The 57,671-nt window shown below is 36.4% G+C and carries 52 protein-coding genes and 4 pseudogenes (1 of these 56 running past the window's edge); 6 read left to right on the forward strand and 50 right to left on the reverse strand.

Annotated elements, in window-relative coordinates; translation table 11 throughout:
• Positions 1 to 94, reverse strand: a pseudogene (locus tag ACQV2X_RS01990) (helix-turn-helix domain-containing protein); the annotation flags it as partial.
• A 959-nt stretch (positions 95 to 1,053) separates the two neighbouring features.
• Positions 1,054 to 1,671: a plasmid pRiA4b ORF-3 family protein gene (locus ACQV2X_RS01995; protein WP_428884974.1), complete on the reverse strand. Its 618-nt coding sequence runs from the start codon at positions 1,669 to 1,671 to the stop codon at positions 1,054 to 1,056.
• A gap of 279 nt (positions 1,672 to 1,950) precedes the next feature.
• On the opposite strand from ACQV2X_RS01995, the pseudogene ACQV2X_RS02000 reads away from it, so the two are divergent.
• Positions 1,951 to 2,162: pseudogene (locus ACQV2X_RS02000) on the forward strand (transposase); the annotation flags it as partial.
• A 203-nt stretch (positions 2,163 to 2,365) separates the two neighbouring features.
• Here ACQV2X_RS02000 and ACQV2X_RS02005 read toward each other — a convergent pair.
• The 33 genes and pseudogenes from ACQV2X_RS02005 to ACQV2X_RS02165 form a co-directional block, all read right to left on the reverse strand.
• Complete coding sequence (locus ACQV2X_RS02005) at positions 2,366 to 2,608, reverse strand: group II intron maturase-specific domain-containing protein (RefSeq protein WP_428894209.1); 243 nt, start codon at positions 2,606 to 2,608, stop codon at positions 2,366 to 2,368.
• Between the two features lie 69 nt (positions 2,609 to 2,677).
• A pseudogene (locus tag ACQV2X_RS02010) lies at positions 2,678 to 3,376 on the reverse strand (reverse transcriptase domain-containing protein); the annotation flags it as partial.
• The gene (locus tag ACQV2X_RS02015) at positions 3,331 to 4,221 is read right to left on the reverse strand and encodes a hypothetical protein (RefSeq protein ID WP_428894188.1); all 891 of its coding nucleotides are present in this window, start codon (positions 4,219 to 4,221) and stop codon (positions 3,331 to 3,333) included. The pseudogene ACQV2X_RS02010 and the gene ACQV2X_RS02015, both read right to left, overlap by 46 nt.
• Positions 4,222 to 4,410: 189 nt before the next feature.
• Positions 4,411 to 4,560: a hypothetical protein gene (locus ACQV2X_RS02020; RefSeq protein WP_428894189.1), complete on the reverse strand. Its 150-nt coding sequence runs from the start codon at positions 4,558 to 4,560 to the stop codon at positions 4,411 to 4,413.
• A gap of 76 nt (positions 4,561 to 4,636) precedes the next feature.
• Positions 4,637 to 4,912, reverse strand: a complete 276-nt coding sequence (locus tag ACQV2X_RS02025) for a hypothetical protein (RefSeq protein WP_428875045.1) — start codon at positions 4,910 to 4,912, stop codon at positions 4,637 to 4,639.
• 2 nt (positions 4,913 to 4,914) lie between these two features.
• Positions 4,915 to 5,199: a hypothetical protein gene (locus ACQV2X_RS02030; RefSeq protein ID WP_428875044.1), complete on the reverse strand. Its 285-nt coding sequence runs from the start codon at positions 5,197 to 5,199 to the stop codon at positions 4,915 to 4,917.
• Positions 5,200 to 5,211: 12 nt separating this feature from the next.
• On the reverse strand, positions 5,212 to 5,484 hold the full coding sequence (locus ACQV2X_RS02035; protein WP_428875043.1) for a MarR family transcriptional regulator: 273 nt from the start codon (positions 5,482 to 5,484) through the stop codon (positions 5,212 to 5,214).
• Positions 5,485 to 5,511: 27 nt separating this feature from the next.
• Complete coding sequence (locus ACQV2X_RS02040; RefSeq protein WP_428894190.1) at positions 5,512 to 6,267, reverse strand: ParA family protein; 756 nt, start codon at positions 6,265 to 6,267, stop codon at positions 5,512 to 5,514.
• Between the two features lie 434 nt (positions 6,268 to 6,701).
• On the reverse strand, positions 6,702 to 7,652 hold the full coding sequence (locus ACQV2X_RS02045) for a tyrosine-type recombinase/integrase (RefSeq protein WP_428894191.1): 951 nt from the start codon (positions 7,650 to 7,652) through the stop codon (positions 6,702 to 6,704).
• Positions 7,653 to 7,741: 89 nt separating this feature from the next.
• Complete coding sequence (locus tag ACQV2X_RS02050; protein WP_428884982.1) at positions 7,742 to 8,077, reverse strand: hypothetical protein; 336 nt, start codon at positions 8,075 to 8,077, stop codon at positions 7,742 to 7,744.
• Between the two features lie 10 nt (positions 8,078 to 8,087).
• Positions 8,088 to 8,366, reverse strand: a complete 279-nt coding sequence (locus ACQV2X_RS02055; RefSeq protein ID WP_428875038.1) for a hypothetical protein — start codon at positions 8,364 to 8,366, stop codon at positions 8,088 to 8,090.
• Between the two features lie 595 nt (positions 8,367 to 8,961).
• A complete protein-coding gene (locus ACQV2X_RS02060; protein ID WP_428893150.1) occupies positions 8,962 to 9,141 on the reverse strand; it encodes a hypothetical protein in 180 nt (59 codons plus the stop codon).
• Positions 9,142 to 10,222: 1,081 nt separating this feature from the next.
• Positions 10,223 to 11,704 carry a DnaB-like helicase C-terminal domain-containing protein gene (locus ACQV2X_RS02065; protein WP_428894192.1) on the reverse strand — a complete coding sequence of 494 codons (1,482 nt, stop codon included), beginning with the start codon at positions 11,702 to 11,704 and terminating at the stop codon, positions 10,223 to 10,225.
• Between the two features lie 170 nt (positions 11,705 to 11,874).
• Positions 11,875 to 12,132 (reverse strand): hypothetical protein, encoded by a 258-nt coding sequence (locus ACQV2X_RS02070; RefSeq protein ID WP_428873530.1) that lies wholly within the window; start codon positions 12,130 to 12,132, stop codon positions 11,875 to 11,877.
• A 717-nt stretch (positions 12,133 to 12,849) separates the two neighbouring features.
• On the reverse strand, positions 12,850 to 13,416 hold the full coding sequence (locus ACQV2X_RS02075) for a hypothetical protein (RefSeq protein WP_428875036.1): 567 nt from the start codon (positions 13,414 to 13,416) through the stop codon (positions 12,850 to 12,852).
• A gap of 909 nt (positions 13,417 to 14,325) precedes the next feature.
• Positions 14,326 to 15,999: a 23S rRNA (uracil(1939)-C(5))-methyltransferase RlmD gene (rlmD, locus tag ACQV2X_RS02080; protein WP_428894193.1), complete on the reverse strand. Its 1,674-nt coding sequence runs from the start codon at positions 15,997 to 15,999 to the stop codon at positions 14,326 to 14,328.
• Positions 16,000 to 16,189: 190 nt separating this feature from the next.
• Positions 16,190 to 16,408: a hypothetical protein gene (locus ACQV2X_RS02085; protein ID WP_428892654.1), complete on the reverse strand. Its 219-nt coding sequence runs from the start codon at positions 16,406 to 16,408 to the stop codon at positions 16,190 to 16,192.
• A 200-nt stretch (positions 16,409 to 16,608) separates the two neighbouring features.
• A complete protein-coding gene (locus ACQV2X_RS02090) occupies positions 16,609 to 16,791 on the reverse strand; it encodes a hypothetical protein (RefSeq protein ID WP_428873527.1) in 183 nt (60 codons plus the stop codon).
• A gap of 174 nt (positions 16,792 to 16,965) precedes the next feature.
• Positions 16,966 to 20,211 (reverse strand): pneumococcal-type histidine triad protein, encoded by a 3,246-nt coding sequence (locus ACQV2X_RS02095; protein ID WP_428894194.1) that lies wholly within the window; start codon positions 20,209 to 20,211, stop codon positions 16,966 to 16,968.
• On the reverse strand, positions 20,212 to 21,162 hold the full coding sequence (locus ACQV2X_RS02100) for a metal ABC transporter solute-binding protein, Zn/Mn family (protein ID WP_428873525.1): 951 nt from the start codon (positions 21,160 to 21,162) through the stop codon (positions 20,212 to 20,214).
• A 397-nt stretch (positions 21,163 to 21,559) separates the two neighbouring features.
• The gene (locus ACQV2X_RS02105; RefSeq protein WP_428875028.1) at positions 21,560 to 21,691 is read right to left on the reverse strand and encodes a hypothetical protein; all 132 of its coding nucleotides are present in this window, start codon (positions 21,689 to 21,691) and stop codon (positions 21,560 to 21,562) included.
• A gap of 399 nt (positions 21,692 to 22,090) precedes the next feature.
• Entirely contained in the window at positions 22,091 to 23,023 is a 933-nt protein-coding gene (locus tag ACQV2X_RS02110; protein WP_428873522.1) for an NAD(P)H-dependent flavin oxidoreductase, read from the reverse strand.
• A 130-nt stretch (positions 23,024 to 23,153) separates the two neighbouring features.
• Positions 23,154 to 24,002: a 3-hydroxybutyryl-CoA dehydrogenase gene (locus tag ACQV2X_RS02115; RefSeq protein WP_428894195.1), complete on the reverse strand. Its 849-nt coding sequence runs from the start codon at positions 24,000 to 24,002 to the stop codon at positions 23,154 to 23,156.
• Positions 24,003 to 24,028: 26 nt separating this feature from the next.
• Positions 24,029 to 25,273, reverse strand: coding sequence for a thiolase family protein (locus tag ACQV2X_RS02120; RefSeq protein WP_428873553.1), 1,245 nt, complete (start codon positions 25,271 to 25,273; stop codon positions 24,029 to 24,031).
• A 33-nt stretch (positions 25,274 to 25,306) separates the two neighbouring features.
• Positions 25,307 to 26,512, reverse strand: coding sequence for an acyl-CoA dehydrogenase family protein (locus ACQV2X_RS02125; RefSeq protein WP_428873520.1), 1,206 nt, complete (start codon positions 26,510 to 26,512; stop codon positions 25,307 to 25,309).
• 21 nt (positions 26,513 to 26,533) lie between these two features.
• Entirely contained in the window at positions 26,534 to 27,838 is a 1,305-nt protein-coding gene (locus ACQV2X_RS02130) for an acetyl-CoA hydrolase/transferase family protein (RefSeq protein ID WP_428873519.1), read from the reverse strand.
• Between the two features lie 15 nt (positions 27,839 to 27,853).
• Positions 27,854 to 28,636 carry an enoyl-CoA hydratase/isomerase family protein gene (locus tag ACQV2X_RS02135; protein ID WP_428894196.1) on the reverse strand — a complete coding sequence of 261 codons (783 nt, stop codon included), beginning with the start codon at positions 28,634 to 28,636 and terminating at the stop codon, positions 27,854 to 27,856.
• A 506-nt stretch (positions 28,637 to 29,142) separates the two neighbouring features.
• Positions 29,143 to 30,048, reverse strand: a complete 906-nt coding sequence (locus tag ACQV2X_RS02140; protein WP_428873517.1) for a LysR family transcriptional regulator — start codon at positions 30,046 to 30,048, stop codon at positions 29,143 to 29,145.
• Between the two features lie 133 nt (positions 30,049 to 30,181).
• Entirely contained in the window at positions 30,182 to 30,613 is a 432-nt protein-coding gene (locus ACQV2X_RS02145; RefSeq protein WP_428894210.1) for a peptidoglycan bridge formation glycyltransferase FemA/FemB family protein, read from the reverse strand.
• A 47-nt stretch (positions 30,614 to 30,660) separates the two neighbouring features.
• Entirely contained in the window at positions 30,661 to 31,374 is a 714-nt protein-coding gene (locus ACQV2X_RS02150) for a peptidoglycan bridge formation glycyltransferase FemA/FemB family protein (protein WP_428894197.1), read from the reverse strand.
• A 154-nt stretch (positions 31,375 to 31,528) separates the two neighbouring features.
• The gene (locus ACQV2X_RS02155) at positions 31,529 to 32,914 is read right to left on the reverse strand and encodes a L,D-transpeptidase family protein (protein ID WP_428875025.1); all 1,386 of its coding nucleotides are present in this window, start codon (positions 32,912 to 32,914) and stop codon (positions 31,529 to 31,531) included.
• Positions 32,915 to 33,017: 103 nt separating this feature from the next.
• On the reverse strand, positions 33,018 to 34,253 hold the full coding sequence (locus ACQV2X_RS02160) for a lipid II:glycine glycyltransferase FemX (RefSeq protein ID WP_428873515.1): 1,236 nt from the start codon (positions 34,251 to 34,253) through the stop codon (positions 33,018 to 33,020).
• A gap of 301 nt (positions 34,254 to 34,554) precedes the next feature.
• Positions 34,555 to 35,790, reverse strand: coding sequence for a lipid II:glycine glycyltransferase FemX (locus ACQV2X_RS02165; protein WP_428894198.1), 1,236 nt, complete (start codon positions 35,788 to 35,790; stop codon positions 34,555 to 34,557).
• Positions 35,791 to 35,979: 189 nt separating this feature from the next.
• Here ACQV2X_RS02165 and ACQV2X_RS02170 point away from each other — a divergent pair, with 189 nt between their 5' ends.
• Positions 35,980 to 37,317, forward strand: coding sequence for an MATE family efflux transporter (locus tag ACQV2X_RS02170; RefSeq protein WP_428876111.1), 1,338 nt, complete (start codon positions 35,980 to 35,982; stop codon positions 37,315 to 37,317).
• A gap of 211 nt (positions 37,318 to 37,528) precedes the next feature.
• On the opposite strand, the gene mgtE is transcribed toward ACQV2X_RS02170, so the two are convergent.
• From mgtE to ACQV2X_RS02195, 5 genes and pseudogenes are all read right to left on the reverse strand, one after another.
• Positions 37,529 to 38,851, reverse strand: coding sequence for a magnesium transporter (gene mgtE, locus ACQV2X_RS02175; protein ID WP_428873512.1), 1,323 nt, complete (start codon positions 38,849 to 38,851; stop codon positions 37,529 to 37,531).
• Between the two features lie 263 nt (positions 38,852 to 39,114).
• Positions 39,115 to 40,167 (reverse strand): ACR3 family arsenite efflux transporter, encoded by a 1,053-nt coding sequence (gene arsB / locus ACQV2X_RS02180; protein ID WP_428873511.1) that lies wholly within the window; start codon positions 40,165 to 40,167, stop codon positions 39,115 to 39,117.
• A gap of 10 nt (positions 40,168 to 40,177) precedes the next feature.
• Positions 40,178 to 40,576, reverse strand: a complete 399-nt coding sequence (locus tag ACQV2X_RS02185) for an arsenate reductase ArsC (protein ID WP_428873510.1) — start codon at positions 40,574 to 40,576, stop codon at positions 40,178 to 40,180.
• A 166-nt stretch (positions 40,577 to 40,742) separates the two neighbouring features.
• A pseudogene (locus ACQV2X_RS02190) lies at positions 40,743 to 40,847 on the reverse strand (ArsR family transcriptional regulator); the annotation flags it as partial.
• 144 nt (positions 40,848 to 40,991) lie between these two features.
• Positions 40,992 to 42,290: an alpha-amylase family glycosyl hydrolase gene (locus tag ACQV2X_RS02195; protein WP_428873509.1), complete on the reverse strand. Its 1,299-nt coding sequence runs from the start codon at positions 42,288 to 42,290 to the stop codon at positions 40,992 to 40,994.
• A gap of 110 nt (positions 42,291 to 42,400) precedes the next feature.
• Between ACQV2X_RS02195 and ACQV2X_RS02200 the strand changes: the two genes are divergently transcribed.
• The 4 genes from ACQV2X_RS02200 to ACQV2X_RS02215 all read left to right on the forward strand — a co-directional run bounded on the left by ACQV2X_RS02200 (position 42,401) and on the right by ACQV2X_RS02215 (position 46,641).
• A complete protein-coding gene (locus tag ACQV2X_RS02200) occupies positions 42,401 to 43,672 on the forward strand; it encodes an ABC transporter substrate-binding protein (protein ID WP_428873507.1) in 1,272 nt (423 codons plus the stop codon).
• A gap of 74 nt (positions 43,673 to 43,746) precedes the next feature.
• The gene (locus ACQV2X_RS02205; RefSeq protein ID WP_428894199.1) at positions 43,747 to 44,673 is read left to right on the forward strand and encodes a carbohydrate ABC transporter permease; all 927 of its coding nucleotides are present in this window, start codon (positions 43,747 to 43,749) and stop codon (positions 44,671 to 44,673) included.
• Positions 44,673 to 45,545 (forward strand): carbohydrate ABC transporter permease, encoded by an 873-nt coding sequence (locus ACQV2X_RS02210; protein ID WP_428873504.1) that lies wholly within the window; start codon positions 44,673 to 44,675, stop codon positions 45,543 to 45,545. The genes ACQV2X_RS02205 and ACQV2X_RS02210 overlap by 1 nt, the downstream gene beginning before the upstream one ends.
• Before the next feature lie 211 nt (positions 45,546 to 45,756).
• The gene (locus ACQV2X_RS02215) at positions 45,757 to 46,641 is read left to right on the forward strand and encodes a LysR family transcriptional regulator (protein WP_428873502.1); all 885 of its coding nucleotides are present in this window, start codon (positions 45,757 to 45,759) and stop codon (positions 46,639 to 46,641) included.
• On the opposite strand, the gene buk is transcribed toward ACQV2X_RS02215, so the two are convergent.
• The 10 genes from buk to malQ all read right to left on the reverse strand — a co-directional run.
• On the reverse strand, positions 46,638 to 47,708 hold the full coding sequence (gene buk, locus ACQV2X_RS02220; protein ID WP_428873500.1) for a butyrate kinase: 1,071 nt from the start codon (positions 47,706 to 47,708) through the stop codon (positions 46,638 to 46,640). The genes ACQV2X_RS02215 and buk overlap by 4 nt on opposite strands.
• A gap of 1 nt (position 47,709) precedes the next feature.
• Entirely contained in the window at positions 47,710 to 48,618 is a 909-nt protein-coding gene (locus ACQV2X_RS02225; protein WP_428873499.1) for a phosphate acyltransferase, read from the reverse strand.
• Between the two features lie 26 nt (positions 48,619 to 48,644).
• Positions 48,645 to 49,682: a PTS transporter subunit IIC gene (locus ACQV2X_RS02230; protein WP_428873552.1), complete on the reverse strand. Its 1,038-nt coding sequence runs from the start codon at positions 49,680 to 49,682 to the stop codon at positions 48,645 to 48,647.
• Between the two features lie 23 nt (positions 49,683 to 49,705).
• A complete protein-coding gene (gene lpdA / locus ACQV2X_RS02235) occupies positions 49,706 to 51,118 on the reverse strand; it encodes a dihydrolipoyl dehydrogenase (protein ID WP_428873498.1) in 1,413 nt (470 codons plus the stop codon).
• Between the two features lie 7 nt (positions 51,119 to 51,125).
• Positions 51,126 to 52,457, reverse strand: coding sequence for a dihydrolipoamide acetyltransferase family protein (locus tag ACQV2X_RS02240; protein WP_428894200.1), 1,332 nt, complete (start codon positions 52,455 to 52,457; stop codon positions 51,126 to 51,128).
• Between the two features lie 14 nt (positions 52,458 to 52,471).
• The gene (locus tag ACQV2X_RS02245; RefSeq protein ID WP_428873495.1) at positions 52,472 to 53,449 is read right to left on the reverse strand and encodes an alpha-ketoacid dehydrogenase subunit beta; all 978 of its coding nucleotides are present in this window, start codon (positions 53,447 to 53,449) and stop codon (positions 52,472 to 52,474) included.
• Between the two features lies 1 nt (position 53,450).
• Complete coding sequence (gene pdhA, locus ACQV2X_RS02250) at positions 53,451 to 54,557, reverse strand: pyruvate dehydrogenase (acetyl-transferring) E1 component subunit alpha (RefSeq protein WP_428873493.1); 1,107 nt, start codon at positions 54,555 to 54,557, stop codon at positions 53,451 to 53,453.
• Between the two features lie 163 nt (positions 54,558 to 54,720).
• Positions 54,721 to 55,182: a YopX family protein gene (locus tag ACQV2X_RS02255; protein WP_428873491.1), complete on the reverse strand. Its 462-nt coding sequence runs from the start codon at positions 55,180 to 55,182 to the stop codon at positions 54,721 to 54,723.
• Positions 55,183 to 55,243: 61 nt separating this feature from the next.
• A complete protein-coding gene (locus tag ACQV2X_RS02260; protein ID WP_428873490.1) occupies positions 55,244 to 56,239 on the reverse strand; it encodes a D-2-hydroxyacid dehydrogenase in 996 nt (331 codons plus the stop codon).
• Positions 56,240 to 57,268: 1,029 nt separating this feature from the next.
• A protein-coding gene (malQ, locus tag ACQV2X_RS02265) for a 4-alpha-glucanotransferase (protein WP_428894201.1) crosses the window boundary here: on the reverse strand, positions 57,269 to 57,671 show its final stretch. It continues 1,079 nt past the right edge of the window; only the last 403 of its 1,482 coding nucleotides appear in the window; its start codon lies off the right edge, out of view; its stop codon occupies positions 57,269 to 57,271.

Raw genomic sequence — 57,671 nt, forward strand, 5'->3', positions numbered from 1 at the left:
ATTGTTTGCGTTTCTGAGTAACTGTCCCGCGTTTCACTTTTGTATGAATGGTCTGAGGTGAACGTCCGAGTAACCGAGTGATTGCTCGGTTTGAGCCATGTGGAGTCTGCTATTCTATGTCTGTGTTGTTACTACATAGATTAGCAGACTCACTGGCTCTTTTTCTATTTTAAATGGCTAAGTTCATTTTACAATTCTCCATCACATTTAATTTTTAAAACTTAATCTATATTTATAAATATAATGAAAGAAACAACCGAGGACAATTAATCCGCGGTTGTTTTTTATTTAATATTTCTTCTGTATTTTCTAAAATATTCTATAGCCACACCCAAGCCATACCCATATTTATAGCTAAAACATCTCTTCATATACTTACAATGTATAAGCTTTTAAAGCCGGAATATTCATAACAAAAACTAATGAATTTTATAACTTCATGAGGTCATCTTTACTTTTTAATATTCAACAATAAAGTCTTAAGCGCTTAATAAACTATAAGAGTGGAAGTTTAAATTTTGTATTGATTCTAGAAACTTCTAACTGGCTATTTTATATCAGAATAGTACATTAGTTACATGAAATTTTACATCAATCAAAAACATTTTATCATCAATTTTTTTAGGTGATCTCTTTCTAAAATCCACCCAAATTTGTCAAAAATTTAACCTAACTTATATAAAAATTAACCCCCTATAAAAAGATTCTTAAACGTTTTGAACGTCAAGGAAACTATTCTTATAATATTCTCTATTTTGCTTTTTCCAACTAAACCACACACTCCACATGTAATTTTTAGGTAATTGGTCATTAAAAACACAGCCTTATAAAGACTATTATATCAACATTATTTAAGGTATTATATCATTTTAAAGCACTCTCTAAATAATAGTTAGGCTGTTTTCCTTTCTAATGTTTTTGTTATTAAGATTTTCATAGTCATTACATTCACTCATAACGATTTCAAAAAGGGTAACTATATATTTCTTTGACCCTATCGAAAAGAAAACGATAATCATCCCTTTCACTTCATAAAACTTTATCTATAACTTACTAAACTAAGTCTAAAAAATCATAGACATGATCTGGCAATAAGATTGCACCCTCTCTTTTATTATATAGATCTTGCAATTCTTGATTTACATTCTCTTTGTTAAAGTCTTGTCCAATACTTGGATTCCATTCGCATAACCTTTTAAATTCTTTGCTATCGGGTGTTTTTGATAACTCACGAAGATTCTCTAGTCCTCCAACACCACCACAATCTTCGGGAATATTCTCACCTTTAGAAGCAACCACCTGAGGAAAAATGCCCCCATTAGCTACATCTTCTTTCATCAAAGTAATCTTAAATTCCCAATTATCTCCAAAATCATAGGTATAATTGATTGAACTATATTCATATAAATATGGGAGAACAAGTGTTTTTTCAGCGTCTTTTTTTATAAGGTTAGCTATTGCATCACTAAAATCATAATCACGGTTAATCTCTAAATCAATCTCTAATTGAGTACCATATTTTTGGAAACTAAATAAATGTCTATCTTCCAAACCAAAAGCACATTGAATAAAGCAATGTAACTCAAAAAAGGTCGTCCTATCTGGCACAATCATATTTCTCCAAATAGCAGGATTTTTAATCCCTACCAACTGTACTTTTAACTGAATCATCATCATCTCTCCCTTTCTTTTACTAAGTCTTTTTAAACTGTAGTTAAAATCCTGCAATTACATAGTTACTTATTTCATAGTGCATTATTATAAGATTAACTACCTTTACTAAAGAAAACGTTCTAGTGAGTCTGCTAATCTATGAAGTATCGACACAAATTTAAAAAGAAAGACTCATTTTTATGGATGTAACAAAGCGGTTCTTATAATCCAGATGTTTAATCTGCTTTCAAACCAATTATACTACAAATTCAGTCCTTTGAATATGCTCGACCTATTAAAACGGCTTTAAACACCTTTATCCGCTATAAAACTATGTCGCTAATGCTATTGAACTACCTTACTCCAACGCCAAACTGGAAGCAACTAACAAACTCATCAAAGATATTAAGCGAAATGCCTTTGGCTATAAAAACGACTCCCATTTCAAAAATAGAATTCTTTTAATATCAAGATTATATGTGTCAGGAAGAAATCGAGTAGGAGGCTAGCCATTAGTTGACTAGCCGACCTCTCACACCCCCGTACCTACGGTTCCGTATACGGTGGTTCCCTAGTTTACACACACTTTAGTATAATAGCCGAGCATTGACAGGTAGCCTGGCTTAGCTATTTCTTCTTTGGTTAGCACTGAGTTTAGCATTAGTGCAGCTCGCCACGTGGCTTTTCTGCAATTCGCCATTTCATGCACTTTTCAAAGCGGTATCCCAAATTTCTTTATCCTCTTGTATCTTGTTCTGACTTTCTTCCACTGTTTCCAGTATATTTGCCTTACTCTTCTCCTAAGCCATTCATCCATACATTCCAGCATGGATTTCATATCCGCCATTGAGAAATAATTTATCCATCCTGCGATAAACTTGTTCCGTTTGGATTTCCTTACTGCATTTGACCCTCCATTACTTCTAGATGTTAGCCTTTTCAGTTCACTTTTCATCTTATCTATTGACTTCTGATAAACCCTAACCCTATATTCCCCTTTTGTAATATAGAAGCTATAGCCTAGATACTTAACTTTCGTTATATGTTCTACCTTGTTTTTATTTCGATTCACTTTTAACTTCAGCTTTCCCTCTATAAATGGCAAGTTATTTCTTAAGGTTCTTTCTGCACTTCGTTTACTCTTGCAAAATATCATCCAATCCTCTGCGTATCTTACAAATCTATGTCCTCTGTGTTCCAGTTCCTTGTCCAGTTCATTAAACATGCTATTACTTAGTAGTGGACTTAGATTTCCACCTTGTGGCATTCCTACCTTCGTTTCTTCATATTTTCCCTCGTTTATTACGCCTGCGTTCAAGCATTTATGGATTAGCGCTATTACTCTACCATCTTTTATAGTTCTTGATAGTATTTCTATTAGCTTGCTTTGGCACACCGTATCAAAGAACTTTTCCAAGTCCATATCTACCACCTACTTATAGCCTTCATCTACATTCTTCTTGCATGCTTTCAGTGCGTCGTGGGTACTTCTTTTTGGTCGAAAACCATAACTATTTTCGGAAAATTGTTTTTCATAGATTGGGCTTAATACTTGGGGGATCCCTTGTTGTATCAGTCTATCTATTACCGTCGGTATTCCTAACTTTCGGTATTCCCCTTTTGTTTCTTTGGGAATTTCTACCCTTAATACGGGTCGTGGCTTGTATTTGCCCGTTCTTAACTTCTCGAGCAGGCTGTCTTTGTTATCTTTGAGATACGGCATAAGTATAAATCTAGCTCTAATTCTAATTGCTCAAACGAATTGTTATGCTCTAGTTGTCCTGTGCTAGAGATAGCATAAGGGTTAGTGTGCTTATTATTTGTCATTTTTAAAGCCCTCCTTTTATTGCTAGGGCTTTTTTTTGCCTCTTGGTAGTCCTCAATCGTCATGTCTTGCGTCTGTTTATTAAAGTTATCTTTAATGCTTTCTTTTATCTTATCAAAGGTTTGATTAAAGCCCTCTAAGTTGTCTATGTCTAGTAATTTCTTTTTACTTGTTCGATAGATGCTGTTAAATTTCTTTCGGTCTGTGCGTTTAATTTTATCTAGGTTAGTAAATTTAGAGATAGCGATATATATTTCTTTTTCGTTTTCTTTCGCTTCGCTCCAATCTTTTTTAGGGTTCCTCGTTGTTATATATCTAGCTAAAACCTCTGACTGCATAGCTAAGTAAGTATAAGGTCTGCTGTCTAAAGGTGTTTCTTTGGATTTGTTGAGTATAGCTTTGCTATCTATGGCCTTACCTATCATCTCTAGTAAGTCTTGCCATGCATACAAAGTAACTAGCGACTTTATAATAAACTCATAAGATTGACCGATTGCTTCTAAATCTTCTTGCTCTGTATTTTTTAATAAATAAAAATCGTCAAACGGTTTTTCACTTGCTTTTTGCCGTTCTTCGTTTAATAGGATATTGACGAAATTATAAGCCATACGCCATGAATTAGCGTCTAAGTTTTCCCTTAATAGTTTTATAGAGTCTTGCAAATTGTCTAGGCTTCCTGCGTGTTTTGAAGTCTGACGTATAATTTCATAGTCTTTGTGCAACACCTCGCTATATGCATTCATTAAAATTTCATATGTGTTTTTATGTTCTAAAAAATTGCTAGGTGTATAATTTACCGTTGTTAAACACTTTTCTATCTCATCTATGTCTAAGCCTGTTAACTCGTCTTTAAACTTTAGCAAAGTATTGTATAATCTAATTTTTTCTATAAATTTTAAAATATCAATAAAGGAAAAATAAGGATAAACTAGCTATTCTGCTTCTCTTACTAAAGAACTTTCTATCATGTGCTGCTTAGAGATAGTAATTAAAATATTTACTCTAGTATCTGCGGGTATATCTGCATCAAAAGCTATTTCTCCTACTTCCTTAAATTTTATAATATCATCTTCAGTTATCATAGGTTAGCCTCATTTCTAAATGGTGGTATAGGTTGTTTCTCAACTTCCGCTAATACTAATTTTCAGAAGTTACTTTTTATAAATAGAATTCTTTTAATTTTTTATATTCTATAATATCTATATAAAAAATTATTTCGTCTATATTTTCATTTGAGGAACTGCAATACAGCATTTTAAATTTTGTCCCATGTTTTCCAAACATATTTAATAACATTAAAGATAATATATTAAAATTATCTTTAATCGTTATCATTTTAATGTCATTTCTTTCTTCAAAAGAAATAGAGTGTTGATTAATTTGCATAGATTTTAGAGTATCTCTAAAGCCTTTTATAAAGGTATCTTTTTCCATTTTTATGTTCCTTTCTTAAAAAATTTGTCATATTTTATAATGTCCTCTTGGTGTTTCAGCGTAAATTCTCTGCCTAAATCGTTCATAATATCGTTTATGCTCGTTTGTTGAATATAGGCTATCTTGCGTAAGTCCTCAAAGATAGATGGGTAAAGCAATAAGTTAGTGCGCTTGCTTTTTGTTTCTTCGGTGCTCTTAGGCCTACCTATCTTGCTTGCTGGGGCTTGCTTGTTCCGATTGCCTCTTATAAGTGCCTCTGCTGGGTTGTTTGCTGTAAAATCTTTCATTCTATCCGCTCCTTATATAAATATTTCGATTTCTCTAGTTGTCTGCCCGTTCTCATTCTCACTTATTTCTCTTTTTATAAAGCCGTTAGCCTCTAAGGCGTTTAGTGCTCGGTTGAGGGTACTATAATCAAAATTAAGAGCTTTTATAAAGTCGGTATTCGTGATACTTACCCTGCTTGCGCCCTCTGCTTTTAGATAGATGTATATCATTACCAATTTTTGTGTGCTGTTAATCTCTTTTGCGCCAAAGATGCCGTATAAGTCGTTTGCTGGTGTTGCTTCCATGTATAAGCCTCCTTTAAATTGATGCGCCTATTTTATGTCTAACTCGTCTATAAAGGCTAAATAGTCCGCTGTAACGTTTGCTTTTGGTGCATAGGTAAATAAGTCATCTCTCATGGCCTGCGCTTCTTTAACGGCTATTGCTTCCCGTATTCTCGCATCAAAGACTTTCGTATTAATCATGCTTGCGGTGTTTTCTAGCATCTCTGTTAGTTGCTGGGTTAGTATGGTTCGCTTATCGTATCTAGTTATCAAAATACCCGCTACTTCTAGCGCATCATTGGTATATTTGCGTACCGTTTCGATCGTCTGACTAAGCTGGGCTAAGCCCTGTATGCTGTAAATATCTGCTTGTGTCGGTATGATAACCTTGCTTGCGCTCGTTAATGCGTTTATTGATAGTGTGGATAGGCTAGGGGGTGTATCTATAATAATATAGTCATACCTTGCGCTTAATGTGTCTAATGCTTCTTTTAGTCGGTACTCTTTGCCTAATTCGTTTTGTAGTTCATGTTCTATCATGGTTAGGCTAGGTGTTGACGCTAAAACGTCCCCCTGCTCTGTGGTTGTGATTGTATCAAGCGCCCGTTTTCGCTTGGTTAATACTTCGTATATACCTGCATCAGGCGTATCAATCCCCATTCCATAGGTTAGATTGCCTTGTGGATCTAAATCTATAAATAAAACGCTATGGCCTTTGTGTCTGATTGCATTCCCTAGTATCTGGGCTGTAGTGCTTTTAGCTACTCCGCCTTTTTGATTGATTACTGCGTATATCTCTGCCATAAAATACCCCTTTATCTAAATAGTGTTATTTATAGTATTTTCTAGTGTTATGAAAAAACAATTTTTACTATAAAAAAGAAAAATATTTTTAATGTTATGTACAAATCTGGAATTGCTATTAAAAGGTAAAGAAATAAGTTAATCAGTATCCTTATTGCATCAAGCGCTAAAAAAACTTTCCTAGCCACCCTTTCGCTTTCTGTTGGTCATACGGCATAGGGTCAACCATTTCAAACGGCACGCGTATGGGTCTCAGTCCACGCATAAACCCTGTTAACCGTTGTAAACTTCGTCACCCTTTTCTTTTTTCCGCTTGTCTTTTTCTCTCTTTGATTTTTCTTAATCTAATACCGTCGTTATATCGATTAATCGCCATTTTGTTCTTCTCCTATAAGTTTTATAAATTTTCGTTGTCCGTTATTCGGATAGCGTATTTAACCAAAAATAGATTTTCCAATTCTCGCCTCGCTGTTATTCTTTTCTCGCTCTAAATGGTGTAGGTATATCATTGTTGTCCCTATGTTTTGATGCCTTAATAATTGCTGTGTTTCTTCCAATGTACCCCCGTTTAGTAAGTTTAACGTACCAGCGGTGTGTCTTAGGCTGTGTGCTGTCAATCTATCGCTATTAAAGCCTGCGTCAACTAAGGCCGTTTTAACTATTCCGCTTATGCTTCGAGTTGTCATGCGTTTGCCTGCGTTGTTGTTGCTGGTTGATGCGAACAAGGGCACTTTAGCGTCTGCTTGCCCTCTGGCGCTTAAATAAGCCCGTATAGCTTCCTCTACCTCTGGAATAACCTTTATATACTCTGTTCTATCGTCCCTGCCCTTACCTTGTATATATAAGGCTGTACTGTCTCCGACTGCTCGCATATCTTCAATATTAGCCCTACTGACCTCTATTGTCCTTAGTCCGCCTGTTAGCATCAAAGCTACAATAGCATAATCTCTAAGCCCTTTTAAATCGTCTGTATTGATGCGACTTAATACGCTACCTGCTTGCTTGCTGGTTAGGTAGTCCTTTTTGTGGCTCTTAGATATTTTAGCCCCTTTAACACCTTTAGCTATGTTAGGGTATAAGCCTTTTGCTTCGGTAAAATTAAAAAGTTGGCGTATGGCTATGATGTAGTTTTGTATGGTTGATGCCTTTTTGCCGTCTTCTAGCAAGGTTTGCCTATACCTTAAAATATCTTCTCGTTTCGGCTGTGTTACGCCGTTATCATACATAAATTTAATGAATTGCTTGATTGCTCGTGTGTACGTTTTGATGGTGTTTTCTGATGCGTCTATATAATTAATAAACATATTGTAAAACTCGCCAAAATCGACATTATTTGCCGTTGTGATAGGGTTGTTGTTTGTGTGTATAGTTTGTATATCATGCATATTATTACCCCCTGTTTAGTATAGCTTAATTTGCTCTAACTTCCGATAACTTTTTTATTTTTTTATAAAAACGGGGCATAATACCCCGCCTAATCAATGTTATATGCTTCTTTTATTTTATTTTTTAACGTTTGATGCGTGGCTGTATCGTTTAAAATAACACCTATAAGGTCAATCGCATCAACTAAAGCCTGTTCTATTGGTTTATCTTTGTTAATGCTCTTTATAAGTTTAGAGGTTAGCAAATTACTGCGGTTATACCTCTTTAACTGGCGTTTGTATGCTTCCCTTATAAATAGCGCCTGCTTCTTGGCGTCTGTTGTCATTTTAGGCTCTTTCAAAAGGCTCTCGAAAGGGTCTGGAGGGGCTGGTGTGGTATCCCCCCCAAATTTTATTAGCTTGTCATAATCAATTTTATCTGTCATTTTATGCCCTCTAATATAATTTAAGCTGTTTTCTTATTTCTTCGGTATCTGCGTGTATATCATAAGCAGCCATGAAATAATCTCTAAAATCGTCTAAGTCTTTAGCGTTTTGAGCTTCTTCCATTAATATAATTTGTTCAGCTTCATAACAGGCTATTAAAAAGTGCAGCTCTTCGATTGAGTAGTTTTTTTCTTTTAACTGCTTTATTCGTCGGCTTCGATATTTGTTTACTCTTTCTAAAAAAGTCCCTTTATTATTTTTAATTAATTTAAACATTTCAAATTTCATTTTTAATTCTCCTTTTTATCTATCCGTTTTGAGTAATATACTTTTACCTTATAATTAGTTATACTGCTGTATGGTTCTTTAAAACTTTCTAGTATCTCAAGGTTAGGTCATCTTTAATAATATTTATCAAACAGTCATTTAATCTCTGGGCTATTCGCTTAGTGGTTTTTCTTTATTTATATCTGTGTCACTCTGTGTCTGTCCTTTTTTAAAGCATTAAGATAATTCTGGTTGTTCTTCTTTTATCTGGTCTGATAAATCAAACAAAATACACGCCACCTCGTCTAAGTCTTTTAAGATGCGCTGGTTGTAGTGAAACTGCGTATCTTAAAATCTTTTCATAATGTAAACTACATACTGGTAGTCCTTCTCTTTAATCATTGATAAAGCATCTATTTGCTGTTGATATAGTTCGATAACTCTCATATGGTCGCATACGTTTTGTGCCCATTGCGAAGCTTGTTCGTGTGTTAGTTTTTATTCTTTTTCCATTGGTTTGTTTCTCCCCTTATATGTGTTATAATTGGGGTATCTAAATAGTGGTATTTAACGTACCCCTTAGCCTGTGAGTAGTGCCTCTACTTGCGGGCTTTTTTTATTGCGCTTTTAGCACTTCGATTGCTTCTAATACCCTTGCTTTGCGTTCTGGTTTTAATGGTGTTCTTAGCCACAAAACAAGCGTACCTGCTGTTATCCCAATTTGCTGTGCTACCTGCCAATGGTTTAAGCCAGCGTCTTTTATCTTTTTCCTAATCGTTTTATTGGCTTTATCCATAAGTTTCTCCTTTCTTTGTAAGTTTAGTACACAAGTTATTATTCAATTACTATGTGTATAATAATAACACTGATGCTTATTTAAATCTATATAAATAGGCGAGTTTTATCTAATTATTATGTGTATAGTAAAATGTTGCATGTTAACAGCCTTATAATTACCTAACGCTGGTATATATGTAGGGTACGGGTGCTAATTACGCTTTAATACTGTTTCGTAACCTTTGTAAAATCTTGGAATGTATATTTGCATACCCCTATATTTAAGGCTTTATTTTTTTATGCTTAAAATTTTTAAACGGCTTTATATCAACGATAGTTTGGCGTGAGAAAATATGTACAGTACGGCGTGAAGTTCGGCCGACAGACGGGAGGGTGAGGTATGCCCCGTCTTTTATATAACCGTACCTCGATGGCGGCTCTTTTATCGATCGCATCTCCTATGCTTGTTGAGATATGTTGAAACTCTTATTGTTGGAATATGTCGGACAAAACACTAAATTTCGCAACGTTTCGAACTTTTAAAAGATGCGCTTATACTCTGCCCGCCTGCCCTGTGATGCGCCTTTGTTTTTATGGAGTTATCAGGTTTTAAATATTTGCCCCCCCTCTCACGCGCGCGCGTATATTTTTTCGGAGTCTTCCCCCCCTCCCCGTTGTCTGGTTCCCCGTGGTAGGGGCATTTGATTTCATGGGGGGTATTGTCCACTTTATTAGCTTGGGTAGTACCGCATCATTAATTAATCATTATCGTTTTATAACTAAAATGTGCGACGTCGATTTTTAAAAAATATATGGACATCATTTATTGGCTTATATTTGCGTTCTGTGACGTTTTAATATTTTATGTATAGAGTTTTTTACATGTTCTTAGTTAAAGCTTCTGTAACGTTAATTATTTAACCGCACGAGTGCATCAAGGTACTTACTATTATCTATAAATATTATTGCCTTTACTTTGAGTCAATCTACCCTCATGCCTCGCTTGTTATTTATTAGTCCTATATCTCGCTTTATAGCCGTTTTAATTGCTTGGTTATATTAAAACACTAGGGCATAATAAAAAGCCCTAAAATAGGGCTTCAGACTGTTTTATCAGTGTTTATTTTATCTGTTGCTCGTTCGTCATAAGGCGCTAATATCTGTAAGAAGTCAATAATCACTAATGGCGGTTCTTTTTCCCACTTAATATGCTGTGCTACTGCTTGCCTTATTTGTTTTGCTCCTACATCCCCTTGCCCCTCGTGTATAAAGATATGCTTAGCAAAGTTCTCGTATTCTTTAATACCCTCTGCAATGATTTCCTTTTCTTCGCTTGTGTAGTTCTTCCAAAATCTACCTACCGTTATACCCCTAGCGCTCTTAGCATTTTTAATTGATGCGCCTTTAGCTATCACTTGCTCATAAGTTAAGCGTGATATTGTCTTGGCCATGATTTCGTGCCTGCTCATCTCTAAACTAAAAATAAGTACGTCTTTGCCTTGTTTAGCTACTGCATCTGCAATCTGTAAAGATAGGGTAGTTTTTCCTAACGAACTGATAGCACCGATAACATAAAGCCCCTCATAAAAGCCACCATCTAAATATTTGTCTAAGTGTTTAAAGCCTGTTGATATGCCTTTCTTGTTATCCTTGATAATTCCATCAATAAAACTAGGTAAATGATGCGCTGGTGACGTTCTGGCGTATAACTCGGTTATTTGTAAGTCTCTATCCGCCTCTGTTAGTGCATCTAATATTTTTGTAGGTACATTGTTAATATCGTACTTTTCAAGGTCTATTTCGCCTGCATCGATCGCCTTTATAATGGCTTCGTTCTGGTTTCGTGGCGCTTGTTGGGCTGGTGATGTTCTATCCATAAAATCAAGTTGCCCCTTATCATTGTTATGTTTTTTATACTCTGCCTGTACTTTCGCATCATTCCTGCAAAGTTCTATCATAGCTTTTTGACTTGGTAAATCTTTGATAGCTGTATCTGTTATGCCTGCATCTAACTCTCCAAACTTATGTATCCTTACTAAATCAAAGGCGTTATTATTTCCATGTGCGGGGTCTGTGTCATGTTCAGAGTATAAATAACTAGCTTCGCCAAAATCATGATATACTCTTGCGCCGTCTGTACTGCTTCCGCCCGTCCACGAATAGCGCTCTGTCCTTGTGTTGTAAGTATATGCTTCGGGTATAAACTTGCTTATAGCATCATGGATATTATAGGTGCGGTTAAATGCGCCAATATAGCCGTTTTTCTTGTGAGGGTCGGTTATATCTCCACTGGGTCTAGTTCCTGTTACGTCTACCTTTGCTTGTTCTTTAGGGTGTAGGTTCCATTCCTGCGCATAATCGGTAGTAGAGTATTGGCTTAATACTGCTTGTGTATCTATTGGCTTACCGTCTGCCCATTCGCATATATACTCGCCATTTTTAGGGGTTGTAGGGTAAAACATGGCTCTGGCTGGCTCAAACGTTGAACTGTCTAAGGCTTCCATATCCTGCGGGTTAATACCTGCTATATATCTTGCTATCGCCTCATATTCTTTAGGGCTTACCTCTTTGTCTAAAGGCATTAATAGTCTAAATGCTGGGGTGTCTGCTAAATGCGAGTGAGTAGTATATAAAATAAAAGCATAATCAGAAGCATTTAAACGGTCTGTTATATCGTTAAAATGTTCTGGTGTTCCGTTGTCAAAGTCAAAGGCTAATAACGTTCTTAGTAGTATATTTTTATTATCTCTGTTTAACCCTGCTCTTGGTTCATTGACTGATAGCCACCCCCTACAAAAGCGCCTCTTTTATTCTTATGACTTAGTTTGTATTCTCTTTGCTCTGCGTATTTTTTGCTATTTTTGTCATATTTCGCGTGATAGCTTTCTACGGTGTCTGTGGTAGCATATTTATCTTTAAAATCTTTTATAAAGTCGTTCCAATCGACTAATTTATTTTCATAACTATTAGCTATTCTTACGCTTGGGGTTGTTGCTATTTTAATTTGCATTGTTTTGCCTCTTTTGTAAATAGTTTTTTTAATACCTCTGTTTACTCTGGGTACTTTTTTGTAGGTCATTTTTGTCACTATCCATTTTTTAGGGGTGCCATTTCTGCCTATTTTATCTTTTTAGGGTGTGCGTTTTGTGGTCTTTTCCCTTTTTAGGGACTCCAATTCTTCATTTTTGTTTATGTGTGTTAGCTATCACTCCTTTTGCGCTGGCACTGGTTTTATACTTACCTTTTCATATCTCCCCTTTTACACTTTGTTTACACTCTTTACTCTTGCGCCTTTAGATTACCTTTGTTTTCGCATCAATTTGCTACACTTATTTTAAATTCGTGAACGCTGGGGCGGTGTATAGGTTATCTAGATTAATTGATGCGACTACCTTTTTGCCCCCGCTGTCGCTGGGGTTTTTTTTCTTGCCTTTATATTAAGGCCTGCTCGCCTGCCCTAGCAAGGGCGGGCTAGGCCGTCTAAGTATACTTACATGTACTTACGTATACTTATGGTCGGTTTTTTTAAACACTGTAAATCGTTGGTGCTCTAAGGATAAGGCGTGTTTTTTAACTCGTTTAACTTGTGCTAAATGCCGTAGGTACTTGTGCTAAATGACGGGGGTGTTAAATTGCATACGCTTATTTTATTACAATGTATACAAAACCACTAAATTACTGTATGTATAATAAACAGGCCAAAAATTACCCGCTAAAATCAAGCGGGCTAATTTAAGGCTTTGTTAAAAGGTGTATATTGAATTATAAACCCTTCAATGGCTCTGCTACCGTCTAATTTGTAAATATCGTAGCCTTTAATAAATTTCATTTTTTTCCATTCGGTCAATATGTTTTCGGCATTATCTTTAAGAGTCCGTCTTTGGTTATAGGTAGGGTTTGTTTTGCCAACTTCTTTGCAAAGTGTATCTAGTTTTATCTTATTGCCTTTAACTTTGTTGCGGTTGTTGCGCATAGCTAATATGCGGGTAGCTAAGGCGTTCCTTAGTAAAGCATCATCAAAGCCTTTGCCATTCTCTAATAACTCGCTAGGTATAAGACTGATTAAGCCGTTATTAGGGTTTAAATGTCTAGCATACATTAATAGAGGGGGCTCGCTTTGTATTTGATAGGTATCTGTTGCTTTACCGCCGTTAAATCTAGCGTATACCCGCTTTAAAACGATCAAATTTTCATCAATAATAAAACTTTGTAAATCGCGAGGTATAGGCCGTTTGAATATTCCTGCCCATTCCGCTGTTGCGTCTATAACTATTTTCGGAAAATTGTTTTTCATAGATTGGGCTTAATACTTGGGGGATCCCTTGTTGTATCAGTCTATCTATTACCGTCGGTATTCCTAACTTTCGGTATTCCCCTTTTGTTTCTTTGGGAATTTCTACCCTTAATACGGGTCGTGGCTTGTATTTGCCCGTTCTTAACTTCTCGAGCAGGCTGTCTTTGTTATCTTTGAGATACGGCATAAGTTCATATACACTCATCTCATCGATTCCGCTAGCTCCCTTATTGGATACTACTCGCTGATTGGCTTTATTCAGATTTTGTCTATACAGTATCTTCTCAAGTAGCCCAGCATCACTAAAGTTTGTGTCGATATGCTTTGTTTCAGTAATCCTCTGATAGGCGAATGCTCTTGGCTCCTCTTTCTGTTCCGCAGATCCCCTCCCCAAGTAGCCCTCTGTTTCTTTCTAAGGTTTTCTATTCTTGTATCTATCATCAGTTGCATTCATTTTCTTCATATCTCCTAAAGTTCACTCCTTCCCCATTCGGCTTAAGCCGTCGGCTACTATGACTTCTGCTGACTTCTTACAGTTCGTTGTTACTATAGATTTCTTACTCTGTTTCCACCTACCTGTAAGACCTCCCCAGGTAAGAGCACACTCTTTCACTCCATATATCTGCCACATTTACTGTATTTATTCCCGAGTAGTTATTGGACTTTAACTTGTCTAGCAGCCTTATCCATAAGTACAGCCTGATGTGATTTCTGTTCGTCAGACCGGAGTTTTGCCTACACCTTCCTTCAGATTCCACCTCATGATGGACACCCTTGGTGTTCGGCTATGTCTTTCCCACTACTAGGGCAGACTAGGGACTTTCACCCATTAGATTGTGCCCATGCTGGGCACACAAGAAAAAGCCCCCTTGACTGCTAGCTCAATGGGGCTTTACGAGATACTCCAATTTAAATCATCTTAAAATGTTTTAAAGCCTCCTTAATTGCCTCTTCTTTTTCAGGTGGACAATTAGGTGCTATAGGATTTTCCTTCTTTGAAACATTATAATTTTTACCAACTTCAAGTCCACATTTCTTCTTTACTTGCGATATATAACGATTAGATACTTTCATGCCGTGTTTCTTCATAACATATTCTTTAATTTCTTCATAAGTAGCCTTACTTTCAGATGCTGTTACATCTAACTCGTCCATATCTAATTTCACTTTAATACATTGGTCGATATCTAGTTTGGACAATAACGCTACCGTCTCCACATGTGTTGTATGCGGAAATTGATCCACCGGCTGAACAGAGACCAATTCATAACCAAAGTCACGTAACCAAACCAAATCCTCTGCTAAACTATTAGGGAAACAAGAAACATAAACAATTTTATCCGTACCAAATCTTCCAATCGCACGCATGACTTTTCCACCGGCCCCAGAACGAGGAGGGTCTAATAGTAATAAGTCAGGTCGTCCCCACTCGGTTTCCAAGCGCTTCAAGCCATTTCTCGCATCACTGGTCATAAAGAAGGTATTGTCTAAGCCGTTATCAATCGCATTGCGAATAGCTGATTGAATCGACTGGTCCACAATCTCAATACCGGCTAAGTCTTTAGCCTTTTCAGCTAGGGGCAAACTAAAAGTTCCCACCCCGCAGAAAAGATCTAAGACGCGCATTTGATCATTGACCTGGGCGAATTCCAAGGCTAATTGTACCAATTTCTCCGCTTGGACAGGATTGGCTTGGAAGAAGGTCTCCGGCCAGATCCGATAGCGAAAGCCATTTAATTCATCATTAATATAATCGCGCCCATGAAGAATAAACGTTTCGTCGGCTTGAATCCGTTCCGTCGCTTCCTTGTGTAGCATCCATTGTAAACTAACTAATTGATCGAAGCGTTTGCTTAGCCGCTGACTCAAATCATCCACTGCCTCTTGCATTTGACTAGGTGCTTCAGTGGCATAAATCACTACCATCAACTCCCCGGTGACAAAGGATTGACGCAATAAGAGATTTCTCAAAAGACCTTTTTGAGTCTGTTTGTCATAATAGGATAATTGATAATCTTTTTGCCAGTCGGCGACTACTTCTTTTACCCGGACAAATAGTTTAGGAGCAAGCACCGAATCTTTCATATCGATAATTTTGGTGAAGTTACCTTGTTCATGCATACCGATAGCCCCTTCAGCTCCGAAGCTTAACTCCATTTTATTACGATAACGGGTGGGATCATCCATCCCAATAATGGGTCGAACACAAGCCGGATCGAATCCTTGGCTTGCTAAATGGTCCTTTACTTCTTGGGTTTTATAAGCTAACTGAGCTGGATAGGTCATGGAAATTAATGGCGTTCCCCCGGCATTGGCGTCTTTGAGCGGAATATCAAGATTACGATCAGGACTGGCTGCTAATAATGCATCAAACGGTACGACTGCTTGCTTTCTGCCCTTGGCATTAGGTACCGTCACCCGAACTCTATCCCCTGGAACGGCATTGGGTATAAATAATTTCAAGCCCTTTCCATTCGACCCACGGTCTGGCGCATGGACATAACGGGCATAGCCATTTCCTTTATGGTCTAACTCAGTAATTTCAACTTCCAATACTTCAGTCGGAAATATTTCTTTTTTCATTCACTCACTCTTTCTACTCATCATTTCCTTTAACAGCTTTCTGCTTTTTCTTCAACCATTGCGAATAAGAACCAGTGTATAACTTTCCTTCAATGCCTATTTCATCTAAGGCTAATAAATTGCTACAAGCGGTTACGCCCAATCCTCAAGACACCATGAGCTCTTTGTCTTTAAGGTCTTTGAAATGAGCTTATAAACTTTTCTGGGACCTCATATACCCCTTATCATCGTACACCAATTCGTAATAATATGACTTGGCATGCGGAATGTGACTCGCCTCATCATATAGTGGCTCCTCAAGTCCTAAATAGTGGTCATCGCCACTGGCTTGATCATTTCCCAGTGTTACATTTATAAAAAAAGCTTTTGGATACTGGCTAAGTTCATCAATTTCAATAAAGCGCTTCATTAAATGCCTCTTTTCTTACTACTTTAAGCTAAGTTTTGAAGATTGTTCCTATATTATATCATGAATGAATAGACATTCCTTGGCTACTTCTAAGTCTTGTAGTAGACAATTAAAATAAGACTCCTATCGATAGAAGTCTTATTTTCTATTTAAATGAAATGCTTTAATAATTAAATTTAAAAACCTAACCTTTCCTCTTCCTAAAATCCATCTTCCTCATAGCCGTTGCTATTGGGATCCATCGCATTGATACTCGCTTGTATAAGAGATTCGCTGCATTTTTTGCAGTAATATTCTTCAAACTCAGGTTCTGAACCTTCCCAGTCAATTTTAGACTTGGAAAACTCTTTCCCGCAATAAGAGCACTGATATTTCTTAGCCATAGCTTTTGCTCCTTATAATCAAAAAATTTATTTTGATTATAAAATATGCCTACTTTCTTGTCTATCAAATTTATTTGTATGACATAAATTTTGATATTTAATTTCCCTAAATAAAAATTAAGAGTCCTTTGATCATTAACAAGGACTCTTAACATAACTTTGTTATAATTTTGATTATTTGCCTATTTCTGCATCATCTAAATTAGAATCATTTCGTTCTCCAATCTCTTCTTTTGCAAAAGGAGCAACTTGTGGCATAGCAGGTAATTCACCATTCATAATATAAGCAAGCTTTACTTGTTTAATCGTAAGATTAAGGTTGGCATAATCTGGATTAGGATTTGGAACGATTACCATACCTGAAAATATTTGAATACTTGATGGGTTTACCCCATAGTAATTACCTACAAAATTTTTCAATTGTTCCATCGAAATTTCTTTGGTAGTTTCATCTAGTGAAGAAACTTCATTTTCTGAATCTACGCCATCCTTCTGATTAGCAAGTTCTGGCAATGCCTCTTTATTTTCCATCGCTGCTCTTGCTTCAGACTCTATAATTAATACATTCTCTTCTCCAGAAGCTGGCGTCACTATATATCCAAAACCTTTTCCGTACTTAACGGACTTAGCAGCCTTACCATAGTAGTTTTTAATATATTCAATGACCGCTTGATGGCTAACTCCTTTATTAGAAGGAGTTTCTTCAACCACTTCATCCTTTTCTCCTTCAACATTTTCTTTAGTTTCTGGCAAATCATTTGAATCTGTTTCATAGGCTTCTGTTACGTCAATCTCATCGATCACTAAATTAAGATCACCAACTTTGATACGACCATTAAAGATAAACATATCAGATGGCTTAACTTTATAGCGCTGAGCGACATAGACTTTCTTTTCAAAAAGTGGATCTTCTATTGTTTTTACATCTTTTAATGAGACTTGATCATATTTAATTGGTAATTCTATGTCATCTAATGGTATCTCTACTACTTTATAGAACTTCGTTAAAGCATAAATGGTAGCATCTTTACGCCAAACATCAATGTAATCCTTATTACGCGATACTTCACTCATTTTAAGCGTAATCAATTGAGTTTGATAGTCTTCTTCCGAGGTGAAGTTAGACTGCTTTAATTCTGTTGGAATTTTATCCATATTCGCTGTATGTGAATGATTACCGTGCGGAATAATCACTTCGTTACCGTTGACTTCCAGATCTTCAATGGCTACACCATTTTCCAAAGAAATATAGGCCAACTTGGCTGCAATTTCTTCTGCTGTATATTTACTTTCTTCTGCTGCATTAATGTTTCGCTGATTGATAAAGTCAGCAGCTGCTTTCAATTCACTGTCGTCTAAATCACCAAAAGGAATAAAGTGAGTGTGTCCTTCATGCTCAGCTGTAAGCCCCTTTTTAGAGTAGTTCAAAATACTTTCTGGTGTGAAAACATAGCCATCATCCGTTGTATATGTTTTACCGTCCTTACCCTTAGCTGACTTCTTATAATTTTGAGCTAAGAAATCAACTTTTCCATCTGCTTTTGGTTGATCTGGTTGGCTAGGCTTTTCAGATTGACTTGCTTGGTCTAATTCAGCTGGTTTTTCATTATCTGCTTTATCAACTTGTGGGTCTTTTGGCTTCACAGCGACTGATGGACGTTTGCCTAATTTCATTTCTGCTAATTTAATTTCTAGATCTGATAGACTTGAACGTGGAATAACATGGAAGTGGTCACCATGAGGTAAGACGAAGTCTCCCTCAATCTCATCTGTTACGAGTTCCGGGTCAAAGACCAAACCATCAGATTCAGTATGACGTTGGTTGATTGGCAAAGCATAGAGTTTGGCTAATAGGCGCTGATATTCTGAATTTGTTTGGTTTTTATTACCTTGATCATTTTCAGTTGGCTTATCAGCTATCTTATCAAGGTTTTGAGAAGGTTTTTTATTACTTGGCTGATCAACTTTGTTATCTTCTTTAGCTAAACCAAATTCAGCCAATAAATTACGTTTAATTCCGAATTTCTTTTGAATATAAGCTTGTGTTTGGGCTAATTCTCCTTTGTTTAAGTGAGCAAAAGGAACAAAATGGAAGTGACTACCATGAGCAGCAATTAAACCTGTATCCGTTACCTTAGTAATGGATCCCACTGAAAAGACATAACCATCATCCGTTGTGTAAGGACCTTTATGATTAACAACTTTGTCATGAATGATCTGATCAACCATTCCTTTATCAGCTGTTTTACTGTTGCCTTGTGAAATTTTTCCACCTGATAGAACAGCGTTTGCAATCATTATTTCTTGAGGCGTTAAATCTGACTTTGGAATAAAGTGGAAGTGGTCACCATGGGGAACAATAAAGCCATTGCCTAAATCTTTTATAACGTCATAAGGGTTAAAGATATATCCATCATCCGTTACGTAAGCTCCACTAGAATTGCGGTTACCTGATCCACCCACTTCACCAGCTGCTATGGTGTTAGCTACATCTTTACGCACTCCACCTGCTTGTTTAAAGACCTTTTGACTGTTGGTTACTTGAGCTTCAATATCTTGGAAAGTTCGGATATTATCAGCTTGGGCCCGATCTTCAGGAGCTATGTAAACTTGGTACTGATCTTCTAGCTTTACAATGTATCCATTCTTAATTTCTGCGACCACATCTTCTTGGTCCAATTGATAATCTTCAGGTGTTAGGAGTCTTTCAGAGAAAACAGCCTCTGGATCAAGGTCACCATAGAAAACATGTAAATCAAAAGCGTGATTGGTTACAAACTCTTCTTCGGTTAAATAGACAACAACATGCTCTCCTTCAATCCCTTTTTGATCTGCTACTTCTTCAGGACTGCGTTCTAATTCATAAGTAATAATAGCCTCTTCGCCAAGTTCATATTCTTCCATCAAATCATAAATAGCCTTTGCATCGACAGGATCCATACTGTATGACTGTAGTAACACTTCTTCTAAAGAACGAAGATTTTTAGCTTGATCTGGATTTTCTATATAAAGATAATATTGGTCATCTACTAAAATAATTTGCCCTTCATCCGTTTGACTAACAAGATCCTCTTCATTAAATTGATAATCTTCAGGGGCTAAGACTCCCTCTGAAAAAATAGCATCACTAGGAACTGCTCCATTGAAATAGTGATAATGATCACCGTGAGAAGTCACATAACCTTCCCTATTGATTTGGACAATAATTTGCTCGCCCGCAATGCCTTCTTCCATTGAAATTTCTTCCATAGTGCGGTTTTCAGTGCTTGAGACATTACTTGGCTTTTCTCCATCGCTACCCTCAATATAATTAATGAATGAATCTTTATCATCTTGAGCGTAGATTGATTTAATTGGTTCATGCCAACTTAAAAGTGTCAATAAAGCGGCGGATGACAAGAGTATTTTAGATGGTTTCATTTATTTCTCTCCTTCTTCTTGCAAAACTTTTAACAGTCTTTGTAAATTATTTTCTAAATTAGCTAGTAAACTTAAATCATTATGGGGATCCGCTTCTAAGGGATCCAAGACTTCTACCTTAGCTCCAGTCTCTTGGGCTATTAATTGTGAAGCTTTATCTGAAATATTCGGCTCGGTAAAAATGGTTTTGACTTGATATTTTTCCACAAACTTTTTCACTTCTTGCAATTGTTTCACACTGGGCTCTTGTCCAGACACACCTGCTATTCCCAACTGTGTTAAGCCAAAGCGTGTGGCTAAATAAGAAAAGGCTGTATGCTGAGTGACAAAAGTCTTTTGCTTGAGCTTTTTAAAAAGTGAGGTGTATTTATCCGTTATAACCTGAGCTTGCGTTCCAATACTTTCTGCTCTTTGCAAATAGTAATCTTTATTATCTCTATCCACTTCCCCTAAGGCTTGAGCAATCAACTTTGCTTCTTCGCCTATTTCAATGGGATCTAACCAGGTATGTGGATCATAAAGGGTTGATTCATCTTTACCCTCCATCAATTCTAGTTTTTCTAGACCCGGCACTTTCTTCATAGCTAATCCATTCGAAGCTTCAATAATAATCACATTAGATTTCTCTTGCTTTTCGACATTGTGCTTAATTTTTTGAGCCCAAGATTCTAAGATATCTGAGTGATAAACAAAGATATCAGCATCATAAATGGCCACCACATCATTAGCCGAAGGCTCAAAACCATGAATACCATTCGCTGAATTAATCATCAAAACAGGGTGTTTATCGCCAACGATTTCCTTGGTTAAGGCATACATTGGATAAAAAGAAGTGACTATTTTTCTTTCTTCTTCTGCTTTAACAGATTGAATTGAAGAAATATTCACTAAAGAGCCAATAATAAGACAAAGAACTAACCACCATTTTTTTGTTTTTGCTTGATACTTCATACGATCTCCTTTTTTAAATTTATCTGCCTAAAGATAAATAGTAATTATTATCATTTTCAAAATGAATATTACCGTCTTTCCTTTTTCCTGTCAACAAAAATTTTTGTGTTTTTTTATTTTTCTAAATTTTTGCATAAAAAAAGCCTAATCTTAAAGGATTAAGCTGTCTTAAAATTTTTGTTTAAAGTGAATAGGCATACATAAATTCATCCCGATATCTAAAGCCCTCTTTGGTTGGTAATTTAATACGTGTCTCATTGATAAGCTCGAAATGGAGGTAATCATAAAAACGGTAATTGCAATCCGTATCGGTGATTAAATAAACATTTTCCAAGTCCTGTTCTTTAAAATAATCAAAGACTTCGGTAATTAATTGTCTATAGGCTTGACGTTCACTTTAGAAGACGCGAGTCACTCGTTCGACTTCATCCGGTTGCGCTTGGTTGGATAAGGTGATCAATTTGTCAATAAAGTCTAACTGGAACATTCTAAAAGTCGAATCTGCTTCTTTCATTAAACAAAGAGTCATACCAACAATTTCTCCACCAAGAACGGCAACGCATCCTAATGAGCTGTTCTATAGTGCTTTGTTAAGGGAAATAGCAGATGCTGCCTTTTCAAATTTCTTTGCTTTATAAACCCCTTCGCACCATGCCTCATGGACTAAATCCACTAATTAAGTCATAGCGTCTTCTCTAATTTGTTTAATTTCTAAAGTCATAACCCCTTCCATACTTTTGTTGTGATACTAGTATTCTTATTAACTTAAATTCTTAACTTAAACACTCTAGCTGTCCTGTCAAAGAATGCTGATATTAATCGTTTTCAATCTGTTTTCATTAAAGATATCTACTCAACTATTGTTATTTTTAAAACTCTTAAAAAGCTACTAGAAGTCTAGAGATTTTTAGTAGCTTATTATAAATGTTTATTGATTGATTAGCTTTAAGCGTGCTTGGCGGTATTCTTCCATTAATTTTTGAATAATCGCATCAACACTCTGGCTCTCAGTAATTAAGCCAATTGATTGACCACACATAAGGGATCCTTCCTCGACATCATCTTCATAAACTGCACGCCGCATAGCACCTTCTGCTAATTTCATTAGGTCTTCATCTGAAGCCCCTTCATATTCTAAACGAATATATTTTTCAGTCATTTTATTCGGTAACACACGAACAGGATGTCCTAGACGACGTCCAGTAACCACCGTGGTTGTTTCGTCGGCTTGTAGAACTAAGTTCCTGAACCCTTCTTTGATAGGGCTTTCTTTGGAACTTAGAAAGAGAGAACCCATCTGAACTCCACTAGCCCCTAAGGCTTCCACAGCTAACATACCCGCACCATCAAAAATACCACCGGCTGCCACAATAGGTACATCAACTGAACGAATCACTTGGCGAACTAGAGGCAGGGTTGAAACTTGTCCGATATGACCTCCTGCTTCTTGTCCTTCTGCTATAATTGCATCAACACCTAGCGCTTCCATTTTTTTAGCGATTTTAACATTAGGTATAACTGGCAGTACTTTCACATTAGCTTGATGCAAAGCTGATATAAAATTCTTAGGAGTTCCTGCACCAGTGGTAACCACCGGTACTCCTTCTTCAATAATTACTTCAACCAATTCCTCGATATTCTTCATTTGCAACATTAAGTTAACCGCAAAGGGCTTACGAGTCATTTTTTTAACTTCTTGAATCTGTCTTCTTAACTCATCAGCTGACATACCACCAGATGCTATCACACCTAAGCCTCCTGCTTCAGAGACCGCTCCTACTAATTGATAGCGCGACACATTGGCCATTGCTCCTTGAATAATGGGGTATTCAATCCCCAATAATTGGCAAATTCTATCCATATTTCCACCTCCATAATTATGGCTCTCCCCTTGTGACTAGTTAGATAAAAGTAACTAGAGCCGACAAAATGAGGGGGTCAAATTGTTAGCTCTAGTTTAACAGAAGTAAACTTTTTAGTTATAGCAATTCCTAATAGTCATAAAAGCCTTTGCCAGATTTTTGACCATAATATCCCGCTTCAACCATTCGTTTAAGCAATGGTGCCGGACGGTATTTAGGATCATTGAATCCGTTATAAAGAACGGTCATCACTGATAATAAAGTATCCAAACCAATTAAATCACATAATTGAAGTGGGCCCATAGGATGACCTGCTCCTAATTTCATCCCTGTATCAATGGACTCTTTGCTGGCAATTCCTTCACCCAATACAAAGATGGCCTCATTAAGCATTGGAACTAAGATTCGGTTAACTGCAAATCCTGGTGAGTCATCTGCGATAATCATGGTCTTATTAAAGGCATCGATCACTTCTTGAACGGTTTGAATCGTCTCTTCGCTGCTTTGTAAAGCTGTCACAATTTCAACCAATTTCATAACTGGTACTGGATTAAAGAAGTGCATACCAACTACTTTATCCGGCTTATTAGTTACTGAAGCAATATCTGTTAGTGACAGAGAAGAAGTATTAGTGGCTAAAATAGCTTCCTCAGGTGTGACTTTATCTAACTCTTTAAAAATCTCCAATTTAATTTGACGATTTTCAGTGGCTGCTTCAATCACTAGTTGAACATCTTTAGCATCATCATAAGAAAGAGACTTATGGATTCTTCCTTTAATACTTTCGACTTCTTCAGCCGTCATTCTTTCTTTTTCAACATTTCTTTGCAAGTTTTTATGAATCTTTTCTAATCCGCGATCAATAAATTCTTCTTTAATATCATTTAAGTAAACTTCATAACCAGCCTGGGCAAGGACTTGGGCAATACCATTGCCCATAATACCTGATCCAATGACCATTGTTTTTTGAATTTTCATTTAATCTTCTCCTAATCTCTTTAGACTTAGTCCTTGTAGTAGCCGTTTTCTAATAAGATAGATATTCCCATTCCGCCGCCGATACAAGCTGATGCAATCGCATAGCGTGTTTCTGGACGGTTCTTGAACTCATAACAAATACTTGTAATCATTCGCGCCCCTGTACATCCTAATGGGTGTCCTAATGCAACAGCCCCTCCGTTTGGATTTAAGCGTTCATATAGCTCTGTTTCAGGGCCATTACCCAATTCTTTCAAGCAGGCTAGAGTTTGGGCTGCAAAAGCTTCGTTAATCTCAAGAATATCGATATCTTCTAAAGTAAAATCATTACGCTCCAAAATTTCTTTAATCGAATTAACTGGTCCTAAGCCCATTAAATCTGGCTCACAGCCAGTAACAGAATAATCCATTACTTTAGCCATGATTTCTAAGTTATTAGCCGCGGCATTTTCTTTAGTCGTAAAAATTTCGAAAGCTGCCCCATCATTTAGTCCAGAAGAGTTTCCGGCTGTGACGCTTCCACCCTTAACAAAAGCTGGTCTTAGCTTAGCTAATTTTTCCATACTAGTATCCGGACGTGGGTGACTATCTTTATCAATCACAGTCACATTTCCCTTACGATCAGTTATTTCAACTGGCACAATTTCTTGAGCGAGGCGCCCTGATTCCATGGCTTTTTTGGCCTTGGCTTGACTGTTTAAAGCAAATTCATCTTGCTCTTCACGCGAAATCTTATACATCTTTGCTAAAGTTTCTGCTGTTTGTCCCATATGAATCAAGTCTGGGTACCCATCACCGACTGACCCTGTATGAATCATAGTATTCGCATCAATTAATCGCTGATCACCAGTTTTAAATCCTTGGAAACGCACTTCTTCTGGTAAGAAATAAGGTGCTCTAGATAGGGACTCTGCTCCCCCTGCCGCCACATATTTCTTTTCAGAAGCTTGTAAAAGCTGTACAGCTGAAACAGCTGATTGGATACCAGAACCACACAAACGGTTGACTGTATAACCAGTAGATTCAATCGGTAAACCTGCATTAATGCCGACTACACGACCAATATTACTTGAAGTAGGTGAACCAACCACATGGCCACAGATAACTTCTTCAATTTCTTCTAGGCTGACACCTGCTCTTTTAGCTGCTTCTTTTAAAGCAGTTGTTCCCAAGTCTTGAACACGAACCGTTTTTAAATCGCCCAAGAAGGCTCCTACAGGTGTTCTGGCTGCCCCAACAATAACTACTTCATCTAAATTTTTCTTCATAATTCGCTCCTTATCTCTTGCTTCAGCTTGGTATTTCTAAACAAAGGCCCCTTTACCTGTTAAGTGACGACCGATAATTAATGAGTTGACTTCGTGGGTTCCTTCATAAGAATACGCTGCTTCAGCATCCACGAAGAAGCGTGCCACATCGTGTTCAACAATAATACCGTTACCACCTAATAGCTCACGTCCTAGGGCTACTGTTTCACGCAGACGGTAAGCGTTATTCATTTTAGCAAGTGAAGATTGAACTTCTGCATACTTACCTTTTTCTTGTAGAACAGCTAAACGGTGAGATAGTCCTAATGAAGTCACACAGTTTGCTTGCATTCTGGCTAGTTTTTCTTGAACTAGTTGGAATTCAGAAATTTTCTTACCGAATTGCTCACGCTCTTTAACGTATTTCAAGGTATTAGCTAAAGCTCCAGCATGTAAACCTGTTGCTAAGTGAGCCACATCTGCACGAGTAGTGTATAAGATCTTAGCGACATCTTTAAAGCCATTAATATTTTCTAAACGCGCTTCAGCGTCCACTTCAACATTATTTAATTTAATATGTCCATTTTGGACCATTCTTAAGGCAATCTTTCCATCAATCTTATCGACTGTTAAGCCTTTAGTTCCGCCTGCTACCATGAAACATTTAATCTTGCCATCTTCAACGTCGCGTGCAAAAATTGGTAAAACATCGGCAGTTGCTGCCCCGCCAATCCATTTCTTCTCACCGTTTAAGACCCATTTATTACCTTGTTTCTCAGCAGTTGTTGATAGACCACCGGCAATATCTGATCCGTGAAGAGGTTCAGTTAAACCGAAACATGAATGCCATTCATAAGAGGCCAATTTAGGTGCATAGTAATTAACTTGTTCTTCAGATCCTCCGATTAAAACAGTTGAGTAAGCAAGTCCTCCGTGGACGATAGTGAATGCACCAATTGAAGAATCCATACGGTTTAATTCATAAAGACGGAAAAGATTAAAAATTTCTGAAGTTTTACGTTTATTTTCCCGTCCCTCGAAAAGAGTTGGATGAGTCATCAAACCTAAATCAGTAATTTTCTTAAAAGCTTCCATCGGGAAAAGCTCTTTCTTCCAGTGCTCATCAATAACTGGATAAAGTTCTTTTTCAAGTACTTCACGCAGCTTCATTAGAAAGTTTACTTCATTTTCTGAAAGATCATGCGAGTAACCATAGATATCTTCTGGATATAAATACTGTAATTTTTCAATCTTTGTAGTCATTTTAAAATCAATCCTTTTCTTTTATTTTAATTTTTTATTTTCTAAATAACCAAGCTTGATGGCTTCTTCTCTTAAACCATCACGGAACTTCGGATGCGCCACTTCAATTAAAGCTTGTACTCTTTCTTGAATACTCTTACCTTTAAGGTGGGCTACCCCATATTCTGTAACAACAATTTCAATATCATTTTTTGAGGTTGAAACAGGTGAACCACTATGTAAATGTGGAACAATTCGAGAAATGGTATCATCTTTAGCTGTCGAATATAGACAAACAATTCCCACACCATTGGCAGCAATTCTTGCCCCCACAGCAAAGTCTGATTGACCACCGGTACCAGAATAGTAGAAATCTTCTAATTGTTCAGAGTTACATTGACCCAAGAAGTCAATTTCTAAAGTTGTATTGACTGAGACCAGGTTTTCAATTTTTGCAAGTTCAACAATATTGTTTATGAAGTTAACCGGAAGAATTTCGACATCCTCATTATTATCAATAAAATCATACAAGCGACGATTTCCTAAAGCTAGAGTTGTTGAGAAACGGTGTTTACCGACCGGTTTCTCTTCATTAGTAATAACTTTATTGTTATAAAGATCTACTATTGATGATGGCAACATTTCGGTATGAATCCCTAAGTTTTTCTTATGGCTTAAAGCATTCATAACAGCATTTGGAATTGTTCCAAAGCCGATTTGAATAGTTGAACCGTCCTCAATAATGTCCCCAACATACTCACCAATTTTGCGGTCCTTATCTGATAATTCGATATCCGGTAATTCTACAACATCTTCAGAAGATTCTACAAAAGCAGTTACTTCTGAGATATGAATTCTCATCCCCTCTCCATGTGTATGCGGCATATTTTCATTTACTTCAAGAAACACTTTTTTTGCAAACTCAACCGTGCACGGTGTATAAGCAGCTGTTAAGCCAAATGAAAAGTATCCATCTTCATCCATTGGTGAAGCTTGACTAATCATTACAGGTTCTGGTTCTCTTTGTTTAATAATGGCGGGTATTTCTGAGAAATGAGAAGGAATTAAATCGACATCTGTATTTCTCATAGCCTTACGATCCAAGCCTGATAAGAAAAAAGTAAACTGTTTTAATTGATCTTTAGCTAGATTAACTACCGGTGACATTGATAACATCCGATACAATCGATTCCCTTTAAGTTGCTTAGCATTGTTTAAAGCTTGGGTAATCAATAATGGCTCACTTCCAGCCGCTGCTAGAACGATCCCTTCACCCGGTTCAATCATTGCGACTAACTCTTCAACTGAACGACGTTTTTCATCATAGATCGCTTGATATTGACTCATACTATTCCTCCTAACTTATTTGGCTTTAAAATTAGCTTTTCGCTTTTCAACAAAGGCATTCATACCCTCGATACGATCTTGACTATTAAATAATCCAATCACAATTTCATTTTCTAATAAGAGTCCTTCTTGTAAGGTTGATTGGGAACCTCGATTAATAGCCAGTTTGGCTTTTTTTAAAGCAAGTGGGGCTTGCTGCATTAGTTTGTCAGCTAATTTATCAGCTTCTTCTAATAAGTCTGCTGAAGGAACTAAATAGTCAATCAAACCTAATCGATAAGCTTCTTTACCATCTATCAATTCTCCAGTGAAAACTAATCGTTTTGTAGCACCTAAGCCGATTAAACGGACTGCTCTTTGAGTGCCTCCATAGCCTGGCATAATTCCTAAGCCGACTTCAGGAAAACCGATTGTATTTTCAGAACTTCCTATTCTTAAGTCACAAGTTAAAGCGAGTTCCAAACCACCACCTAAGGCATAACCATTAATAGCCCCAATCATTATTTGCTTAAGGCCTGCTAAGCGATTCATTGTATAATTTCCATATTCAATGAATTTCTTAGCCACTTGGTCATCCATCTTCATCATTTCTTTAATATCTCCACCGGCCATAAAGGCTTTACCTTCACCCATCAAGATAATTACTCGAATACTCTCGTCCTGCTCCATTGCATTCATAAAGGTATTTAGGTCATCCAACATTGCTAAATTAATAGCATTCAGGCTCTTGGGTTGATTGAGGACAAGCTTGGCTATGCCTTTATCAACCGTATAACTTAAAGTCTTTAACTGAGTCATTATTCTCTCCTTCAATCAAAATCACAAAGTAAAACTTGTTAGATAAAAATAATTCACAAACTTAAAATTGACTTTGATCGATCAAATTTAAATACTTACTCCATAAATTATGCAACACAAAATTTGATAAGCGCTTACAAATTGAGTATAGGCAATCATTTAGAGACTTACAACTTAGAAAAAGAAATCGATTCCATTACATTTACTAATCAGGTAGTATTTTAATTGTGATTTCTCCCACTATTTTTCACAAATCCAACAGTTTTTTTATAAAAATTTTTCACAAAGAGGTCATAAGTGCGATAGCTTTTGATTTAATATGAATTCGTATTAAATTTTATCTATTAAATACTTTGTGTAATCGCCAACTATTTAAATAAAGTTTTGCCTAATTTTTTTCAAAGCAGTTTTGTTAAATTTAAAAAATTATTTAAAAAAAGAGTGGACAGCACAAAAAAAAAGCATATTTCTAAAATTTAGAAATATGCTTGAAAGATATTTAACTCTTACCCACTAATTACTTGCTGGTCTATATAGTTTTTAATCCAGTCATAAAGTAAGTTATGGCTGGTCGGGTAAGCTTCATATTTTTTTCTTGATAAATAGATATTAAAAGGTAAATCCTTTTTGAATTCGCGATAAATTATTTGATCCGAATTCATTAAATGATAAGTAGATAGAGGAAGAATCGTAATTATTTCATTCCCTTTTACAAGATCAATAAGGTATTCCCAAGAAGAAGAGTGAACGAAAATTTCAGGTTTCATCTGTCTTTGAGCAAATTGATCCATTACCAAACGATTAGTAGAAAATGATTCATTAAAAATGGCAATAGGCATTTGGTTCACTTCATCCCAGGTCACTTTTTTCTTCTTAGCTAAAGGATTGTTAGGATCCATAAAGACAACAAATTTATCGTGAATCAGAACCTGGTCTTGAAATTCCCCTGTCCGTCGAATGGGATCCATCAGAATAGCCAGATCCACATCGCCTTCATCTAACCTTTCATATAAGAACTGACAACCGCCCTCAATAATTTCTAGGTTTACATCAGGATAAGTTTTTCGTAAATCTAAGACGACATTAGTTAGTCTAGTTCTCAATACAATAGAAGGTAGACCGATGCGTACCACATTATTAAGCTTGCGCGACTCATTGTGAATGGTCGTCATCATTCGATCATGAAGACCAATCATTTCCAAAGCATACTTATAATACTTATGACCAATCGGCGTCAGTCCTACCAAGCGACCTCTTTCGCGATAAAAAAGGTCTAAATTATGAGCTTCTTCAAATGAAGAAATTATTTGACTAAGTGCAGATTGGCTAACAAAAAGGTGCTTAGCTGCTCTAGTCATATTGCAATCTGACTGAACAATTTCAACGAAATACTTTAGTTGTCTAATATCCATTCTTTTACCTTTCTCCAGATTCTAATTATTTCTCTTAAATTATATCAGATATTCAATATTCTAAAAGGAAAACGCTTTATTTTCTGCACAAAAACCTCCTGTTTATTGCAGATGGTTTTTATCCTATTTTGCATTATTTTTTTGAAATTAAGCCAAATACTATTCTTTTTAAAGAGTGAGTCAATTTATAATAAAGCGGGAACGGACGATAGAAGAAAACGCCCGTTTTTTCAAGAATAAAACCATTGAAATTTTGTTTAAAAAGCAAAACGCCATCACTTCCATCAAATTCCCCCTCAATTCCATAAAAATTATAATAAGGAATCCCTTTTTTAATTGTTCGCATCATGGCTTCATATTGTAATAGAAATGGAGCTGAAAACTTTTGATAAGATTCTAGCGATCCCCCCAGAAAATAAGTTGCTTCTTGCTCTAAATAAACCATTAACATATTTGCTAAAGGAATAATTTCTTTTTTCTCTTCATCTTGAATGGCTTGAACCATTTCTAAATCTTTCTCTAATGACTTGATTCGGTCTTGATCTTGAACTTTTTGGGGTTTAATTCATTGATTTGTCTTTTTAGTTTTTCAATGGCTTTAGGAAGATTGATCTAAGCTACTAAAAACTCAACTTGATCCTTAAAGTTTTTATACATTGCTTGATAATAATCTAGTGATTTATCTTCAAAGTCCTGTCTTTGAGCGGTTTCCCTAGTTATTCTGCAGAAATCTTCCATTTCTTCATAGTCCATTGTTCGTATCGAAAGACCAAACTGCTTAGCCTTTTTAATCTTTCTTTGACTATTTTTATTAAAAGATTTTAAAAGCAATTTTTCATCTTCTGATGTAAAAGCACTTAAATCTTTTAAATATTGGAAAGTCGGCATTCCTTGCATATTGTAGACATTTGACTTTTCTCTAGTATAACCTAATTCATCAAAATAGCTTGGTATTGCTTCTAAATCCTTAATGGTTGTTGCTTCACTATTATAGAGATGATCCTTGAGATTAGGTTGAACAATCACCTCCGTGATTTTCATGCGTTTGGCATATAACTTTAGATGCTGGTAGAAAAGTGATTCATACTGTTCTTCTGCTGCAAAAGTCCCTGCCATTAATTCCATTCTTTTACCGGCGAAGACCTTTTGGCTATAAGCCAATCCCACAGCTTTTATAACTCCTGCATTTTCTAAAGCTAAACGGTTTTCCTGAAAACCGCGAGCAACTAAAACTTTAGCCATTTGAGCTGTTTGTAAAAAAGAAAAGCCACTTTTATTAGCTAAAAAATGTGCAAGTTCATCATAAGAAATTTCAATAATCTTCATGGCTACCTCCAAGGCATTTAAGAATGTCAGTGTTTATACTCGCCTATTTTTAAGTTTTTAACCTGCCGCAGTTTCTTCAAAATAAAAAAACAAGCATCAGCATATGTGATTGTTCACATATGCTGATGCTTGTATTTAAAAAAAATTGCATAAATTAGAAAACAATGACAGGCGTACCAACTTCTAAAGCGTTATAAACTTGTTGCATAACTGCTGGTGGAGTATTGATACATCCCATTGATCCATTAGAACGATAGATATCTCCACCATAGGCCGGTCTACTAGCAGTATCATGAATACCTTGACCAACAGTATCAAACGGCATCCAATAATCCACATGTACTTTATAGTCTTTTTCGTTTACCCAGTCATATCCTTCTAAATACCGATCTCTTTCCTTGCTCCAAATTGCATAAGCGCCTGGAACTGTTTCAGCCCCATCTTTTCCTGAAACAATCGGTGTTTGTGTGAAAAGTTGACCATTAATATAGATGAACATTGTTTGGTTAGCTAAGTCTACTTCAACATAAGTTGAACCAATATCATCGCCACCACTTCCATAACCGCTTCCTACTACTACTGGATCGCGACGTACGTCCTCGCCTTTTTGCAAATCTTCTACAATTTGACTCGCTTCAGCTTGTCGATCAATTGACCATCCTAAAGTACCAGGTTGTACTGTAACTTGACCTCGTAAAGTAGAATTAAAGGAACGAGGATTTAAGTAAGATGAATACTTATCATTGTATGTTTTTAAGAATTCCATAATCATATTTTCATCGAAAACGATTTGATTGTTTTCATCAAAATGCAGCCACTTTTCAATTTCTTTCTTAGGAATGACTTCTTCGTTGCCATCAATCTCTAAAGTTATCTCTGTATCTACAACATCTTGAATTTGTTCCAAAAATTCTTCAATTTTGCTATCTTGACTGGTCATTGTAGGCTTTTTGTAATATTGATTTAATTCTACGTTAGAATTACCCGCTTGAATCTGAGCCATCATACCATTTTTTAAAGCTTCCTCATCAATCTGAGTTCCCTGTTTTTCTTCAACAACATGGTAGCCTTCTGCTTCTGAATAGTCGATAAAGGCATCTTGTGAAGCGGAACGCTTATTATTATCTAAGCCTTGGGCCTCTAATTTATCCTGTAATACTTGGTAATCGATCTCTATGTCAGTTAAAGAGGTGTCTTCAAAACTTTGACCTTTAAAGTAATAATTTAACCAAGCATTTGGATTTTGATTATTATAAAGCTCTTCCAATTTAGCAGATTGGTCAATTTGAGGCTGTAAATCCTTCATTTTAATACTTGCTACTGACCGATCATTTTCAAAAAATTCAATTTGTTGATCTAGTACATATTTTTCTATTTTTTCCTCTGCTTGAGGGAGTGTCAAGTTACTTACATCAATTTGTCCCACTTTAGTATTTGCTTGAAAACGATTAGAATAATAGCCGATTCCACCTGCATATACTAAACCAAAGATTAGGCTTACTATCATTATTGTTACCAGTGAGCGTTTTAAAAATTTCACAAAATTACCTCCCTTTCGAGATTCTAGTATATCATGTATTTATGAATATTCTAGTAATAATCTATTACAATTTGTCAGTTATCGTTCTTTACGACTATTATTTTCAATTCTTTTGCCAATTAAAGTAAATTTGGCGCAACTTAAATAATTGACGATATAAGATTGAAATAAAATGCGATAATTCATAATCAAACTCACCAATTCGAGCACTTTTAACGGCACCCCAACGTTTCTTAAAATTATACAGTCCAGGTGCATCATCTTCATGCTTATCTTCTAAGCCAGAAATTGCTCCCAAGTCAAATGAATGGCATCCCCGCTTTTTCGCTTGACGCATCATTTCCCAAACCATAAAGTCATTCGGTAGTAATTCACGTAGTTGATTAGATGAGGCACCATATAAATAATAGCCTTTCCCACCTGATTGAACGAAAATGGCTCCTGATAAGTAATAGCCGGCTGGATTTTCTTGAGCAATTTGCTCAAGAGTTTTTTTCTGATGAGCAGATTTTTCAATCGCTTCTTCTAAATGTTTGATTTGTTGTTCAAATTCTGGAGTTGGTTTTTTCTTTTTGAGACTTTTCAATTCTTTTTGACGATTCTTATCATTAGCATCTAATCCTTCTATGGCTGCTTTTGGATCTAACCTCACTAAGTAAAATTGTGCTTCTCCTTTTGGATTCATTTCATTATAAATTTGCTCGAAATAACTTATATCTCGAATCCAGAACTTCCCTCTTGCACCTGTTTCTTTCATAAGATTGTAAAAAATAGCCATTTTACTTATAGGCGCCTCTTCTAGAATAAAGCCATATTTATTAGCTCTTCGAATATTAGTACGAGTCAATCCTTGAAATGAATCCAGTATTTCTTTTTCACTTTTATTCAAATCTGTAATCATATGGAAACGGGGCTGAATCGCCTCTTTAAAACCAAAGGTAAACCCTTGATGATTAAATCCATAGCTTTCAATCTGTTCTAATAAATGAGGGGTGGACTCTTCTAGAACTGGATCAATTTTGATTAAAAAAGCATTATGTTGTTTTGCATCTTCTTTAACCACTTCTAGAAGGGCTTTAACTGATTCGTTATCGAACCAATCGACCACGAATCCCCTAGACACATAACAAATAGAACGTTTGATAATAGGAATTTCTTTATATAATAAGGATGCAACTCCTGTCACTCGGTCTTCATGGCCCACACTAACTCTCGACCACTTCCAACCTAAAGATTGTTTTATTTTGGCCCAAGAAGACAATTGACACATATCGCCATTGGGGTGGTCTTTTACAAATTGATCATGTTCAGTATCACTAATTATAATATTTCGAATCATTGTGGAACTCCTTCTCCATCTTTCTTTGATATTATAGCATAGGTGAAAAATCTTCCAATTGATCCGCTCTCACATTCTAATTAAATGAAATTAAGTGAATCTTAGAAATAAAAATATAAGTTGGGCTATTATATATTACTAGCCATAAAATAATAAGGAAGAATTTAATTCAATATTTCTACTTCAAGTGTTCGAATAGTATTTTAAATATAATCTTAATTTCATATGTAACTCACTTAAAATTTGAACCCCTAGAAGTAGCTTGCTAATATCCATTTTAACTTTCGTTAAAATAAAGCCGTTACCGATTTCTAAGCTGAATCAATCGCGCTCTTAAAGAAAAGGCAAAGCGATATAATTTAGTAAGTATTGGCGAAAGTACGTAATCAAACTCACCGATTCGAGCTCTTTTATTAGCTCCCCATCGCTTTTTAAATTCAAACAAACCAGGTGCGTCATCCTCTGGATGCCCCTCCATACCCGACACCCCTCCAAAATCATACGATAAACACCCCTGTTCTTGAGCATAACGCATCATTTCCCATTGCATGAAGTAATTAGGTAATAAATCACGGAATTGGTTAGAAGATGCACCATATAAATAATAGGCCTTGCGTCCACATTGAACGTAGATTGCTCCTGATAAATAGATAGTTTCTTCACTTTCGTTTTCTGCCTGCTTTAAGGATTCTATTAAATCGTAAGTATTTGCAATCGACTGTTCGATTTGCTCTAACTGTTGCAGAATTCCTTCACTGATTTCTTTCTTCGACAAATTCTTCTGTTCTTTTTGGCGGTTTTTAACATCTTGTTCGAGCCCTTTGATTGCTTGGTCTGGATTCAATTTTACTAAAAAGAGCTTGGCTTCATGAGGAGGATTCATTTCTTGATAAATGCGTTTAAAATATGAAAGATCACGAATTAAAAAGCCATCTCGATCACCAGTAACTTTCATGATGTCATAGAAAATAGACATCTTACTCTCAGGAGCATCTTCTAAATCAAAGCCATACTTATTGGCTTTTCTGACATTAGTTCGCGTTCGACCTTGAAAGGATTTTAAGAGTTCTTTTTCATTCTTATTAATATCAGTTACCATATGAAAGCGCGGTTGAGCCGCCTCTTTAAAGCCTAAAGTGAACCCTTGATGCTTAAAGCCAAAGGATTCAATTTGTTCTAATAGACCAGCTGTTGATTCTTCTATATCAGGATCTATTTTTATTAGAAAAGCGCGGTGTTTTTTAGCATCTTCTTTTACCGCTTCTAACAATGCTTTGACCGATTCATCATCGAACCAATCGACCACGAATCCCCTTGAAACATAACAGATAGACCGTTTGATCAATGGGATTTCTTTATATAATAAGGAAGCGGCGCCTGTCACTTGGGCATCAGTTCCCACACTAACTCTTGACCACTTCCAACCAAAAGCTTGTTTTACTTTTCCCCAAGAGGATAGTTGGCACATATCGCCATTAGAATGTTCTTTTACAAATTGATCATGTTCTTTGTCACTAATTTTAATATTTTGAATCATTGTGGCACTCCTTCTCCGTCCATTCTCAAACATTATAGCATAAGTAGCTATTCTACTGATATTAATTCAAACATATTCAAACTCCGTTGGTAGAAACAAAGGGGGCAATTTTCTGGTAATATAGACAGCAAAGTTATAGGATTGTAGTTGAATACTTTTTTTACAAAGTTAAATAAAGGATGATTTAAAATGAACAAAAAATATTATTTAACAGCCTTAAAAATGGCTTGGCCTTCGGTCTTGGAGTCTTTTTTTATTGCCTTAGCGGGGATGATAGATACCATGATGGTAGGAAGTTTAGGAAGCTATGCCATTGCAGCCGTTGGTTTAACCACTCAACCAAAATTTATTGCCTTAGCAATTTTTATTTCGATTAATATAGCCGTTTCGTCTTTAGTTGCTAGACGTCGAGGTCAAAAAGATAAAATGGGTGCTAATAGCGTTTTTCTTACCGCCATGATTCTAACTCTTATATTATGTTTACTTTTTAGTTTGATCACTGTTTTCTTTGCCAGTGATATTATCCACTTAGCAGGTAGTCAACCAGATACTCACCCTTCTGCAGTTCTTTATTATCAAATTATTATGGGTGGCATGGTCTTTAACTTAATTGCTATGACGATCAATGCCGCTCAAAGAGGAAGTGGTAATACCAAAATAGCTTTTGTCACTAACCTGACTTCTTCTGTCTTGAACGTCTTCTTTAACTACCTATTAATTGGTGGTAAGTTTGGCTTCCCGGCTTTAGGTATTAAAGGAGCGGCTATTGCGACTGTACTCGGTTCAGTCGTAGCAATGTTTATGAGTGTACGCTCATTATTTAAACCTCATAGTTTGATTCAAGTTAGGTATCTCTTGAAAAACAAAGTTCATTTTGATTTCAATGTTGCTAAAACGATTGGGAAGCTCTCATCATCTATGTATATCGAAAACTTAGCGATGCGGATTGGTTTCTTAGCCACTGCATTAACTGCTGCTAGCTTAGGAACAAACACTTTCGCAATCCATAATGCTGGTATGAATATTTTGGGTTTAGGATTTTCTTTTGCGGATGGAATGCAGGTAGCGGCTGTTGCTCTTGCAGGTAAGGCCTTAGGTGAAGAAAAACCTAAAGTAGCGATTGAATTTGGTCAAATTTGCCAACGAATAGGACTTGTTATTTCTATAATACTCTCAGCCTTTTTATTCTTCTTCGGACGCGATTTAATGGGTATTTACTTCAGGGACCCTCAGTTGATTGACCAATCTATTATTGTTATTCAATTCACTATGGTCATTGTTCTATTACAGATCTCACAAATCATTTATGCAGGTTGTCTTAGATCAGGTGGTGATGTTAAATATACCTTATTCGTAGGAATTATTTCAGCATCCATTATTCGTACCGCAGTTACTCTTATTTTGGTCAATATTTTTAAGCTCGGACTCGCTGGCATTTGGATCGGTGTACTATCTGATCAATTTTCACGCTTTCTTCTTATGCGCCACCGATTTAAGGCAGGAAAATGGACTCAAATTCGTATTTAATATAAAAACCATCTTGTTGTTTTTAGAACTGACCCCAAATAGTGAGACCAACATAAAAACACCTACGGATAAAATCCATAGGTGCATAAAATTTACTTTTTTTACCTATCTACTTAACAGGGAGCCGTTCAGAATTCGTGTGAAAGGTGTTTTTATTCTGTCCCATTTATGGGGTGCAGTGTCTTTTAGCAACAAGATGGTTTTCACTGGATTAAATATTCAATAAACGACTAGCCACTTCAAAATATACTAGTAAGGATGCAGTATCAACAATCGTCGTAATTAAAGGACCTGCCATAACAGTAGGGTCGATCTTTAATTTGTCTGCCAAAATTGGTAATAAACCACCGATTACTTTGGATAACATGACGGTCATTAATAAAGTGATCGATACGACCAGATTCACTTGGAATGAAACAGAATCTAAAATTAAAATTCTTAACATATTGACCACAACCAAGGCAAGTCCAACAATAAAACCTATCCTAAGTTCTTTTAGTAAAATTTTCACAAAAGAAACACCTTGTAATTCTCCTAAATATAGGGCTCTTATAATAGTAGTCGAGGACTGACTTCCTGCATTCCCCCCACTATCCATTAACATCGGTATATACATGGCTAAAGCTACGTTGGTAGCTAAAGTCACTTCATAGCGTTGAATTATAAAACCCGTGACAGATGCAGTAATTAAACAAATGATTAACCAGGTAATTCGACTGCGGGCTATCGACAAATCAGATTGTTTTAAATAATGCGTTTCTTCCACGTCATTGATCCCGTGAATGTTTCCGAAGTCTTCATGGTACTCTTCTGCTAAGATATCAATGGCCCATTCAACAGGAACAGTACCTACTAAACGATTTTCTGAATCGACAACCGGTATTTCTGACAAGTCATATTTTTGAGCCAATTTAGCTACCACTTCTTGATCATCTTTAGCTGATACTGTGCGTGTTAAGCCCTTTAATAAGTCAGATACTTCAGCTTGAGGATAACGAATTAAATCACCCAAATGAATAAATCCTAACAAGCGTAGCGATCCATCTGTAATCCAGATTTGTTCTAATTTATTGGCATCTAGGTCTGATTGGAGTACCAGATTATATATTTCTTTAAGGGTCAAGCGTTCTTTTGCAGCTAAAAAGTTAACGGTCATCACTGATCCGACGCTTTCTTCTGGATAACCCAACAATTGATTAATAATTGGTCGACGATCTTCGGTGACAAAGTATTGCATGATTTTTTTTACCATATTGGCTGGTAATTCTTGCAAAGTGTCAACTAGTTCATTTTCATCAAGTTCTTTGATCAATTCACCAGTATCTTCATCAGATAGAATCTCAATGATTTCCATTTTCTTTTCTTTACTCAGCTCGGCAAAAGTATCCGCTAATAGATCTTTACTCAACAATTTAATCCTTAAAGCAATTTCATAGGCCGTTAAGTTATCAAATTGTTCAGCAATATCAATTGGGTCCATGCGATTGATTTTTTCTTGTAAATGATTAATTTGATCGATTTGGTATTTCTTCATTTGTTTCCCTCCTAAATGAAAATTCTTTCATTTATATGTGATTTTACAAATCACTGTCATTTTTATAGTTAAACAATTAAAGAACACCCACTAAAAGCAAGGCGAGTAAGCGATGCTGATAGTGAATGTCTTTTTTTATAATTCTTGTTACTCCAGACTCGAACATCTTCTCCAGCATCCATCTTACTCACCCCTTGAAATTATTTATATTCATTATATCATAGCAATTTATTTAATCGAATGCTAGCTGAAAAAGCAATCTATTAAATGGATTGCTCTTCTTTTCTAAAACAATGTTGCTTACTATTAGCAAAGCGAACTAACATTAACATAACAGGCACCTCTACTAAGACACCGACAACAGTCGTTAAAGTAGCTCCAGAAGAAAGTCCAAAAAGTGAAATAGCTACCGCTACCGCTAATTCAAAAAAGTTAGAAGCACCAATCATGCCGCAAGGTGCTGCTATTGAGTATGGCAGGTTGACTTTATATGCTATAGCAAAAGTAATTCCAAAGATTAGTAAAGTTTGAATAATCAAAGGAATAGAAATCAATAGAATATTAAGCGGCTGATTCATAATATGGTTACCTTGGAAAGAGAAAATAATAATCAAAGTCAATAATAGGCCTAAAGAAGTGTAACGATCAAAAGATGGAATAAAGGTATTCTCTAAGTAATCATTGCCTTTATTTGAGATAATAATGCGACGTGTAACCATACTCATTAAAAGCGGAATAACAATAAAAAGTACAATAGATAATAATAGCGTCTCCCAAGGAATAGCAATATTCCCCATCTTTAATAAGAAACTAACAATTGGCACATAAGCTACTAAAAGGATCAAATCATTGGTTGCCACTTGAACCAAAGTATAAGCACTGTTTCCTCGAGTCAATTTCGACCAAACAAAGACCATAGCAGTACATGGAGCTGCTCCTAAGAGAACGGCACCCGCTACATATTCAGAAGCTAATTCAGCTGATAAGAAACGACCATAGATAATATTAAAGAATAAATAAGCGATAAAATACATGGTAAGTGGTTTGATCACCCAGTTGACCATCCAAGTAATATATAAGCCCTTAGGATTTTTTCCAATATTCTTAACACTATTAAAATCTATTTTCAACATCATAGGGTAAATCATAATCCATAGGAGAATAGTTGTAGGAATGGAAACATTATAGAATTCAAATTGCCCGAGAAAGACTGGTATTTGAGGAATGAATTTTCCAATTAACACACCCATCATCATACAAACCAACACCCATAAGGTTAAGTTTTTTTCAAACGATTTCATTTCAACTTGATTCATAAAAAACCTCCTATAATTGACTAATTTCGGCAACTAATTCTTTGACTTTTTGATCAATCGAAGCAATCACTTCTTTAAATGCTTCATCTGATTTACCACTGGGATCTTCTAAGCCCCAATCCTCTTTGCGATCATTAAAAGGAAGAAACGGACAATTCACATTACAGCCCATAGTGATCAAATAGTCGATTTCAGCTAGTTCAGTGATTAATTTAGGCTGCTGGTTAGCTTCCATATCTATCTGGTAGATATCTTTCATTAAACGCACAGCCTCTTGATTAATTTGATCTTTTTCTTCCGTTCCAGCTGAATATGCCTCAATTACACCTTGACCATAACGTTTGGCAAGCGCTTCTGCTATTTGGCTTCGACATGAGTTATGAACACAGACAAATGCTACTTTTTTCATTTTACAACTCCTTTAAATAGCTAACTGCTTAAAACTTGTTGATTTCTTTATCAGTAGGCTTAGTTAAAACATTGAGATTTGATATAAAGCGATTTCGCCCTTGATTAGAAATACGACCGTAAACCCATTTCCCTTCCTGACGCTCTTTAACAATGCCTGATCCAACTCATTTTTTCATGTGGTAAGACAATCCCAATGGAGAAAGGTCAAGTTGCTCAAGTAATACACAAGCACACTGTTCCCCCTTCTTCAAAAGCTGCAAAATAACTAAACGATTCTCATCACTTAACGCTTTGTCTTAATCAACCATCACCTTTAAATCTTCCATTTTATCACCTCACATCAAATCTTATTGATGTTTCAGCATATAACAAATGTACCCTTATACCAATTTGTTTTGATATGAGGCTTGGCTTTAATCTTCTTTATAAGTGAGGTATTGAGGTCTATCGGATAAGGCTATTTCTCCATCATTAACTTTTATCCATCTATCCTCTAATAGATGACGATATGCTCCATCAGCAAGTGGTATTTTAATCGAACCATGTTTTTCTTTATTCAAAGCAAAGATCCCCATCAAACATTCTTCATGGTTTTGATACTTAACCCAAACAGCTTCTAAGTCATCATCGCCACCCACTTCAAAACTTCCTTCACAAGGAATATACTCCTTTTTAATTTGGATTAAGTCCGCTAAATACTCTGAAAAAGTCGACTCATTAGACCAGTCGATTGGATCTTTTTCAAAAAGATTAGGTAAATGATTAGCTTGAATCTCTTGTCCATTATAGATTAAATGCGCACCACGTAAAAAGAGGTTAAAGGCTGTTATTTGTTCTAACGAGTGCTTATCCTTAATTCTTGCTGCAATACGTTTTTGATCATGATTTTCTAAAAAACGTAATTTAGTGAAGTTGGCAGGATAAATCCAATTTTGTCGATTTAAACTAGTAAGGTAAGCAGATAAAGGTTGATTTTCTTCTAAATAAGCAACCCAATCATTAAAAATATCATAATCATAGGTCAAATCAAAAGCTTGATAGACTTCGGAGTCTGACAGTCCGGTCATAGCTTGTTTTCTTGTTTCGAGAATAAATGAAGGCTCAACGCTCTCTGCTAACCACACTAAGTCAGGATTAACTTCTTTAACTGCTTCACGAGCAGCCAACCAAAAATCTAAAGGAATTAAAGAAGCTACATCACAGCGAAAACCATCAACGATTTTGGCATAGTCCATTAAAGTCTCAATTTGATAATCCCATAAGTCAAAATTGTCATTATAATCCAAATCGATAATATCTGTCCAATCACCAATCTGATTACTAAAACTGCCGTCTGGTTTTTGATAAAACCATTGAGATTTTTGATTGCTTAAAAGACTGTCTGGAGAGGTATGATTATAAACGATATCAATCATCACTTTCATACCCGCTTGATGAATTTGATCCACTAAATGAATAAAATCCTCGCGACTACCTAACTCTGAGTGAATGCCGCGATAGTCTTTTATGGCATAGGGTGATCCTTTTGTGCCCTTTCGTTTAATCTTTCCGATCGGATAATGAGGCAAAAACCAAACCATATCAACCCCTAACTTTTTTAAACGTGGAATTTCAGCTTCCACCTCTTTAAAACTACCTTCTTTTGAAAAGTTACGGGTAAATATACTGTAAATTACCAGCTTCCTTAACTCTAATGCACTTTCTTTAGCCATCCTAGTCCTCCTGTTTGTAACTTTTTTTATTAATTTTGCAAACGATTGCAAACCTTTATTCTTAAAGCTATAATTATTATAACAAAAGTTAAAATTATAGGAGGAATACCATGACAATTCTATCAAAAATTTCTAAGGCTAGCTTGATTTTAGCGGCTAGTTCTCTCATATCTCTGCCGAGCGCTTCAGCTGCGTCTGACAGTCCTGATGCTTTTACGCTCTATTCTAACAAAAGTGAAACTCAAGAGGCTTTAACTAACTATGCTAAAACATGGGGTGAGGCTAATGGAGTGGATGTTACAGTTAAAGTCTGTTCTGGTTCCTGTACTCTAGGTGACCAATTGAAATCAGATTTCACAGCGGGTGACGGTCCTGATGTCTTTGTTATTGAAGGGCAAGGAGGCTACGATATCTGGGCTGATTTCCTCACTCCTCTTGAAGGTGATTGGATTGATCAAACTGAATTTGAATTTAAACAAGGTGATGAAGTCTATGGTTTCCCTGTTTCAGTTGAAGGCTATGGTTTAGCTTATAATGCAGACCTTTTAGAAAAAGCAGGCATTGATCCAGCTAGTTTAGATTCTTTTGAAGCAGTCAAAGCTGCTTTTGAAGATTTAGAAAATCGTAAAGAAGAATTAGGACTAACTTCAGTTGTAGCAAATGCTACTAAAGAAGGCGAAACATGGATTATGGGTAATCATGACTTCAACGCTTATCTTGGATCCGGTTTAGAAAATGGTGACCGTACTGTTACAGAAATGACCCTTAAAGGTGAAGTCGATGAAGACCGTATGGCAAACTATGCGGATTGGGTAGAGCTTCTCTTCCAACATACTGACAAGCAAATGTTAACAGTAGGTACACAAGAAGACATGGATATTGCTTTTGCTACAGGGCAAGCAGCTTTCCTTCATCAAGGAAACTGGAAAGATCCCAACTTAGCAGAATTAGAGGCTGATTTCAAAATGGGCTTCATTCCTTATCAAACACTAGGAACTGATGCAAATGCTGATGGTCTCTTTATTGGTGCTCCATCATATTATGTTGTGAATAAAGAATCTGGCGCAATGGAATCTATCAATAAATTCTTCCAAGACATGGTGGATACTCCTGAAGGTCAAGACTATATTGTAAACCAAGCCAATATGATCTCACCTTTCTCAACCACTGAAGAAACACCACAAGCGCCAATGTCTGCATTCTTAGCACAATGGATTGTTGATGAAAAGCCAGTTTACTCCTTTGATTCGACTTATTTTATGCCTGATGGTTTCGGTATGAATAACCTAGGCCCTATCTATGGTCAATTTGCTCAAGGTAACATTGACAAAGATGAATTCATTCAACTAATGTCTGAAGAAATTTCACAACTTTCAGAATAAAAGGTTAATTTAGCAGTGTTCTTAAAGGGACTAGAGGGTTTCTTCTAGTTCCTTCATTTATAAGGAGGGTTCTTATGGCATCTGCCTCTCATAAAAAATCTCGTAGTAAACGGCAGCGTCGCAATTTTATTTTTTTAGTGGCCCCTGCTTTTATTGCACTTACTTTAGTGATTTTCATTCCCTTCGTGATGGGCATTTATTATTCATTTACGAATTGGGGCGGGATTATTAAGCCTGTTGCAGATTTTATTGGTTTAGGTAATTATAAAGAAAGTTTTTCCGATTCTCGTTTTCGTTATTCTCTGATGGTTACCTTTATTTTTGCTTTTTTTAATATAATTATTATTAATTTAGTCGCTTTTACTTTAGCTATGATTGTTTCTAGTCAAGTTAAAGGTAGAGATATTTATCGTGCGGGCTTCTTTGTTCCTAATCTAATTGGTGGAATTGTCTTGGGTTATATTTGGCAATTTATCTATAATAATGTTTTTCCTCAAGTTGGAGAATTGTTGGCTTTCGATTGGCTGGTTGAAAATCTCTTCTTAGGTTCTCCGCGTCTAGCTGTTTCTGCCTTGGTTTTAACTTCAACTTGGCAATATGCCGGTTATATTATGATGATTTATTACGCGGGCTTGCAAAACGTTCCTCGTTCATTGTATGAATCTGCTTCCTTAGATGGAGCCAATTGGTGGGGAAAGCTACGCCACATTACTTTACCAATGATTATGCCATCATTTACTGTTTCTTTATTTTTAACCATTAATAATTCCTTTAAAATATTCGATGTCAATTACTCCTTGACGGGTGGTGGCCCTTCTATGATGTGGAATAGTGAAGCCATCAAGTCTACTGAGTTTATCACTATGAATATTTATAATACTGCTTCTGTTGAAAATAATTTAGCTTATGGTCAAGCTCGAGCAGTAATTCTTTTTGTTATTCTAGTCATTATTAGTCTTAGTCAGACTTATATTACAAAACGTCAGGAGGTCGAAATGTAATGTCAATTATCAAATGGAAAAAGTTTTTCTTGGAGTTGTTCGCCCTCTTAGTTTTTGTCTTATTTATCAGCCCCTTACTGTTAATATTTATTAACTCAGCCAAATCCTCTCGCGAAATATTAGTCAATCCACTCTCACTGCCTGAAAATTGGGGACAAATATGGGAAAACTTCCTTACTATTTGGAACAACCCCTCTATTGATTATCCTAGTTCTTTTTTATCATCAGTAATTATTACTGTCACTTCCTTGGCTCTAATTAGTCTGGTCAGTTCATTAGCTGCTTGGGGATTAGTGAGATACAAATCAAAAACTTCTTCACTCATTTTTTATATGTTTGTGGCTTCAATGGTTATCCCTTTCCAAGTCGTCATGTATCCACTGATTACTTGGTTTAGAATCCTATCTATGAATGTAACTGAACCCCTAATGAATTTCTCACTCTTGAGATCTTATCCTGGGATAATCTTGGCCTACATTGGCTTTGGAATGGGCATGTCTGTCTTTATGTTTCATGGTTTTTTAAAGGGTGTCCCACTTGAGATTGAAGAAGCTGCCGAAATAGATGGTGCTAACAAACTACAAACTTTCTTTTATGTAGTCATGCCCATTATGAAACCAATCTATGTTACGATTATTATTTTAAATGGCATTTGGATCTGGAATGATTTCTTACTGCCGATGCAATTGTTAGGTGTCGGTAATGACATTCAAACATTACCGATTGCTATTTCAAACTTTGCCGGTTCCTACACTAAACAGTGGGATATGATTTTATCTTCATCCTTAATGATTATGATTCCAATCATTATTGTTTTCCTCTTTGCTCAAAAACAAATCCTTAAAGGCATGGTTGATGGAGCAATTAAATAAAACAAACTAAATAGAGATCCTGCCAGACAAATCAAAGAAGGATCTCTATTTTTATTAGCTTTTGAGGAAACTATAACAATATTCAAGCTCTCATAAAATCAATCATAATGCAAAAAACAAAACAATCTATTAAACAAAAATTAGCTTTATTAGTAGAAATAGCCGTCATTTGATATAATGAATTTAAAAAATCTAAAAGGAGGTGTCTATCTTGGATATACGTCAGATTAAATATTTTATTGCTGTAGCAGAAACAAAAAACATTTCTCACGCTGCTAAAAGTCTTTTTATTACTCAACCTACACTTTCCCAAGCAATTAAAAAAATTGAACTGGAACTAGATACACAACTTTTTACTTATTCAGAAAAAGAAATGACGCTTACTCATACCGGTAAAATTCTTTATGACAGGGGGAAAAACTTGACCGAAGCTTTCGATGAACTAGTTCTTGAAATTCAAGGCTATAATCATAATCCAGCTGAAATAATGAAAGTCGGATTAACTTCTCTCTTTGCCATTCAATTCATGCCTCAAATATCAAAATTTATTGCTACCCATTCCAACTTGGAATTGGTCCTAGTTCAAGATGGGTCTCGTCATCTTCAACAATTGCTTGCTGAGGGTACAATTGACATTGGCCTCGTTTCTTTTCCTAAGATTGAAGAAGGCATTCATATTGAACCTTTAAACACGACCACTCAAGGATATAAGGTCAGTGTTGTTCTACCTAAAAGCAACCCACTCTCTAGTCGTGCTTCGCTTGAATTTAAAGATTTAAGAGACGAAAATTTCTGTAATCTAACTGATAATTTTATGCTAGGTGAAATGTTACCTAAACGCTGTCGCAAGGTTGGGTTCGATCCAAATATTGTTCTAGTCAACAATGATTGGGAAGTGCTTACTCATAGCTTAAAAAGCTTAAACTCAATCTGCATTTTACCGAGTGAGTTTAAGCCTTTAAGCAAATTAGAAGAACTCGCTTGGGTTCCCTTGGAAGATCGCAATAACTATTATCCGATTGGTATTGCTTTGCGAAATAATTATACATTGACACCAGCGATGAATGAATTTATATCCATCATAAAATCAAATTAACCCATTTCTGCTAAACGATGTGCGGTCTCTTCCTGATTTAAGACGCGGTTACCACCTTTTGCTAAGGCAATCATTTCAAATTCTCCTGGGAATGGAATAAACGGACCAATAAATGCTGTTCTTTTCTTGACTTCATTTCTTAAAAATTCCGAATGAGCCATTCCACCTGTCATTGAAACGGCATCAACTGGACCGCCTATCGTAGCTGCCAAACAAGCGATTGTTTTCGCAATCCCTAAAGCCATAGCTTCAAGTACTAACTTAGCTTCTTCATCTCCATCAACAGCTCGTTGCTCGATCAATCTTAAATCCTTTGTTTGAAAATAAGAGTATAAGCCTGCTTCGTTTCTAGCAAATTTATAAAACGCATCGACTCCCCTTTCTTTGATTAGAGGGATTAAATTTTTAATAGCAATTCCACCAGAGCGTTCTGCTGAGAACATTACCTCATCGTCTGAAATAAAATCAACAATTTCACCACCTTGATGAGCACTAGCTGAACAGCCTCCTCCCATATGAACCACTATAATTTTAGCCTCTTGATAACTTTTCCCCATATCACTCGCTACTCGTCTAGCAACCGCCCGCATATTCAAATGATGTCCAATACTTTTACGACTCACTCCTTTTATGCCAGTCAGTCTAGCTACGTCTGACATTGAGTCGACTGTAATTGGATCATATATATATGCGTTGGTACCCGGTTTCCCAAAGTGATTGATTACGGCTTGTGCTAATTTGGCACCTAGGTTTGAAGCATGTTCAATAACTGGATGGAATTCTAGACGATCTAATAGCTCGTTATCAACTAGAATAGCCCCTGACTTCACTGGACCAATGCCCCCTCCACGGCCTACGGCAGTGTCAAGGTCTTTGGTTAAATGATGCTCTTCTAATAATGATAAAACATCTTGGGAACGCATTTCAAACTGATCAAAAACATGTGGAAAATGACTGATTTCCTCATTAGTATAGAGAATTTCATCTTTCCAGATTTCTTGATCGTTTTCAAAATAAGCTATCTTAGTTGATGTAGCTCCCGGATTAATGACAATAATTTTGTTCATTTTATTCCCCCTTATCCATCATTAACTGAGCTAATAGAATAGAGGCATATTTTTCACTAGCCGAAGCACTTCTCGAAGTTAAGATAATCGGTACGCGCGCTCCCATTATAATACCAGCCATCTCGCCGTCACCAAATAGCAAGAGTGACTTGGATAGACTATTACCAGCGACAATATCTGAAGCAATGATTAAATCAGCATCTCCTCTAATTGCTCCAGACCAATTTTTTTCTGCTGCACTTGTCGGTGATAAACTAATATCTAAAGATAAGGGGCCTTCTATAATTGCCTGCGAATTATCTGACTCCTCAGCGATTTCAGCAAAGTTAACAGAAGATGGCAATTTAGGAATTAAGGTTTCAGCTGCAGATAACAGAGCTACTTTAGGCTTTTCTACACCTAATTTGTGAAATACTTCCACTCCATGTTGGATAATTGTTTTATACTCTTCTTTATTCGGTTGCAAAACCATGCCACCATCACTTATGCCTAACAAACGATCAAGTTTGGGAATGGATAAAACGGCCATGTGGGTTAATAAGCCACTTTTGACAATTCCTGTCTCTTTAGCAACGACTTGTTTCAATAACTTTCCGGTGGAAAGCTTCCCTTTCATAATCGCACCAGCTTTACCTTCACGGACTAAACGAACTGCTTCAAAAGCTGCCTGTGAGTCGTTGGATTCGTCAATGATTTCGTAATCTTCTGCTGATAGTTGATAATTTGCAATGATTTTTTCTAATTGCTCCTTATCATCAATAAAGATCATCTTCAAGCCTTCTTCTTGAATGGCTTTTTTTGCACTTTTCATTACCTCATCGTCTGCAGCTTTTACTACAGCTAGGACGAATTTGTTTTTGCTAGATCTTTCTTTTTGTTTGAAGGACTTAATTTGTGAAATGAACGACATAACTTTCCTTCTTTCTTACTTTGTTTTTATAATTCTAAACGATAATCTTCCTCGGTTACTAATGGCACCGCTTGGGTAAAAACGTATTTAAAGACGAAGCCTAAACTAACAGGAACTACCACAAAAGCAACAAAAGTAATTAGGAGGTTTATCAATGAGAAACCACCACTTACTAAGTTCAGATGATTTATCGGACCAACCAGTCCACTAAAACCAAATCCTGCACTCATCGGTGTTCCTTGAATATTGAACAAAGCAGCCATCATCCCACAGACTGCAGCATTACATATAATCGGAATCATTGTCTTAGGATTTTTAACCACAATGGGCATTGACATCTTAGGTGAACCAATAAAGTGGGCCAAGGCTGTTCCTGAACCATTTACATTCCATCCCATAATAGCTAATCCAAAACCACAAGCACAAATACCAAGGTTTCCAGCTCCCGAGCCTATACCTGAAAGTCCTACAGCTAAAGCAATTCCTACCGTTGTAATTGGAGAGACTATCAAGATCGAAAAAACAATAGCAATTAAAATACACATTATAATCGGTTGAAGTGTTAATAAGCTAGCCACGCCTTGTCCAATTAGCACAGTAATACCTTTGACATAAGGCAAAATCCAATGGCCTATACTCCCTACTAAAGCTAACATTAAAGTGGGAATTACAATAATTGTGTATGATTTTAGCTTGTTTCCAATTAATAATATCACAAAAGCAGCTAATGCAGATGTTAAGCCGACATTAATGACGTCCCCTGTTCCATTCAGGGTAAGGGCGCCACCAACGAATTGAACCGCACCCCCTCCATACATTGCAGCTAGACCAATTGAGGCAGCTTGGATTGGATTAAATTTAAAATTCAATCCAATCATGACACCACTGACTAATCCTAGCATAGAGTTTGACATGGCCAGAACACCTAATAAAGGTGATCCCGGCGCGATAGCTCTAACCAGTTCTGTTAAGAGGGCGCCAGGAATTAATACGATTACCGTACCTAGAGCTAAACCATTAAGAATATTCATTGCAAATTGTTTACCGGTCATTTTATTTTCCATCATATAAATCTCCTTTTAATTTGCTATTGGTGAATTCCTTGATCTAAAAGTATTTCAGCAGCATCCATTATGGTTTCTGTTAGGCTTGGGTGGTTATGAATTGTTAATACCAAATCTTCAGCTGTCATTAAATTTTCAATTGCCAAGGTGATTTCTCCAATTAATTCACTTACTTCTGGACCAACCATTTGAGCCCCTATCAAACGATTTGTTTCTTTATCGGAGATTAAACGAACAAATCCTTCTTTTTCATTCATTGATAGAGCACGACCATTGCTTTGGAACATGAATTTTGCTTTTTTGACATTGATTCCTTGATCCTTAGCTTGTTTTTCAGTTAATCCGACTGTCGCAATTTCTGGATAAGTATAGCAGACTGTTGGAATAACTGAATAATCAACTGCTACTCCTGCATGACCAGCAATTGCTTCAGCTGCAACTTTTGCTTCATAACTCGCTTTATGAGCTAAAGCCGGTCCTGCGACAATATCGCCAATCGCGTATATGTTATTTTTATTGGTTTGTCCTTTCTCATTAACTGGAATTAAACCTTTATCATCAACCTTAACTCCGGCCAACTCTAAACTTAAGAGATCCGTATTAGGAACTCTTCCTACTAAAACCGCTACTTTATCAGCTGAAAGGTCTTCTTTTTTCTCTTTAACAGAATATGAAACGGTCACTTTTCCTTCTTTGTCTACTGCTGATTCAACGGTTGCTTTAGTAATTATGTCAATACCCTTGTTTTTCATCTGTTTAATAACTGGCTTGGTCAAATCACTTTCAAAACCATTAAGAATTCGATCACTTGCTTCAATGACTGTTACCTTAGTACCTAAATTAGCATAGGCTCCGGCCAATTCCATTCCGATATAGCCGCCACCAATTATAATTAAGGATGCTGGAAGTTCTGTTAAATTAAGTAGTCCTGTCGAATCAATAATGTTTTCACTAAATGGTAGACCTGAAAGTTCAATTGGACGACTACCAGTAGCTATAATCACATTCTTAAACTGATAGGTCTCGCCCATTTCTCCTTCTTTTACAACATGAACAGTCTGGTCAGAAGTAAACATTGCTTCGCCATGGATTATTTCCACTTTATTCTTTTTCAATAAAGCTTGAACGCCAGCTGTTAATTTTTTGACTACTTCATTATTCTTCCAATCTTGTAGAGCCGTAAAATCCAGACTTGCGTCTCCATATTCTAATCCATAAGGCGTTTTGTTTTTAGTCTTAACGTATTCATTTCCGACCGTAATCATTGCTTTTGAAGGAATACAACCAACATTTAAGCATACTCCCCCTATTTGATCTTTCTCAATGATGAGTACTTTCTGACCTGTTTGTGCCGCTCGAATGGCGGCAACATATCCTCCCGGTCCAGATCCAATTACAATCGTATCAGCTTCTTTTGCAAAATCTCCTACTACCATTTGTCAATCACCCTTCCGATAATAATAAATCTGGATTATTTAGGTATTCTTTCATTAAATTAATTGCTTTTTGAGCGGTTACACCATCCACTACTCGATGGTCAAAAGCAAAAGATAATTTTAACACAGGTTTTAATACTGGATTCTTCTCTTCATCTGGTAAGAATTGTTCTTCAATTCGACCTACACCCAAAATAGCTACTTCAGGTTGGTTAATAATAGGTGTAGACCAAACTCCACCTGTTGCTAAGCCACCCACATTGGTTAAAGTCATAGAGCCATTATCCATATCTGTTGTTTCTAACTCTCCATTTTGAGCTTTATCCGCTAGAGTTTGGATTTCTTGAGCTATTTCAAATAGACTCTTTCTTTCTGCGTTACGAATCATAGGAACATATAAACCTTTAGGAGTGTCGGTAGCTACGCCAATATGATAGTAATTATGGTAATATATTTCTCCCTTTTCAAGATTCATAGAAGCGTTTAGTTCTGGGAAACGTTTCAACATAGCCACTAGAACTTTCACAAAATATGCAGAATAGGTTAACTTAATATCTTTATTCTTAGCAATTTGTTTCATTCGATTACGATGTTCCACTAAAGCTGAAACTTCTACTTGATCAAATACCGTTACGTGAGGTGAAACTCGCTTACTTTCAACCATGGCTTTAGCAATTACTCTACGCATCATGCTCAGTTTTTCCACTCGATCTTCAGCCATTGCTTCAGCAGCTACTGGAGTCGCGCTAGAAGTAGACACTTGATTTTCAACGACTGCTTGACTTACTTGTTTATTTGAAGTTTCTTCGCTAGGGGCTACAGTTTGACCTGTTTCTAAGAAATGATCGATATCTTCTATCGTAATCTTACCGTGATTTCCTGTGCCGATTACTTTCGAAAGGTCAACCCCCTTGCTACGAGCATATTTACGTACTCTAGGAATAGCCATCTTACGAATATCATCCGATACAGCTTCCGTTCTATTAGTATCTTTTTCTTCCAATAGATCCACTGTATCTGATGTATTGGAGCTGTTTTCTTCAACCAGATTATCTTGAGAATCTGGTTGAGCAACATTTTCTACTTGGCTCCCCACTTCCTCTCCTTCAAGAGCTATATCGGCAATAGGCTTGCCTACTAAAGCAATTTCACCTTCTTCAGCATATAGCTTAGAAATTGTTCCGGATACAGGTGAAGGCAATTCAACAGCAGCTTTATCACTTTGTATTTCCAAAATGATTTGGTCTTCTTCAACCTTATCTCCAACTTTAACATGCCAGGTGAGCACTTCTGCTTCATGAGTACCTTCACCAGCATCAGGTAATATAAATTGATACATCAAAATGCCTCCTTTTAGAATTTAAATGTTTCTAGAGCCTGTTCATAGATATCATTCTCATCTGGTATCCAAACTGACTCCGCTGCCCCAAAGGTATAAACAGTATCAGGTGAGGTTACACGCGCAACAGGTGCATCTAAATCCATAAAGCAACGTTCACTAATATCTGAAGCTATCTGACCAGCAATTCCTGCAAGTCGTTGCGATTCTTGTAAAACAACTGCACGATGAGTTTTTGCAATCGAAGACTGAATTGTTTCAAAGTCATAAGGAGCTACGGTACGTAAATCGATTACTTCTGCTTCAATTCCTTCTTGTGCTAATTTGTCAGCAGCCTTAACTGCCAACCCTACCATTAGTCCATAGCCAATTAAAGTAATATCTTTTCCTTTACGGACTACATTCGCCTTATCTAACGGTACAGTATAATATTCTTCAGGTACTTCGCCTTTAACTGAGCGATATAATTTTAAATGTTCTAAGAAAACAACTGGATCGTTCGATTCAACAGATGAAATGAGTAAACCTTTTGCGTCATAAGCAGAAGAAGGAATAACTACACGTAAGCCAGGAACTTGAGCCATCATTCCTTCCAATGAATCAGAGTGTAATTCAGGTGTGTGAACTCCCCCACCATATGGAGCACGAATGGTTACAGGCATTTGACGAGTTCCACCATAACGAAAGCGAAAACGAGAAATTTGAGCCACTAGAGGATCCATTGCTTCTAAGATAAAACCAGAAAATTGTATTTCTGGAATAGGACGAAAACCTTCTGTAGCCAAACCTGTTGCCATGCCTAAGATAGCTGATTCTGCTAACGGGGTGTCAAACACACGATTTTTCCCAAATTCTTCTTGTAATCCATCGGTAATTCTGAAAACACCTCCGTTTAAACCGACATCTTCACCAAATATTAAGGTTTTGTTGTCACGGCTTAAAACTTCTTTAAGTCCTGCTGTAATTGCTTGTGCTAGTGTTAATACTGCCATCTTATCTCATCTCCTTTGCTTCATACTTCTTAATTTGTTCTAAAATACTTGGCGGAGTCACTTCAAACATGTTCTTCAAGAAATCAGAAACTTTTTGAGCAGGCTCTTGTGCCATACGTGCCATCGCTTCTTTCACTTCACTCTTTAAATCTTCAATGACTTGATTTTCTTTTTCTTCTGACCATAAGCCTTTTTCTGTTAAATAATTGCGAAGACGAATAAGTGGATCTTTTGCCATCCATTCTGCTAGTTCATCGTCTCCACGATAACGTTTTGGATCATCCGACATCGTATGCGGTCCAAAACGATAAGTCAAGGCTTCAATTAATACAGGACCGTTACCCGCTATCGCATATTCACGTGCTTTCTTGACTGTTGCATACATTGCGACTGGATCCATGCCGTCTACTTGTACAGCAGTAATACCTGCTGCAACCGCTTTTTGAGCCAAGGTTTGAGCAGCTGTTTGTTGTGCCACTGGAACAGATATACCATATCTATTGTTTTGAACAACTGTAATTAATGGTGCTTGATAAGCTCCTGCGAAGTTGATTCCTTCATAGAAGTCACCTTGTGACGTTGCTCCATCTCCACAAAGAGCCAGTACAACTGATTTTGAATCGTTGAATTTTTTACCAATGGCTACACCCGCTGCTGGAGGTAAAGTTCCTCCTACCATTACTTGGGGAGCATATGCATTAAAATCCTGCTCAAATTGGTTACCTGCAACATGGCCCTTATACCATAGGAACCCTTGATACATAGGCAATCCGTGACGAATCAATACTCCTAAATCTCTATAAGTCGGAACTAAGAAATCATCACGAGTTAAGGCAGCCAATGAGCCGAATTGACTCGCTTCTTGCCCTCCTGCCGTTGCATAATTTCCCAAGGCTCCTTGGCGATTTAAAATAATTGTTCTCTCATCGAGAGCACGACCCCAAACAATATCTTCCATCAAAGATACTAACTCTTCATCTGTTATTGATTTCAATGTTTCTGGATCAACAACTTTTCCATTTTCGTCTAAAACTTGAACCATTTCAAAAGGTTTGGCATACTGATCAACAACTTGGTTAAAGTCAACACTACTTAGCTTCTTCACCATGTTTTCACTACCTTCCATTATATTTTTTATTAAGCGCTTACAATTTTATTATAAGTTTTGTTTCAACAAAGGTAAAATACATAAAATCTATGATGCTATTGATTTTATCCTCAAGCTAAACAAAACCCTTAAAATAATTGACAAAGAGCTGTCTTCTCTTGGTTTACATTTTGGTGGTGTGTTTCTCGACTAATTGATCGAGATCATTTTCTAATTCATTTCCAATGACTTGACGATAGCTATAAGGATCATCCAAAGAAAAATAAAAATAGTTATCCCTTAAATAAGCTAATTTTTTCTCTACTTTAACTTTCAATTGCCATTCATTTTGTCTGAAAACAACCACTCCGATATTTTCTGGTGTATTAAGTCCTCCACAATTTAATCGTTCATGAATATATCGGCTCTTAACAATGTCTCCTTCATAGATCAGTTTACCACTCTTTTTAGCTGTCTTTTCAAACAAAGCCGTCGAATACATCAAGCAGTCACCTTCTGATAATTTCCATAGATTTGCTTCACTTTGACCGGCTAATACCCCCTCAAATTGATTTGTCCCCTTCTCAATAACTTGATCAAAATAACTCATTTGACGTTTTTCATCAAACCAAACTCTTGCTTTCATTTTTCCTTCCTACCCCCTATATAAAAATTAGATATACAAAATTGTATATCTAATTTTTATCTTAATTTACTCGATTTTTGGTTGTTCCAGTTTTAATGACATCTAATGTAGCGTTTAGGCCGCCTTCTACTAAGTTTTTTACTGATTCATCCGTATAAAATGCAATATGAGGAGAATAAATCACCTTAGGATGGTCTAATACTTTTACAAAGACTTCATCTTCAATTTCCTTGTCTGAAAAATCTTTGGGAATATAAGGCGCTTCATGTTCATAGGTATCCAGTCCAGCTCCTAATAGGATGCCCTCATCTAAAGCATTTAGTAGTGCCGTCGTATCAATTACTGATCCTCTTGCCATATTTAATAAGACTGCTCCTTGCTTAAACTTCTTAAACATCTTCTCATCAAATAAGTGGTGATTTTCCTCAATAGCAGGTATGTGTAAAGAAACAATATCTGCTTGTTCTACTGCCTGTTCTATCGAAGATTGATACTCTAATAAATCCTTCAGTTCATCATTTGGGTATAAATCATATCCAACTATTTTAGCGCCCATCCCTTTAAAAATTTGTGCGACACATTGGCCAATATGACCGGTACCGATAATTGCAACGGTCATATTTCCGATTACTCGACCTCTAATATTTGGTGTCCAAGAAAAATTATGCTTCTTCACTTGTTCTTGAATAGCATCATAATGCCGAATAAGATTCATCGCCGTCAAAGCTGACCATTCTGCAATTGATTCTGGTGAGTAAGTAGGGACATTGGAAACGATCAAATGATGACGTTTAGCCATTTCCAAATCATACATATCCACTCCAGCACTTCTTTGAGCGATCTGTTTAATGCCAAATGCCTCTAACTTAGCATAAATCGATTGCTCTAAAGGAGCCACTTGGGATAAGGTGACCCCATCATACCCTTCTACTTGGTAAATTGTCTTTTCAGTTAAAATATCTTGCAACATCTTAACTTCTACATTGGCTTTATTGGCCCAAGCCTCAACTATCGGTCTTTCTTCATCCCGGATACCAAATGCGATTATTTTTGTCATAATGACTCTCCTTTCTTTTTCACACTTATTCTATAAATAAACGTTTTTAAATACAAACAATTACTCTTTTTTTACAAAGTATCTCCACAGCCTAAAATTTTTGGTCTAAGCTCGAAGTCTCAATAGAAAAAACCTCCTTTTATAAGATTGTGATGGCCACAAAACAATCACAAACAGGAGCTCCCTTATAGAAAAATTTAACACAAAACGAATGACTGCACTCGCACAAGGTGAGTCTGTTCAGTAATTTTGCGCCTAGCCTTAGAAGATGCCATTAACTTTTTGCTGAAGAAAGAGCGGTCGATCCTTCTTAATTTAAAAAATAGGAAGCCGAAGGCTAACAAAAACACCCCATAAAAAGATTATGTTTGTCTTCATTGTGGCCCTGCTTTTGCTCCTATTAGACGTGGAAATGATTCAAAAGAAGCAATTAATCAACAAATCCAGCGAATCAGCAAAGTGAAAGAACAATTTCCTCATACAGCAGCTCTGGAGAAAACGGTTTTTTGTTATATCACAGAGTATGATGCAAAGTTCAGACATCGGATACATGAAGCTTTGATAAAGTCCGCTTCAAACTTCAATACCTTGTGGATCAAAAAGGAGCTGTTCACAAAAAAATTAAGAAGAGAGCTAACAATGCGCTAAGTAGCTTGAATGGATGAGTCAGCGCCCTTTGCTTCCCTCGCCTTTTAGCTGAGCATACTTGCAAGGCAAATATTCAATCGTATCAATGCAATCGACAGCTCATCAAAATGCGAGCTGACTATTAGAAAAGAGTAAAAATGCTGGTCTATTTATTATAATTTTGCGATCTAGCTTACACTATTAATTTGACACTAAGAAAATCATAATAAAATTGACTCCCTTCTAAAATCTTTGAAAGGCAAAGTAATTAAATTCTTTGATCCATGAAATGCATTATTGCCAGAAACTATTAGCAAGAATCTTTCTGAAAGAAATCAATGATAAGCATCCGCAAGAAACAGGATAGCCATTTCTTTTACTGTTGAAATATTAATACTGTCCTTAGCGATAATAAGTTTGGGTGAGTTTCAACAATTTAGTCTTGACAGTTTCTGTTAATTGTTCTTTCGTCATACGCCATTTCCAGTTTCCTCCTAATGTTGCAGGAGTGTTCATTCGTGATTGGTTATCTAGGTCCAAAAGATCTTGCATACGAAAAATTGCTAAGTAAGATCGTGACATAGCAATTCCACGATTTAGACAATCAGCTATACTTTCGTCTTTTAATTCTCCTAGATAATTTTTTATTTTATCTAAAGACGCCGGACTCGCTGTATCTTGTGCCCATCCCCTAGCTGTTTCATTGTCATGAGTGCCAACATAAGCTATTGAATTGTGTGGATAGTGGTGGGGGAGATCTGGTGAGTCACCCACTTCCTCAAAACCAAACTGTAAGATTTTCATC

Origin of the sequence: Facklamia sp. P12945 (assembly GCF_050409485.1) — a bacterium.
Taxonomy (GTDB): Bacteria; Bacillota; Bacilli; order Lactobacillales; family Aerococcaceae; genus Facklamia.

Coding starts and splice junctions, on each gene's coding strand:
- ACQV2X_RS01995 (WP_428884974.1), bottom strand. CDS start 1,671: ATGATTCAGTTAAAAGTACAGTTGGTAGGGATTAAAAATCCTGCTATT.
- ACQV2X_RS02005 (WP_428894209.1), bottom strand. CDS start 2,608: ATGAAAAGTGAACTGAAAAGGCTAACATCTAGAAGTAATGGAGGGTCA.
- ACQV2X_RS02015 (WP_428894188.1), bottom strand. CDS start 4,221: ATGAATGCATATAGCGAGGTGTTGCACAAAGACTATGAAATTATACGT.
- ACQV2X_RS02020 (WP_428894189.1), bottom strand. CDS start 4,560: ATGATAACTGAAGATGATATTATAAAATTTAAGGAAGTAGGAGAAATA.
- ACQV2X_RS02025 (WP_428875045.1), bottom strand. CDS start 4,912: ATGGAAAAAGATACCTTTATAAAAGGCTTTAGAGATACTCTAAAATCT.
- ACQV2X_RS02030 (WP_428875044.1), bottom strand. CDS start 5,199: ATGAAAGATTTTACAGCAAACAACCCAGCAGAGGCACTTATAAGAGGC.
- ACQV2X_RS02035 (WP_428875043.1), bottom strand. CDS start 5,484: ATGGAAGCAACACCAGCAAACGACTTATACGGCATCTTTGGCGCAAAA.
- ACQV2X_RS02040 (WP_428894190.1), bottom strand. CDS start 6,267: ATGGCAGAGATATACGCAGTAATCAATCAAAAAGGCGGAGTAGCTAAA.
- ACQV2X_RS02045 (WP_428894191.1), bottom strand. CDS start 7,652: ATGCATGATATACAAACTATACACACAAACAACAACCCTATCACAACG.
- ACQV2X_RS02050 (WP_428884982.1), bottom strand. CDS start 8,077: ATGACAGATAAAATTGATTATGACAAGCTAATAAAATTTGGGGGGGAT.
- ACQV2X_RS02055 (WP_428875038.1), bottom strand. CDS start 8,366: ATGAAATTTGAAATGTTTAAATTAATTAAAAATAATAAAGGGACTTTT.
- ACQV2X_RS02060 (WP_428893150.1), bottom strand. CDS start 9,141: ATGGATAAAGCCAATAAAACGATTAGGAAAAAGATAAAAGACGCTGGC.
- ACQV2X_RS02065 (WP_428894192.1), bottom strand. CDS start 11,704: ATGCCTTTAGACAAAGAGGTAAGCCCTAAAGAATATGAGGCGATAGCA.
- ACQV2X_RS02070 (WP_428873530.1), bottom strand. CDS start 12,132: ATGCAAATTAAAATAGCAACAACCCCAAGCGTAAGAATAGCTAATAGT.
- ACQV2X_RS02075 (WP_428875036.1), bottom strand. CDS start 13,416: ATGAAAAACAATTTTCCGAAAATAGTTATAGACGCAACAGCGGAATGG.
- rlmD (WP_428894193.1), bottom strand. CDS start 15,999: ATGAAAAAAGAAATATTTCCGACTGAAGTATTGGAAGTTGAAATTACT.
- ACQV2X_RS02085 (WP_428892654.1), bottom strand. CDS start 16,408: ATGAAGCGCTTTATTGAAATTGATGAACTTAGCCAGTATCCAAAAGCT.
- ACQV2X_RS02090 (WP_428873527.1), bottom strand. CDS start 16,791: ATGGCTAAGAAATATCAGTGCTCTTATTGCGGGAAAGAGTTTTCCAAG.
- ACQV2X_RS02095 (WP_428894194.1), bottom strand. CDS start 20,211: ATGAAACCATCTAAAATACTCTTGTCATCCGCCGCTTTATTGACACTT.
- ACQV2X_RS02100 (WP_428873525.1), bottom strand. CDS start 21,162: ATGAAGTATCAAGCAAAAACAAAAAAATGGTGGTTAGTTCTTTGTCTT.
- ACQV2X_RS02105 (WP_428875028.1), bottom strand. CDS start 21,691: ATGACTCTTTGTTTAATGAAAGAAGCAGATTCGACTTTTAGAATGTTC.
- ACQV2X_RS02110 (WP_428873522.1), bottom strand. CDS start 23,023: ATGGATAGAATTTGCCAATTATTGGGGATTGAATACCCCATTATTCAA.
- ACQV2X_RS02115 (WP_428894195.1), bottom strand. CDS start 24,002: ATGAAAATTCAAAAAACAATGGTCATTGGATCAGGTATTATGGGCAAT.
- ACQV2X_RS02125 (WP_428873520.1), bottom strand. CDS start 26,512: ATGACTACAAAGATTGAAAAATTACAGTATTTATATCCAGAAGATATC.
- ACQV2X_RS02130 (WP_428873519.1), bottom strand. CDS start 27,838: ATGAGTCAATATCAAGCGATCTATGATGAAAAACGTCGTTCAGTTGAA.
- ACQV2X_RS02135 (WP_428894196.1), bottom strand. CDS start 28,636: ATGACTCAGTTAAAGACTTTAAGTTATACGGTTGATAAAGGCATAGCC.
- ACQV2X_RS02140 (WP_428873517.1), bottom strand. CDS start 30,048: ATGGATATTAGACAACTAAAGTATTTCGTTGAAATTGTTCAGTCAGAT.
- ACQV2X_RS02150 (WP_428894197.1), bottom strand. CDS start 31,374: ATGAAGATTATTGAAATTTCTTATGATGAACTTGCACATTTTTTAGCT.
- ACQV2X_RS02160 (WP_428873515.1), bottom strand. CDS start 34,253: ATGATTCGAAATATTATAATTAGTGATACTGAACATGATCAATTTGTA.
- ACQV2X_RS02165 (WP_428894198.1), bottom strand. CDS start 35,790: ATGATTCAAAATATTAAAATTAGTGACAAAGAACATGATCAATTTGTA.
- ACQV2X_RS02170 (WP_428876111.1), top strand. CDS start 35,980: ATGAACAAAAAATATTATTTAACAGCCTTAAAAATGGCTTGGCCTTCG.
- mgtE (WP_428873512.1), bottom strand. CDS start 38,851: ATGAAGAAATACCAAATCGATCAAATTAATCATTTACAAGAAAAAATC.
- arsB (WP_428873511.1), bottom strand. CDS start 40,167: ATGAATCAAGTTGAAATGAAATCGTTTGAAAAAAACTTAACCTTATGG.
- ACQV2X_RS02185 (WP_428873510.1), bottom strand. CDS start 40,576: ATGAAAAAAGTAGCATTTGTCTGTGTTCATAACTCATGTCGAAGCCAA.
- ACQV2X_RS02195 (WP_428873509.1), bottom strand. CDS start 42,290: ATGGCTAAAGAAAGTGCATTAGAGTTAAGGAAGCTGGTAATTTACAGT.
- ACQV2X_RS02200 (WP_428873507.1), top strand. CDS start 42,401: ATGACAATTCTATCAAAAATTTCTAAGGCTAGCTTGATTTTAGCGGCT.
- ACQV2X_RS02205 (WP_428894199.1), top strand. CDS start 43,747: ATGGCATCTGCCTCTCATAAAAAATCTCGTAGTAAACGGCAGCGTCGC.
- ACQV2X_RS02210 (WP_428873504.1), top strand. CDS start 44,673: ATGTCAATTATCAAATGGAAAAAGTTTTTCTTGGAGTTGTTCGCCCTC.
- buk (WP_428873500.1), bottom strand. CDS start 47,708: ATGAACAAAATTATTGTCATTAATCCGGGAGCTACATCAACTAAGATA.
- ACQV2X_RS02225 (WP_428873499.1), bottom strand. CDS start 48,618: ATGTCGTTCATTTCACAAATTAAGTCCTTCAAACAAAAAGAAAGATCT.
- ACQV2X_RS02230 (WP_428873552.1), bottom strand. CDS start 49,682: ATGGAAAATAAAATGACCGGTAAACAATTTGCAATGAATATTCTTAAT.
- lpdA (WP_428873498.1), bottom strand. CDS start 51,118: ATGGTAGTAGGAGATTTTGCAAAAGAAGCTGATACGATTGTAATTGGA.
- ACQV2X_RS02240 (WP_428894200.1), bottom strand. CDS start 52,457: ATGTATCAATTTATATTACCTGATGCTGGTGAAGGTACTCATGAAGCA.
- ACQV2X_RS02245 (WP_428873495.1), bottom strand. CDS start 53,449: ATGGCAGTATTAACACTAGCACAAGCAATTACAGCAGGACTTAAAGAA.
- pdhA (WP_428873493.1), bottom strand. CDS start 54,557: ATGGTGAAGAAGCTAAGTAGTGTTGACTTTAACCAAGTTGTTGATCAG.
- ACQV2X_RS02255 (WP_428873491.1), bottom strand. CDS start 55,182: ATGAAAGCAAGAGTTTGGTTTGATGAAAAACGTCAAATGAGTTATTTT.
- ACQV2X_RS02260 (WP_428873490.1), bottom strand. CDS start 56,239: ATGACAAAAATAATCGCATTTGGTATCCGGGATGAAGAAAGACCGATA.